48 protein-coding genes (1 of these 48 running past the window's edge) are annotated in these 57671 nt (G+C 68.1%); 23 read left to right on the top strand and 25 right to left on the bottom strand.

Annotated features, from left to right (window positions below; genetic code table 11):
- Nucleotides 1-770 carry the 5' portion of an ABC-F family ATP-binding cassette domain-containing protein gene (locus B7R24_RS05200; protein ID WP_116417917.1) on the bottom strand. 868 nt of this gene lie to the left of the window's left edge, so 770 of the gene's 1638 nt are visible here — the first part of the coding sequence; its start codon is at nt 768-770; its stop codon lies beyond the left edge, outside the window.
- Nucleotides 771-863: 93 nt separating this feature from the next.
- Here B7R24_RS05200 and B7R24_RS05195 point away from each other — a divergent pair, with 93 nt between their 5' ends.
- From B7R24_RS05195 to B7R24_RS05180, 4 genes are all read left to right on the top strand, one after another.
- The gene (locus B7R24_RS05195; protein WP_147303968.1) at nt 864-1385 is read left to right on the top strand and encodes a hypothetical protein; all 522 of its coding nucleotides are present in this window, start codon (nt 864-866) and stop codon (nt 1383-1385) included.
- A 152-nt stretch (nt 1386-1537) separates the two neighbouring features.
- On the top strand, nt 1538-4456 hold the full coding sequence (locus B7R24_RS05190; RefSeq protein ID WP_147303967.1) for a rhomboid family intramembrane serine protease: 2919 nt from the start codon (nt 1538-1540) through the stop codon (nt 4454-4456).
- 53 nt (nt 4457-4509) lie between these two features.
- The gene (locus B7R24_RS05185; RefSeq protein WP_116417914.1) at nt 4510-5511 is read left to right on the top strand and encodes an aldo/keto reductase family protein; all 1002 of its coding nucleotides are present in this window, start codon (nt 4510-4512) and stop codon (nt 5509-5511) included.
- 7 nt (nt 5512-5518) lie between these two features.
- Nucleotides 5519-5755: a hypothetical protein gene (locus B7R24_RS05180; protein WP_116417913.1), complete on the top strand. Its 237-nt coding sequence runs from the start codon at nt 5519-5521 to the stop codon at nt 5753-5755.
- 86 nt (nt 5756-5841) lie between these two features.
- On the opposite strand, the gene B7R24_RS05175 is transcribed toward B7R24_RS05180, so the two are convergent.
- The 5 genes from B7R24_RS05175 to B7R24_RS05155 all read right to left on the bottom strand — a co-directional run bounded on the left by B7R24_RS05175 (nt 5842) and on the right by B7R24_RS05155 (nt 11052).
- The gene (locus B7R24_RS05175) at nt 5842-6783 is read right to left on the bottom strand and encodes an oxygenase MpaB family protein (protein WP_253259278.1); all 942 of its coding nucleotides are present in this window, start codon (nt 6781-6783) and stop codon (nt 5842-5844) included.
- Nucleotides 6784-6930: 147 nt separating this feature from the next.
- Nucleotides 6931-8112 (bottom strand): NAD(P)/FAD-dependent oxidoreductase, encoded by a 1182-nt coding sequence (locus B7R24_RS05170; RefSeq protein ID WP_116417912.1) that lies wholly within the window; start codon nt 8110-8112, stop codon nt 6931-6933.
- A gap of 12 nt (nt 8113-8124) precedes the next feature.
- On the bottom strand, nt 8125-8658 hold the full coding sequence (locus B7R24_RS05165; RefSeq protein ID WP_116417911.1) for an isoprenylcysteine carboxyl methyltransferase family protein: 534 nt from the start codon (nt 8656-8658) through the stop codon (nt 8125-8127).
- 3 nt (nt 8659-8661) lie between these two features.
- Nucleotides 8662-9741 carry a type III polyketide synthase gene (locus B7R24_RS05160; protein WP_116417910.1) on the bottom strand — a complete coding sequence of 360 codons (1080 nt, stop codon included), beginning with the start codon at nt 9739-9741 and terminating at the stop codon, nt 8662-8664.
- 84 nt (nt 9742-9825) lie between these two features.
- Nucleotides 9826-11052 (bottom strand): MFS transporter, encoded by a 1227-nt coding sequence (locus tag B7R24_RS05155; RefSeq protein WP_216363620.1) that lies wholly within the window; start codon nt 11050-11052, stop codon nt 9826-9828.
- A 72-nt stretch (nt 11053-11124) separates the two neighbouring features.
- On the opposite strand from B7R24_RS05155, the gene B7R24_RS05150 reads away from it, so the two are divergent.
- Entirely contained in the window at nt 11125-11898 is a 774-nt protein-coding gene (locus B7R24_RS05150; RefSeq protein ID WP_216363619.1) for a GntR family transcriptional regulator, read from the top strand.
- Here B7R24_RS05150 and B7R24_RS05145 read toward each other — a convergent pair.
- Nucleotides 11829-12332, bottom strand: a complete 504-nt coding sequence (locus tag B7R24_RS05145; RefSeq protein WP_116417908.1) for a DUF427 domain-containing protein — start codon at nt 12330-12332, stop codon at nt 11829-11831. The genes B7R24_RS05150 and B7R24_RS05145 overlap by 70 nt on opposite strands.
- 9 nt (nt 12333-12341) lie before the next feature.
- Nucleotides 12342-12881: a GNAT family N-acetyltransferase gene (locus B7R24_RS05140; RefSeq protein ID WP_116417907.1), complete on the bottom strand. Its 540-nt coding sequence runs from the start codon at nt 12879-12881 to the stop codon at nt 12342-12344.
- A gap of 89 nt (nt 12882-12970) precedes the next feature.
- Here B7R24_RS05140 and B7R24_RS05135 point away from each other — a divergent pair, with 89 nt between their 5' ends.
- Both B7R24_RS05135 and B7R24_RS05130 read left to right on the top strand, forming a co-directional pair.
- On the top strand, nt 12971-13531 hold the full coding sequence (locus B7R24_RS05135) for a TIGR03086 family metal-binding protein (protein WP_116417906.1): 561 nt from the start codon (nt 12971-12973) through the stop codon (nt 13529-13531).
- On the top strand, nt 13528-14493 hold the full coding sequence (locus B7R24_RS05130; protein WP_253259277.1) for an SDR family oxidoreductase: 966 nt from the start codon (nt 13528-13530) through the stop codon (nt 14491-14493). The genes B7R24_RS05135 and B7R24_RS05130 overlap by 4 nt, the downstream gene beginning before the upstream one ends.
- 62 nt (nt 14494-14555) lie before the next feature.
- Here the strand turns inward: B7R24_RS05130 and B7R24_RS05125 are convergent, their stop codons facing one another.
- Both B7R24_RS05125 and B7R24_RS05120 read right to left on the bottom strand, forming a co-directional pair.
- Nucleotides 14556-15347, bottom strand: a complete 792-nt coding sequence (locus tag B7R24_RS05125; protein WP_116417905.1) for a hypothetical protein — start codon at nt 15345-15347, stop codon at nt 14556-14558.
- A 180-nt stretch (nt 15348-15527) separates the two neighbouring features.
- Nucleotides 15528-16382 (bottom strand): LysR substrate-binding domain-containing protein, encoded by an 855-nt coding sequence (locus tag B7R24_RS05120; RefSeq protein ID WP_116417904.1) that lies wholly within the window; start codon nt 16380-16382, stop codon nt 15528-15530.
- Nucleotides 16383-16503: 121 nt separating this feature from the next.
- Between B7R24_RS05120 and B7R24_RS05115 the strand changes: the two genes are divergently transcribed.
- Nucleotides 16504-17898: an MFS transporter gene (locus tag B7R24_RS05115; protein ID WP_116417903.1), complete on the top strand. Its 1395-nt coding sequence runs from the start codon at nt 16504-16506 to the stop codon at nt 17896-17898.
- A 99-nt stretch (nt 17899-17997) separates the two neighbouring features.
- Complete coding sequence (locus tag B7R24_RS05110) at nt 17998-18657, top strand: DUF1345 domain-containing protein (RefSeq protein ID WP_253259276.1); 660 nt, start codon at nt 17998-18000, stop codon at nt 18655-18657.
- A 202-nt stretch (nt 18658-18859) separates the two neighbouring features.
- Here B7R24_RS05110 and gatB read toward each other — a convergent pair whose 3' ends face one another.
- The 5 genes from gatB to mnmA form a co-directional block, all read right to left on the bottom strand.
- On the bottom strand, nt 18860-20374 hold the full coding sequence (gene gatB, locus B7R24_RS05105; protein ID WP_116417902.1) for an Asp-tRNA(Asn)/Glu-tRNA(Gln) amidotransferase subunit GatB: 1515 nt from the start codon (nt 20372-20374) through the stop codon (nt 18860-18862).
- Nucleotides 20374-21921 (bottom strand): Asp-tRNA(Asn)/Glu-tRNA(Gln) amidotransferase subunit GatA, encoded by a 1548-nt coding sequence (gene gatA / locus B7R24_RS05100; protein WP_116417901.1) that lies wholly within the window; start codon nt 21919-21921, stop codon nt 20374-20376. Before gatA ends, gatB begins: the two co-directional genes overlap by 1 nt.
- Nucleotides 21918-22283 (bottom strand): Asp-tRNA(Asn)/Glu-tRNA(Gln) amidotransferase subunit GatC, encoded by a 366-nt coding sequence (gatC, locus tag B7R24_RS05095; RefSeq protein ID WP_116417900.1) that lies wholly within the window; start codon nt 22281-22283, stop codon nt 21918-21920. The genes gatA and gatC overlap by 4 nt, the downstream gene beginning before the upstream one ends.
- Before the next feature lie 91 nt (nt 22284-22374).
- Nucleotides 22375-25002, bottom strand: coding sequence for an NAD-dependent DNA ligase LigA (gene ligA, locus B7R24_RS05090; protein ID WP_116417899.1), 2628 nt, complete (start codon nt 25000-25002; stop codon nt 22375-22377).
- Nucleotides 25003-25046: 44 nt separating this feature from the next.
- Nucleotides 25047-26198: a tRNA 2-thiouridine(34) synthase MnmA gene (mnmA, locus tag B7R24_RS05085; RefSeq protein ID WP_116417898.1), complete on the bottom strand. Its 1152-nt coding sequence runs from the start codon at nt 26196-26198 to the stop codon at nt 25047-25049.
- A gap of 128 nt (nt 26199-26326) precedes the next feature.
- Here mnmA and B7R24_RS05080 point away from each other — a divergent pair, with 128 nt between their 5' ends.
- Nucleotides 26327-27367: an endonuclease/exonuclease/phosphatase family protein gene (locus B7R24_RS05080; RefSeq protein ID WP_172582711.1), complete on the top strand. Its 1041-nt coding sequence runs from the start codon at nt 26327-26329 to the stop codon at nt 27365-27367.
- On the opposite strand, the gene B7R24_RS05075 is transcribed toward B7R24_RS05080, so the two are convergent.
- Both B7R24_RS05075 and B7R24_RS05070 read right to left on the bottom strand, forming a co-directional pair.
- Nucleotides 27357-28130 carry an NAD-dependent epimerase/dehydratase family protein gene (locus B7R24_RS05075; protein ID WP_116417896.1) on the bottom strand — a complete coding sequence of 258 codons (774 nt, stop codon included), beginning with the start codon at nt 28128-28130 and terminating at the stop codon, nt 27357-27359. The two genes, B7R24_RS05080 and B7R24_RS05075, sit on opposite strands and share 11 nt — an antisense overlap.
- Nucleotides 28130-28936, bottom strand: a complete 807-nt coding sequence (locus B7R24_RS05070; protein WP_116417895.1) for an IclR family transcriptional regulator — start codon at nt 28934-28936, stop codon at nt 28130-28132. The genes B7R24_RS05075 and B7R24_RS05070 overlap by 1 nt, the downstream gene beginning before the upstream one ends.
- Before the next feature lie 122 nt (nt 28937-29058).
- On the opposite strand from B7R24_RS05070, the gene B7R24_RS05065 reads away from it, so the two are divergent.
- From B7R24_RS05065 to B7R24_RS05025, 9 genes are all read left to right on the top strand, one after another.
- Entirely contained in the window at nt 29059-30003 is a 945-nt protein-coding gene (locus B7R24_RS05065; RefSeq protein ID WP_116417894.1) for a 5-dehydro-4-deoxyglucarate dehydratase, read from the top strand.
- Between the two features lie 9 nt (nt 30004-30012).
- Nucleotides 30013-30975: a carbohydrate ABC transporter permease gene (locus B7R24_RS05060; protein WP_116417893.1), complete on the top strand. Its 963-nt coding sequence runs from the start codon at nt 30013-30015 to the stop codon at nt 30973-30975.
- Nucleotides 30972-31844, top strand: a complete 873-nt coding sequence (locus tag B7R24_RS05055) for a carbohydrate ABC transporter permease (RefSeq protein WP_116417892.1) — start codon at nt 30972-30974, stop codon at nt 31842-31844. Before B7R24_RS05060 ends, B7R24_RS05055 begins: the two co-directional genes overlap by 4 nt.
- 44 nt (nt 31845-31888) lie before the next feature.
- On the top strand, nt 31889-33220 hold the full coding sequence (locus tag B7R24_RS05050) for an ABC transporter substrate-binding protein (protein ID WP_116417891.1): 1332 nt from the start codon (nt 31889-31891) through the stop codon (nt 33218-33220).
- Nucleotides 33221-33223: 3 nt separating this feature from the next.
- A complete protein-coding gene (locus B7R24_RS05045; RefSeq protein WP_147303966.1) occupies nt 33224-34450 on the top strand; it encodes a hypothetical protein in 1227 nt (408 codons plus the stop codon).
- Nucleotides 34451-34476: 26 nt separating this feature from the next.
- The gene (locus B7R24_RS05040) at nt 34477-35616 is read left to right on the top strand and encodes an enolase C-terminal domain-like protein (protein ID WP_216363618.1); all 1140 of its coding nucleotides are present in this window, start codon (nt 34477-34479) and stop codon (nt 35614-35616) included.
- Nucleotides 35613-37082, top strand: coding sequence for an aldehyde dehydrogenase family protein (locus B7R24_RS05035; protein WP_116417888.1), 1470 nt, complete (start codon nt 35613-35615; stop codon nt 37080-37082). Before B7R24_RS05040 ends, B7R24_RS05035 begins: the two co-directional genes overlap by 4 nt.
- Nucleotides 37076-38050 carry a Gfo/Idh/MocA family protein gene (locus tag B7R24_RS05030; RefSeq protein ID WP_116417887.1) on the top strand — a complete coding sequence of 325 codons (975 nt, stop codon included), beginning with the start codon at nt 37076-37078 and terminating at the stop codon, nt 38048-38050. Before B7R24_RS05035 ends, B7R24_RS05030 begins: the two co-directional genes overlap by 7 nt.
- A gap of 76 nt (nt 38051-38126) precedes the next feature.
- Entirely contained in the window at nt 38127-40016 is a 1890-nt protein-coding gene (locus tag B7R24_RS05025) for a helicase HerA-like domain-containing protein (RefSeq protein ID WP_116417886.1), read from the top strand.
- A gap of 16 nt (nt 40017-40032) precedes the next feature.
- On the opposite strand, the gene B7R24_RS05020 is transcribed toward B7R24_RS05025, so the two are convergent.
- Nucleotides 40033-41214 carry a cysteine desulfurase family protein gene (locus tag B7R24_RS05020; RefSeq protein ID WP_116417885.1) on the bottom strand — a complete coding sequence of 394 codons (1182 nt, stop codon included), beginning with the start codon at nt 41212-41214 and terminating at the stop codon, nt 40033-40035.
- Between the two features lie 66 nt (nt 41215-41280).
- On the opposite strand from B7R24_RS05020, the gene glgX reads away from it, so the two are divergent.
- Nucleotides 41281-43344, top strand: a complete 2064-nt coding sequence (gene glgX / locus B7R24_RS05015; RefSeq protein WP_116417884.1) for a glycogen debranching protein GlgX — start codon at nt 41281-41283, stop codon at nt 43342-43344.
- A gap of 164 nt (nt 43345-43508) precedes the next feature.
- On the opposite strand, the gene glgP is transcribed toward glgX, so the two are convergent.
- Nucleotides 43509-46124 (bottom strand): alpha-glucan family phosphorylase, encoded by a 2616-nt coding sequence (glgP, locus tag B7R24_RS05010; RefSeq protein WP_116417883.1) that lies wholly within the window; start codon nt 46122-46124, stop codon nt 43509-43511.
- A gap of 128 nt (nt 46125-46252) precedes the next feature.
- On the opposite strand from glgP, the gene B7R24_RS05005 reads away from it, so the two are divergent.
- Both B7R24_RS05005 and glgB read left to right on the top strand, forming a co-directional pair.
- Nucleotides 46253-48421 (top strand): alpha-1,4-glucan--maltose-1-phosphate maltosyltransferase, encoded by a 2169-nt coding sequence (locus B7R24_RS05005; protein WP_172582720.1) that lies wholly within the window; start codon nt 46253-46255, stop codon nt 48419-48421.
- Nucleotides 48421-50643 (top strand): 1,4-alpha-glucan branching protein GlgB, encoded by a 2223-nt coding sequence (glgB, locus tag B7R24_RS05000; protein WP_116417882.1) that lies wholly within the window; start codon nt 48421-48423, stop codon nt 50641-50643. Before B7R24_RS05005 ends, glgB begins: the two co-directional genes overlap by 1 nt.
- 94 nt (nt 50644-50737) lie before the next feature.
- Here the strand turns inward: glgB and B7R24_RS04995 are convergent, their stop codons facing one another.
- From B7R24_RS04995 to B7R24_RS04985, 3 genes are all read right to left on the bottom strand, one after another.
- Nucleotides 50738-51802: an AI-2E family transporter gene (locus B7R24_RS04995; RefSeq protein WP_253259275.1), complete on the bottom strand. Its 1065-nt coding sequence runs from the start codon at nt 51800-51802 to the stop codon at nt 50738-50740.
- A gap of 135 nt (nt 51803-51937) precedes the next feature.
- On the bottom strand, nt 51938-52960 hold the full coding sequence (locus tag B7R24_RS04990) for a tetratricopeptide repeat protein (protein WP_116417880.1): 1023 nt from the start codon (nt 52958-52960) through the stop codon (nt 51938-51940).
- Entirely contained in the window at nt 52957-54780 is a 1824-nt protein-coding gene (locus B7R24_RS04985) for a hypothetical protein (protein ID WP_116417879.1), read from the bottom strand. Before B7R24_RS04985 ends, B7R24_RS04990 begins: the two co-directional genes overlap by 4 nt.
- A 148-nt stretch (nt 54781-54928) precedes the next feature.
- Here B7R24_RS04985 and B7R24_RS04980 point away from each other — a divergent pair, with 148 nt between their 5' ends.
- Nucleotides 54929-55984 (top strand): AI-2E family transporter, encoded by a 1056-nt coding sequence (locus B7R24_RS04980; RefSeq protein WP_116417878.1) that lies wholly within the window; start codon nt 54929-54931, stop codon nt 55982-55984.
- Nucleotides 55985-55999: 15 nt separating this feature from the next.
- Here the strand turns inward: B7R24_RS04980 and B7R24_RS04975 are convergent, their stop codons facing one another.
- Genes B7R24_RS04975 through B7R24_RS04965 form a run of 3 tightly spaced genes read right to left on the bottom strand, consistent with a single transcriptional unit; the run spans nt 56000 to nt 57624 of the window.
- The gene (locus tag B7R24_RS04975; protein WP_172582710.1) at nt 56000-56725 is read right to left on the bottom strand and encodes an alpha/beta hydrolase; all 726 of its coding nucleotides are present in this window, start codon (nt 56723-56725) and stop codon (nt 56000-56002) included.
- The gene (locus B7R24_RS04970; protein WP_116417877.1) at nt 56722-57027 is read right to left on the bottom strand and encodes a hypothetical protein; all 306 of its coding nucleotides are present in this window, start codon (nt 57025-57027) and stop codon (nt 56722-56724) included. The genes B7R24_RS04975 and B7R24_RS04970 overlap by 4 nt, the downstream gene beginning before the upstream one ends.
- Entirely contained in the window at nt 57028-57624 is a 597-nt protein-coding gene (locus B7R24_RS04965; protein WP_116417876.1) for a DivIVA domain-containing protein, read from the bottom strand.
- Between the last annotated feature and the right edge of the window lie 47 nt (nt 57625-57671).

The raw sequence follows: 57671 nt of genomic DNA, 5'->3' as shown, positions 1-57671 counted from the left end.
CGCGCGTGGCGCCTCGCGGTCGAGCGCTCCTCGAGGAACGACTCGTACCCGCCGTTGTACACGGCGATGCTGTTCTGCGCGAGGTCGAGCTCGACCACGGTCGTGACGCACCGCGCCAGAAACTCTCGGTCGTGCGACACGAGCACCACTCCCCCACGCAAGCCCTTCACGAACGCTTCGAGACGCGCGAGCCCGTCGAGGTCGAGGTCGTTCGTGGGTTCGTCGAGCAGCACGAGGTCGAAGCGCGACAGCAGCAGCGCCGCCAGCGCCACCCGCGCAGCCTGCCCACCCGAGAGGCCGGTCATCGGCAGCGAGACGTCTGCTGCGAGACCGAGCTCGGCGAGGGTGGCGGGCATCCGGTCGTCGAGATCGGCGGCGCCGCTCGCCAGCCAACGATCGAGCGCAACCGAGTACGCATCGGCATCGGCCGCGTCGCCCGAACCGAGGGCCTCCGAGGCGCGTTCCATCTCGATCGTGGCGGCCGTGGCGCCGGTGCGGCGACCGATGTAGTCGGTGATGCTCTCACCCCGGATGCGCTCGTGCTCCTGGGGCAGCCAGCCCACGAAGGCGTCGGGCGGTGACAGCGACACGGTTCCCGCCAGCGGCTGGTCGACCCCGGCGAGCAGCCGCAGCAGCGTCGTCTTGCCGGCGCCATTCGCGCCCGTGAGGCCGACCACGTCACCCGGAGCGACGGTGAGGTCGAGCCCCGAGAAGAGGGTGCGGTGCCCGTGGCCGCCCGAGAGCGCCTTCGCGACGAGTGTTGCAGTCATGCGTACCAGTGTGGCAGGAAGGTGCGCTCTGCCCCATTGACCGTCCGTCGCCCGGCGACGATGATGAGAACCGGGGGTCGGGAAATGGCTCGAATGACGGCGACAGTGGGCGCTGTCGTGACGGCTGCGGCCGTCGCCGTCTCGCTTTGCGGCTGCGCCTCGGTCGGCTCCGGCAGCGCCGTGATCGGGGATGTCGCGTCCACGCCCCCCTCGGCTGCTGAGTCGTTCGAGACACCCACCGATCCGCCGGAGTCCACGATCGACCCGAACGCGGCCAAGCCCACGGGCGGCAGCATCTCCGGGGGGATGCCGCCGACGTCAGCCCAGGTCGAGGACTGGGTCAGGGAGAGCCCCGGCGAATTCCCGCAGCTCGACCGGATCTTCGTCACGACCGTGTCGCTCGACACGATCTCGGGTTTCACCAGTGGAACCCCGTACGGCTACGCACCCACAGACCTGGTCATCCTCGGGACCGGGGTGGGTACCTTCGTTCCCCAGTTCGGACAGGGTTCCACCTACACCTGGGGCACCCTCATGTTCGATGCGACGAACGGCCGGGTGATGGGCTCGTTCGCAGGCCCCGGCGACCCGCCGTGGGTTGTCATGCCCGGGTAGCCCATCCGGAGGGCGGCGCCCCTCGCACCCCCGTTCGAGTGAACGTGGGCCGAGACGGGCAGGGTCCCCCGCAGGCGGTCACAGCCGACCCTAAACTGAGACCCACCTGCAGGGGCGGGCACGCCCGTCGGCGCATCAGAGGGGGGCTCCACGTGGACCATTGGCTCGAGACCATCCCGGCCGTCGCGGTGCTTCTCGCCGTTGCCGTCTTCGTTGCGGTCGAGAGCCTGGGTGTGCCCCTACCCGGCGAGACGATCCTCGTCGCGGCCACGCTGGTGTCTCTCGAGGGCGCGGTCTCGCCCTGGCTCGTTGCACTCGCGGCTGCCGTCGGCGCGGTGATCGGCGATTCGGCCGGGTACGTCATCGGGCGCCGCTTCGGAGTGCGGCTGCTCATCATTCTGTCGAGACGCTTTCCGGCGCGGTTCAGCCCCGACAGCATCCACCGCGCCATCGGCGTGATGAACCGGTGGGGCGCCCTCGCCGTGTTCGGCGGGCGGTTCGTCGCGTTCCTCCGTGTGCTCATCGGGCCGCTGGCGGGAACGCTCCGGATGCCCTACCGCCGCTTTCTCGTCGCGAACGTCGCCGGGGCCGTCGTGTGGAGCGGTGCCGTGGTGCTGGTCGTCAGCCTGCTCGGCCGCGCAGCGGAGGAGCTCATCCACCAGTTCACCTGGGTCGCACTGCTCGCCGTGCTCCTCACGCTGATCGTCCTCGCCACCGTGTCGGTCTACCGGGCGCGCCGCCGCGCAGCTGCGCCAGCCGTGGCCCCGGGTGCGGCAGTACCAGCCGTGGCGCCGGGGCCGGCTGCGCCAGCCGGGTCGGCGCCCCAGACGCCCACCCCGCAGCATCCGGGGCAGGCCCAGAATGCCCCGGCCGCCGCCCTCACGATGAGCGACCTCTTCACCCCCGACGGCAGCCTCAGCCCGCTCGCCGCCTCGGCCGGCATCACGCCGGGCACCCCGGGCAGCGCCGCAGGCCCCGGAGTCGCAGGGCTGGCCGGCGTGGGCGCGGCGCTCGCGACCGTGTTCGCCCCTGTAGGCCGAGCCATCCGGCGCACGCCCTTCACCGCCGGGCTGTTCCTCGTCTTCCTGGTGCTGGCGATCGTCACCGGCGCCCTCTGGGACCCGATCTCCCGCCGCTCCTGGTACCCCGAGATCGCGTACGGTCTGCCCTCGTTCCTCGACGGCCACTGGTGGACCCTGATCACGGGTACGTTCTTCTCGCAACTGCCCATCCACTATGCGATCACCCTGGTCGGCCTGATCGTCGGCGTCGGCTGGGCCGAGCGCACGTTCGGCTCGTTCCGGGCCTTCGGCATCTTCGCGGGTGGCCAGATCGTGGCCGTCATCGGAACGGTCTTCTTTCTCCTCGCCTCGCGCTCGTTCGACAGCGATTGGGCGGCACAGCTGCAGGACCACTACGACGTCGGCCCCTCCGGCGGAATGTTCGCCTGCCTGGCGGCCGTTCTCGTGACCCTCCGCGCGCCATGGCGCCTCCGGCTGCGTTTCGCTCTGCTCGCCTTCGCCATCGTCTCGCTGTTCTACATCGGCACGATGGCCGACATCGAGCACTTCTTCGGTGTGGTCGTCGTGATGCTGGTGGTTCCGTTCGTGCAGCCCCGGGGCACGCGCGCCGGGCGACCGAGCAGCAGGGAGTGGCGCATCCTCGCCTTCGCCGGCCTGGTCATCCTCGCCATCGTCGAGGTCGCCGGCACTCTGCTGCCCTCCGACGACCCCACCACCACGGCCGCGCCGGGCGCCAGCACCTGGATCGACGTCGGTATCGACGTGCTGATCGTCGCACTCATCGCAAACGGGGTGCGCCTGGGTCACCGCCTGCCGTGGGTGATCGCGTTCGGGCTCGGGGTGTTCAACGTCATCGAGGTCATCGCCCTGCTGGTGTACGCCGTCGTGGCGGTGGATTTCTCGCCGAGTCTCTTCGAGGCCCTGACGAACTCCTCGCTCTGGATCGCGCTGCTGGTCATCCTGTGGCTCGGTCGCGGAGCCTACCGCGTACCCTGGCGCCGTTCGCGACGGGTCGTGCGACAGACGACGGATGCCCGCAAGACCCCGCTCGCCATCCTCACCACCGACGGCGGAGGCACCCTCTCGTGGATGACGATGTGGGACGAGAACCGGTATTTCGTCACCGCCGACGGCGCGAGTTTTGTCGCCTACCAGCAGCGATCGGGCGTAGCGCTCGCCCTCGGCGACCCCATCGGGCCGGCCGAGAACGTGGGCGAGACCATCGCCGAATGGGTGGCCGAGTGCGAACGCATCGGGCTCGCCCCGTGCCTGTTCTCGGTCTCCGATGCGACGCTCGCCGCCGCACCCGAGGGGTGGACGCACCTGCAGGTCGCCGAAGACACCATCATCGACCTGCCCACCCTCGAGATGACGGGCAAGAAGTGGCAGGCCATCCGGTCGGCCCTGAACCGTGCCGACCGCGAAAAGGTCACGTTCCGGATGACCGTGCTCGCCGATGAGCCCTGGGAGATCGTCTCGCAGGTTCGTGCGATCTCGGAGGAGTGGGTCGGCGACAAGGCGCTCCCCGAGATGGGATTCACGCTGGGCGGAGTCGACGAAGCACTCGACCCGCACGTCAAGACCGCGCTGGCTCTTGATGAATCGGGCACCGTTCAGGGCGTGCTCTCCTGGCTGCCGGTCTACGGTGCAGACGACACGGTGCGCGGTTGGACGCTCGACCTGATGCGCCGCCGCGACGATGGCTCGTTCCGGCCCGTCATGGAATACCTGATCGCATCGTCGTGCCTGCACTTCCAGGCCGAAGGGGCGTTGTTCGTGTCGCTCTCGGGGGCGCCACTCGCGCACGCAGCCGGGTACGAGGCATCCGGAATCGATGCCGTGCTCGACTCGCTCGGCAAGATGCTCGAGCCGCTCTACGGATTCCAGTCGCTGCACAACTTCAAAACCAAGTTCAACCCGCGCTACGAGCGGATGAGCCTGCTCTACCGCGACGAGGGTGATCTGCCCAAGATCGCGCTGGGGCTGACGCGGGCGTTCCTGCCGCACGAGTCGCTGCTCGGCATCGCGAAGATGGGGCTGCAGCGTTAGACCGGCGGCTCCTCACCGGGGTGGCGGGCATCCGGAACGGTTAGCCTGAGGGTATGGAATTCAGGTACCTCGGCAACAGCGGACTCAAGATCTCAGAGATCACCTACGGCAACTGGCTCACACACGGGTCGCAGGTCGAGAACGAGATCGCGCAGGCGAGCGTCGCTGCCGCGCTCGAGAACGGCATCACCACGTTCGACACGGCTGACGCGTACGCTGCCACGGCAGCGGAGAAGGTGCTGGGCAAGGCACTGAGGCACCAGCGCCGTTCCTCGATCGAGATCTTCACCAAGGTCTACTTTCCGACCGGCCCGGGCCCGAACGACACCGGCCTCAGCCGGAAGCACATCATGGAGTCGATCGACGGATCTCTCCGACGGTTGCGCACCGACTACGTCGACCTCTACCAGGCGCACCGCTACGACTACGAGACGCCGCTCGAAGAGACGATGACCGCCTTCGCCGACATCGTGCGCCAGGGCAAGGCGCTCTACATCGGGGTCAGCGAGTGGACCGCCCCGCAGCTGCGCGAGGCGTCGGCGCTCGCGCACCGGCTGGGCATTTCGCTCGTCTCGAACCAGCCGCAGTACTCGATGCTCTGGCGGGTCATCGAGGCCGACGTCGTTCCCGTGTCGGAGGAGCTCGGGCTCTCCCAGATCGTCTGGTCGCCCGTCGCGGGCGGTGCCCTGTCGGGCAAGTACAAGCCGGGCGCGGCGGTTCCGGCCGGCTCCCGAGCCACCGACAGCAAGGGCGGCGAGCAGTTCATCAAGCGTTGGCTCGACGACGAGACGCTCACTCGGGTGCAGAAGCTGCAGCCCATCGCCGACGAACTCAGCCTCACGATGGCGCAGCTCGCGGTGGCGTGGGTCCTGCAGAACCCGAATGTGGCGTCGGCGATCATCGGCGCGTCCAAGCCCGAGCAGATCGCGTCGAACGTGGCCGCCGCCGGAGTGAAACTCGAGCCCGCCGTGCTCACCGCGATCGACGAGGCCCTCGGCGACCTTGTCGAGCGCGACCCCGCCAAGACGGTGTCACCGGCGACACGGGTCGGCTAGGGCATCCGTGGATCGCGCGACACGCTTCTCGGTTCTGGGCCTCGCCGGCGGGTTCATCGTCGTCGTCGCTGCCGTGGTGAACGCGCTCACGCACGGGGTCTACGGCACGGCGCTGCTCGTCGTCATGATGGCCGCCATCGTCTTCGCGGCTGTGATGGTCATCTCGGCGCGACTGGAGCGGCGGCGCGTGCGCAAGCTCTCGGAGCCGCCGAAGCCGCTGCCGCCGACGATGCGGTTCCGGTAGGGCCGCGCTCCGGTAGGGCCGCGCTCCGGTAGGGCCGCGCTCCGATAGGGCCGCGTTCCGGCTCGGCGGGTTCCGGATGCCGCGGCTCAGGCCACTCCGCCTGACCCCGCCCTCACCGGAGCGTCGATACCGAGGCGTCGGAGTCGCTTGCGCGCCTGGGTCGCACTCGGGTCATCGTGCCCGAGCATGTTGCCGATGACCTTGAGCACAAGCTTCGTCGGCAGCTCGGCGGGCAGGGCGACAGGCCCGAGCCTCGCCGGTTTCAGCTTCAGCATGTCGCGGTAGAGCGGCGGAATCGACGCGACCGCTCCCTCGAAGAGCACGGCATAACCGGGCATCAGTGCCTTCGCGAGCGGTGGGCGGCGGATGAACTTCACCGCCTCCGCCACACGGTCGTCGCTCTTCAGCACGCCGGCATCGTAGAACGCCCGCAGCTGCGCGGCCAGTTCGGCCTCGGAGCGCGGCGGGTTCGGAACCCCCATCAGCTCCCCCGCTTTCGCCCACTCCCGCACGTAGGCGTCGGGGCCGCCCGGAATGGGGCTGCTCCAGAGTTTCGCCGTGGCGAGGAACGAATCGGTGAACGCGAGGTGCACCCAGGAGAGCAGCTCGGGGTCGTTCGCCGAGTACGGCTTCTCACGGTCCTGGGCGTCGAGGTAGCTGCCGACCACCTTCCCGTGCAGCCGCAGCACCCAGTTCGACGTCGAGATCGCGGTGGCAGTGTCGGCGTAGCTGACCGTGTAGATCCAGCGGATGGTTCCCGCAAGCCTGCCGAGCGGATCCTCCTTGTACCGCGACCAGTCGTGGACTCCGGCCATGGCGCCCGGGTGCAGTGCCTGCATGAGCAGCGCCCGCACACCCGCCACGATCGTCGCGGTCTGGCCGTGCACCGCCCAGGTCGCGGAGTCGGGGGCGAAGAACCCGGCATCGTCTCCCTCTTCGAGCTTCATCACCCATTCCGGCGATCCCTCCGGCTGGTTGGTGAAGGTCGAACGCAGCCGATTGCGCAGGGATTCGGGAAAGATACTCACCCCTCCAGTCTCGCCCCGCTTGGCGGGCGTGGCGCACCCTTGACGCACAACTCCCAGCCGGTTAAGTGGTGCGGGGGTGCGCCTCGTCGTTGGTCCGGTGCACGTCGCGCGCACGGCGTTTGGCGGCCCACAGCCCTGTCGTGGATCTCAGCGCGCGATGACCTCGACCGCTGCCGCGAACACCGCCGGAACCTTCGCAGCCACAGGGACGATCGCCCGCCTGAGGGGTGACTTCGACGCGAGGAGCAGCGCCATGGTGAACCGGTTGGCGGTTCCGGATGCCCGCCGCCACGCCCGCTCGTACGCCACCACCGGTCGTGCAACCGCTGCAGTCGCCGGTTGCGCGCCCGAGCCCGCACGCGCGCGAGGCACACCGCGGCCGTCATTGCCTCTGTGTTCCACGATCACCTTCACCGCGGCCGCAGCTTGCGCGAACCCCACCCGCATCCCCTCACCCGTCAGAGCATCGACATAGCCCGATGCGTCACCCACCAGCAGCACCCGGCCCGCCGAATGGGCCGCCACCCGCTGCCGCAGCACGCCCGCCCCGGCCACCGCACCATCGGTCGCAACACCCCGAAGCCGTTCGGCCAGTTCGGGTATCGTCTCGATTGCCGACTCGAGCTCCAGCCCCCGCGGACCCAGCAGCGCCACGCCCACCAACCCGTCGTCGACCGGGGTGACGTAGAGTTCGAAACCCTCCCCCCAGAACACCTCGACCCGGCTGCTCCACGGCGCGAGACGATAGTGTCGCCGCAGCCCGTAGCGCTTGACCGCGTGCGCGCCCGCCGCACCACCAGCACCGCCAGCACCGCCAGCACCTCCAGCTCGGGCCGGGGGCCGGGCCGCGGCCAGCTCCAGTCCGGCGAGCCGCCGCACGGTGGAGTGCAGGCCGTCGCAGCCGAGCAACCAGCGACCGCGGATGCTCGAACCGTCTCCCAGCGCGACCCGCACCCCCCGGGCATCCTGAACCAGCGAGGTGACCCGCGCCTCGGCGAAGTCGACGCCCAGCGAGACGGCCCGCTCGTGGAGCGCGCGCGAGAGCTCGGTGCGACGCACCCCACGCCCGCATGCTTCTGCGAAGTCGTGGGCCGCGACGTGACCACCGCTCCGATAGGTGATTCCTGTGATCGGATGCCCGTGCGGATCGATCCCGAGGCGCTCGAGTTCGGCGAGCGCCCCCGGCATCAGCCCCTCTCCGCACGCTTTGTCGACCGGCGACGGCCGCGGGTCGACGACGACCACCCGGAGCCCGGCGAGCCGCGCGCCGACGGCCGAAGCGAGCCCGACGGGGCCCGCTCCGACGACGATGACATCCGGATTCTGCATCGGCCCGCCCGGTCAGTCCTGCCGCGCTGCTTCGCTGAGCCCGAACGCCAATGCGCGGTCTTCGACCGGAATGCGGAAGCGGAAGAGCAGCACCAGATTCACCACGGTGAAGACGAGCGCGGTGATCCAGGCGGAATACACCAGAGGCAGAGCGACCCCCTCCGCGATGACGGCGACGTAGTTCGGATGCCGGAGGTACCTGTACGGCCCCCTCTCGACCAAGGGCAGGCCCGGAACGATGATCACGCGGGTGTTCCACCGCGAACCGAGCGTGCGGATGCACCACCAGCGAAGCCCCTGGCAGGCGAGGGCGATCACCAGCATCGGCCAGCCGAGCCACGGCAGGAAGGCCCGCTGCAGCAGGAACACCTCGAGCAGGCAGGCGAGCAGCATACCCGTGTGCAACGTGACCATGAACGGAAAGTGACCCCGCCCGAACTCCACGCCACCCCGCGCGAACGCCCACTTCGCGTTCTTCGTCGACACCGCGAGTTCAACGATCCGCTCGGCACCGGTTGCCAGGATGAGAGCGGCATAGAAGATCATCTGTCAGACGTTCTCAGGCCACTGCAGCAGAACGATCTCAGCGCACACCCCGGGCCCGAGAGCGAAGAGCAGGCCACGGTCGCCGGGCTCGAACCGATCCCGCTCGAGCGTGAGGGCGAGCACATGAAGGATCGATGCTGAAGACATGTTGCCCTTCTCAGCCATCGACTCCCAGCTGATATCGAGTGCCCCCTCCGGCAGCGAGAGCGCCGAGGCGAACGACTGCAGAACACGCGGCCCACCGGGATGCGCCAGCCACACATCGATGTCGGCCACCGAACAGCCGTGCTCGTCGAGAAAACCGACGACATCCGAATCGAAGTGCTCGTCGATCACGTCGGCCACACCGGCGGTGAGCACGATGCGAAACCCGCTCTCCCCGGGGTTGAAGCCGAGAACGGCTTCGGTGCCCGGGTAGAGCCGACTGCGCGAGTCGAGCACGTCGGGCCCGGTCACCGGCAGCTTCTCGGCCCGGTCGGCACCCGTCATGACCACTGCCGCGGCGCCGTCGCCGAACAGTCCGCTGGCGACGAGGTTGCCCATCGAATCGTCGCCCCGCTGCACGGTGAGCGAACAGAGCTCGACCGAAATGAGGAGGGCGACATCATCCGGATGCCCGACGAGGTAGTCGTTGAGCCGTGCGATTCCCGCGGCCCCGGCCACGCAGCCGAGGCCGAACATCGGAACCCTCTTCACGTCGGAGCGAAAGTCGAGCCGCAGCGCGAGAAGCGCATCCACCGATGGCGCCGAGATTCCGGTGACCGAGGTGAAGACGATGTAGTCGACGTCGCGCGGCTGCAGGTGTGCCTTGGCCAGCGCCGAGACCACCGCCTCCTCTGCCAGGTCGATGGCCGCGGTGATGAACAGACTGTTCGTCACCGTGAAGTTCATACTGCTGTCCTGGTACCACTCGTAGGGCATCACCAGGTGCCGACGGTCGACACGACTGTTCGCGTGCAGGCGGTTCAGCAACGCCCGTTTCGAGGTGTCGTTGGTGATGATCGGACCGAGCAGTTCTGTGATCTCCGACTGTGGGTACGAGTGAGGAGGGAAGGCTGCGGCAACACCCGCGATTCGTGGCATTTTTGCACGCTATCACGAGCTGACGGACTCGAAATGCGCGCTTGACCCCGGGGAGGGAGAGCGCTACCACCCACAACCCTGGGGCTATAGCTTGCTCGCCCGGCGATCAGGGGGAATGAGCGGCAGCGAGACAAGGGGCAGAACGGCCGTGATGGCGAAGGCACCGGCGAATCCGACGGCTCCGATCAGCACGCCGACGAGGGGTGCCGTAGCGGCAGCTGCGAGGTATTGCGCGGTGTTCTGGGCCCCCAGGGCACGGCCCGACCAGCCGGTTCCCGCACTTTCGGCGACCGCCGTGAAGGCCAACCCGTTGTCGGCGACGGTGACCGCAGAGGCGAGAACAATTCCGACGGCGGCGAATGCGGAGAGCTCGAACCAGTCCGTGAGGGCGAGCACCACCATCACGAGGCTCGCCGAGGCGGCCACCGCCTTCAGCGGGCCCATTCGGCTACCGACCCGGTCGGAGATCACCCCGACCAGAATGCGTCCGAACGCTCCCACCAACTGGGAGATGCCGACGACGAGGCCGGCGGCCAACGGCTGCCAGCCCTCGGAATTGATCAGCCATACCAGTGCGAAGGTCGACACCACGAACTGTGGCACAACGAGCAGCACGGACACCGTGTGGATGCGCCAGAGCAGCGAACTGGTTCGATAGGGGTTGACGGGCCGGGTCGGCACCGGCCCGGCCGCCGCTGTCGGCCCCCGCGGCGGATCGACGATGAAGACCAGGGCGAGCAACGCGGCGACCGAGACCACGACGAGCGGGAACACCAGCACGAGCGACACTCCCGCGGCTTCGGCGAGGGGCGGAATGACGATGGCGGCGATCGCCACCCCCAGAGGCTGCGCCATCTGCCGGATGCCCATCGCGAGCCCCCGCCGGTTCGAAGGGAACCAGCCGACCACCAATCGGCCTCCTGCCGCATTCGCGCTGGCGGCGCCCATGCCCGCGACGAGAAAGAAGAGCGCCGTGGAGACAAGGTCGTTCGACAGCACCGCCCCGAGAACAGCGAGCGCGGCTACGGCCAGGCCCGAGCCGATGACCCAGCGTTCGCCGACCCGGTCGGCCAGTGCGCCCCACAGAATGAGCGTGAGAACCATGCCCACCGAGGGCGCTGCGACGAGCAGCCCGGCTTCGCCCAGCGACAGGCCGCGCTCGGAGTTCAGCAGCGGCACCAGAAAGGCCGGCGTCGTGATCGCGAGCGAACCGGCGACCTGCGCGAACAGTCCGAGCGCGAGCATGGCCCAGGGGCGGAGGCCGAGTCGAACACCTGACCGCGGGGCCGTCGATGCGACGTCCTGATTCATGGCGAGCGTCCCTTCTGGCTGGCGTCCTCTTGGTATACCAAAATGGTATACCACCATGCTAGTCTCATCGACATGGCGGAAATGTCGCAGACGGCTCACATCTACGAGGAGCTGAGGCAGGGCATCCTGAGCCTTGCGATGCGGCCCGGCTCGAGGCTGACCGAACGCGGCCTGGAAGCGGAACTCGCCGCCTCCCGCACCCCCGTGCGGGCAGCGCTGATGCGGCTGGAGTCGGAGGGGCTTGTGCGGCGCGACGGCCGGGGGTGGATCGTTGCTCCCCTCGACCTCGATGAGGTGGGGTCGCTGATGGAGTTCCGGGAAGCCGTGGAGGTGGCCGCCACGCGGCTGGCGGCGGAGCGGGCGTCGAATTCCGATCTCGAGGCGCTCGGTGAGCTGATGCGCGCCTTCGACCCGCAGGGGTCACAGGAGGCGGGCCATCGCGGGGGAACAGACTTCCACGTCGAACTGGTGCGCCTGAGCGAGAATCCGTTCATGGTCGCCTCGATCGAAACGTCGATGATGAGACTCTCCCGCACGCGCTGGCTCGAAGTGCGAACCGAACAGTCCCGGGCTCTCGCGCTGGCCGAGCACCAGGGCATCGTCGACGCCCTCCGCTCACGCGATGCAGACCGGGCGGCGGGTCTCGCCGCAACGCACATCCGAAACACCCGTCAACGCCTGGTGCGCGCCGTCGACGAGCAACGCACCCTCACGCTGCGGGCCCTGGGTTTCGAGGTGCTCGGGCGGCCGAATGAGGTACGCCTCGGCACCTCGAGTTACCAGCCGAGCGTGCCCGGGGCGCCCTTGAACGGCCCCACCACGCGGGAGGTGATCCAGCCGCCATAGAAGTCGCCCTCCTGCCGGGTCACCGTTTCGCCGTCGACCGTGCAGGAATCCATCGAAGCCGGGTAGAGCGCGACCCTGCCCGCGAGGGACTCGAATCCCTTCGACGGGTTCGCGTAGTACCAGGCGGCCGACGGGGCGGTCTCGGTTCCGCCACGCACCGAGAGGTAGCCGGCCACACCTTTGAATTCGCAGAACGACGAACCCCGGGCATCCGTCAGCGCACCGGAGACGAACGCCGCCCGCGGAACGTAGTAGACGGGAGGGTGGCTCGTCTCGAGCACCCGCACCGAGTCGGTCGTGTCGAGAATTCTCTGCCCCCCGAGCACCACGACGATGCGCTCAGCACTCGGCTCGACCCGCGGGGGCCGTGGGTAGTCCCAGACCGATTCCTGGCCGGGTTGGGGTACGACGCGCTGGGCTGGAGAGGGATGCATGGGGCGAGGCTAAGCCTGCAACCCGAGAGCGGGCTTGGAGCGCGGCGCCCAGACGTCCCGTGCGAGCAGGGCCACCACGACCGACCCGCTCTTGGTCGACTGCCGACCGACCTCGGCGAATCCCAGGCGTTCGTGGAACACGAGCGAACCGGGGTTCGGCGGCTCGAGGTTCACCTCGCAGAACACCTCGGCGGCTCCTGCCGCCCGGGCGGTCGCGAACACACTTGCGTAGAGCACCTGTCCGAGCCCGCCACCGCGCGAACCCTCAGCGATCACGATGCGGTCGACGTAGAGAAAGCTGGTCGACCGAGCGGAGAACCACCGGTAGTTCTCACTCGCATACTCACGACCCGGCAGCAGGCAGATCACGAATCCGGCGAGCTGCTCCGGATGCTCGCAGTCGACGACGGCAAGCGATCCGTGGCTCGCCGCGATGAGAGCGCTGAGAGCCGGCTCATCGAGTGCATTGACCGCCGGCACGGCCGCGTTGTTCAACGCAAGGAGGTCGGAGAGGTCATCCTCGCGAAGGGGCCGGGTCTGCACGGTCATGTCCCAACGCTAATACGTACACCGTTTCGAGTCGCGCGGAATGCCTCACCCGACCGCGGGCTTTACTCTTGTGTCAGAAAGGACCCCCCATGGCCACCGACTGGATCAGCCTCCATCAGACCGCGCACGCGGAGTTCAGCACGCGTCTCTCGGCAGTCACCGACTGGGCAGCACCGACGCCCGACACCGAGTGGAACACGCACCAACTCGTCCAGCACGTCATCGAAGAGCAGCAGTGGGTTCCACTCCTGCTCGAGGGACGCACCGTGCGCGAGGCCAAGCCCCTCATCAAGCGTCTTGGCGACGACCTGATCGCCGAGTGGCACACGTACTCCGCGGCTGCCGCCGCTGCCTGGTCGAAGGCTGACCGTGAAGCCCCGGTGCATGTCTCGTACGGAACGATCCCGGCCCATGAATATCTGCGCGAGCAGGTCTCCGACGTCACCATCCACACCTGGGATCTCGCGCGCGCCACCCATTCGCCCGACATTCTCGACAGCGCCCTCGTCGAGGCGGTCTACTCGGTGTTCGAACCCCAGAAAGACACGCTCGAGGCCAGCGGGCTGTTCGAGTCGCCCGTGCCGGTTCCGGATGATGCCCCCCTCCAGTCGCGTCTCCTGGCGCTCACCGGGAGAGACGACCGCGGGTGAGGAATGCCGCAGTTCGCCCGAAGTACGCTATCGAGCTACCCGACCTGGGAGGGCTGAGGGCGCTCGTCACCGGCGGGAACTCCGGCCTCGGGTTCGAGACGGCGGCCCGCCTGAGCGCCGCGGGGGCCGACGTCGTCATCACAGCGCGGTCGGCAGAGAAGGGTGCGGCGGCGCTGGCTCGCCTGCGGGCGATCCGCGGCGACAGAGGCATCCGTTCTGGCGCCGTCTCGCTCGAGGCACTCGATCTCGCCGACCTCTCGTCGGTCGAGCGCCTCGCCGGGAAGGTCTGTGCCGACGGCCTGCCGCTGGACCTCCTGTTCAACAACGCCGGCGTCATGGCGGTCCCCCGCCGCACCCTCACCGACAACGGCTTCGAACTGCAGTTCGGCACGAACCATCTCGGGCACTTCGCCCTGACGGGACGACTGATGTCAGCGCTCCTGCGCGCAGACGCTCCCCGGGTCATCACGATGTCGAGCATCATGCACTGGATGGGCCGCCTGAACCTCGACGACCTCCAGAGCGAGAAGCACTACAACGCCTGGACGGCCTACGGGCAGTCCAAGCTCGCCAATCTGATGTTCGCGAAGGAACTCGGCCGCCGAAGCGCAGCGCTCGGCTGGCAGATCACCAGCGTCGCGGCGCACCCGGGCTTCAGCCGAACGAACCTGCAGTCATCGGGCCCCAACCTCGGTCGGAAGAAGCCGCACACCGCGGCCAGCCGCCTGTCGTCACTGCCCGGGATGTCTCAGTCGGCAGCCGAGGGAGCGCTTCCCGAACTATTCGCGGCGACGAACGCCGACGCGCTCAACGGAGACTACTACGGCCCTTCCGGCTTCCTCGAACTCACCGGAACCCCCGGATTCGCTCATTTCGCGAAACGCGCCGAGAACGAGAGCGCCGCCCGCCGACTGTGGTCGGCCTCAGAGCGCCTGACGGGCGTGACCTTCCCCCTCGACTGAAGACGGTTTCGATCAGCTGCGGCCTTCCGCGCAGCGAGGCGGATGCTTCCGGTTCACCGCGATCAGAACCCGAAGTCGCCGCCGAGATCGCCACCGAAGTCGCCGCCACCGTCGCCGAACCCACCACCGGGGTCGGAGCTGTAGTCGCCGCCCTCATCGGTGGAATAGTCACCGGACTGGTCACCGGACTGGTCGCCACCCTGGTCCGCCGAGGTGTCGGAGCCCTCGGCGTTCGTCTCGTCTCCGGCGTTCGCGTCAGCCGCCTGGTCCGTTCCGACGGAGTCCGGGATGAAGGCCTGCGCTATCGACGAGCCGATCACGTAACCGGCGACCGATCCGAGCAGGGAGCTGGCGAACATACCGCCGAACCCCATGCCGCCCGAACCCATGCCACCGGATCCCGCACCGCCGATCATCCCGCGCCCGCCGCCCGCAGCCGTACCGGCACCCTGCGCGCCGGTACCTTGCGCACCCGATCCTCGGAACGATTTCTCGAGCAGCCCGGGCTGCCGCAGCTCCGAGCGTGTGGCCGAACGGGCGAGCGCCGCCGGAGAATCATCTGCTGGCGTGTCGCCGACAGGGGCATTCTGGGTCAGCTCGGAGAAGATCAGGGCACGCTGCTCCGACGTGAGCCTGCCGAAGGCCTCCGTGTGAACCTGCTCGATGGTCTCGGGCGGCGCGGTGCGCAGCAGATAGCGGTACCGCTCCACCGCGATCTCGTCGTCGGTCTTCGCCGGCACGGCGGTGCCCGAACCGCCCTTCGCACCCGAGCCGCCACTCACACCTGAGCCGCTGGCTGCGGCGCGTTCTTCAGGCGCATCGTCGCGGCCCAGAAGACGATCGAGAAAGCCCACAGTTCTTCTCCTCCACATTTGCGAAGATGCTCGCGTTCTCCACAGATTCGCGCACCCCGCTGCCCGGTCCGGCAGCCAGTACCCACGCTAGAGCGTGACATCGAGTAACTGCTGAAGGAAGGGGCACCGATGACAACGCCCCTCCGAAGGTCGACCAACTGGACGTGGCCGATACTTCCCTCACGCCGTACGGCTGATCGGCCTGCCCATGATCGCCGTCGTCAGCGCCTCGACCGGCTCAGCCGCCGCCAGCGGGTTCGACAGCAACCGAAAATCGACGTGCCCGAGCTCCGGCAGCCCGAACCTCGGCCCCACGATCACGAGGTCATCGGGTATTAGCGATTGCGGAAAGACGGCGATACCCAGACCTGCGCGCACAGCAGCGAGCATACCGTTGACCTCGCGGGTGTTGCAGGTGATCCGCCAGGTGCGGCCGCCATCCTCGAGGGCATCGATCGCGCTCTGCCGACTGATGCTCGGAGCCTGGTAGACGATCAGCGGCACAGGCGCACCGTGCTCGACGAGCGTCTTCTCCTGGCCGACCCAGACGAGGGTGTCCCGCCTCACGAGGGCACCCTCGTCGGAATCGGAGAGCCGCTTGATGAAGATGAGGTCGAGCTGCCCGCTCTTCAGCCGGCGATAGAGCTGGGTGCTCTGGTTGACGGTCAGCTCCAGATTGATCTGGGGGTACAGCTGTCTGAAGTGCCGGAGAATCCGCGGCAGCTGGGTGATGGCCAGGTCGTCGGCAGCGCCGAACCTCAACCGACCCCGCATCGCCGACCCCGAGAAGTACGCCTCCGCCGAGGAGTGCGCCGCGAGGATGGTGCGAGCGAACCCCGCCATCGCATCGCCGTTGTCGGTCATCCGCACATCCCGGGTGTCGCGAGCCACCAGCTGACGGCCCGCCGCCTCTTCGAGCTTGCGGATGTGCTGGCTCACGGTGGGCTGGCTGATGCCCAGACGACCCGCCGCCAGGGTGAAACTCCGTGTTTCAGCTACAGCAAGGAACGTCGACAACAGCACCGGATCGAACATCTGGCAGGCCTTCCATTCGAATATGCAATGAGAGTAATAGGGTCAATTCACCGTAACAATGATGATCGCACCGGTAGCTTCGAAGAAAGACATTTACTCGAAACGTATTTAGGTTCCTTCTGTGACTCCCCCGTACTCCCACGCTCTGCCGCACACCGCCCCCATAACGATCATCACGGAACGCCCGCTCTGGCGAGACACCCTCGTGTCGCTGCGCATCCGCAACTACCGACTGTTCACCTTCTCGAACATGGTCTCGATGACCGGCACCTGGATGCAGCGCATCGCCCAGGACTGGCTCGTGCTCGAGCTCTCCGGGAGCGTCGCCGCAGTGGGCATCACGGTTGCGATGCAGTTCGCTCCGATGCTCTTCTTCGGGCTGCTCGGCGGGGTGTTCATCGACCGGCACTCCCGACGGGCCATCCTGCTGGCGACCCAGCTGGCCCTGTTCGTGTTCGCGGCGCTGCTCGCTGTCCTGACCCTCACCGGGGTGGTCGAGGTGTGGCATGTCTACATCATCGCCTTCCTGGTCGGCAGCGTCACGGTCTTCGACAACCCGGCCCGCCAGGTGTTCGTGAACGAACTGGTCGGGCCCACCTACCTCCACAATGCGATCAGCATCAACTCGTCGGTGTTCCAGCTCGGTGGGCTGGTGGGCCCTGCGATCAGCGGGGTGCTCCTGGTGGCGGTGGGCGCCGGTTGGTCGTTCGCCATCAATGCCGTGAGTTGCCTGTTCGTCGTGGGCGCGTTGCTTCTCCTTCGGGTTCAGGAGTTGCACCCGACTGCGCAGGCGGTTCGCGCGAAGGGCCAGCTGCGCGAGGGGCTGAAGTACGTCGCTTCGAAGCCCGCGATCCTGTGGACGGTCATCATGGTCGCTGTGCTGTCGCTCTTCACCTTCTCGATGCCCGTGCTGCTCGCTTCGTTCGCGAACGACGTGTTCCGGGTCGGTGCCGGCGGGTACGGGCTCTTCAACTCCCTGCTTGCGATCGGAGCTTTCACTGGGGCGCTGGCCTCGACGCGCCGGCGTGGCATTCGCCTTCGAACGGTGATCATCAGCGCCGGAGTCTTCGGGCTGCTGCAGGCCACGGCCGGGTTCATGACCGGGCAGCTGTTCTTCTCCCTCGTGCTTGTGGGAGTCGGGTTCGCGAACCTCCTCTTCATCACCGGGGCGAACTCGCTCGTGCAGCTCTCCTCCAACCTCGCAGTGCGCGGCCGTGTCATGTCGGTCTACGTGCTGGTTCTGCTCGGCGGCCAGGCGATCGGTGGGCCCCTCATGGGTTTCATTGTCGAGACCTGGGGCGCACACGTCGGAATGGCGATCTCGGGGATGGTGCCGGTGGTCGCGGCGTCTACGATCGGCGTCATCCTCGCCCGCCAGGGCCGCCTGCGCCTGCGCGTGCACCTCCTGCATGCTCCCCGGTTCGTGAGCATCGAGCCTGCTCCGGATGCCCGGCCGGCCGGCCCCGCTACAAGCACCATCCCCGTCGAGGTCACCGTCGGATCGGGGGCACGCTGACGCACCGCTGCGCTGCGCTGCTGGTGCCCGTGACACACGCAGGCCGGTGCGGGCGCGCGCCTGAATGACGACCCGGGCCCGAAGTGGCAGGATTCCACCATGACCACCTCTGGCGCCTCCGCCGTACCACTGATGCACCGCTCCGCCGCTCGGGTCGCCTGGATGCTCGTGATCGGGGTGGCCGCGGCACTGGTCTCGGGGTTGCTCGGGTTCTGGGAGGGTGCAGCGGTCGTCGGCTGGGTGTGCGCCTCGGCGACCTACGTCGTGTGGGTCTGGGTGCGAACGCACAACACCTCCGCCGAACAGACGGCAGCTCACGCAACCCGCGAAGACCCCTCGCGCGGGGCGAGCGAGCTGCTCATCCTGCTCTCGAGCCTGGCCAGCATCGCCGCTGTCGCGATCGTGCTGCTCGTCACCCAGGACGCCAGCGGCGTGGCACGCTTCGCCGTGGGGGCCCTGGCCGTTCTGAGCCTCACTCTGTCGTGGGCCCTGGTGCACACACTGTTCATGCTGCGATACGCGTCGCTGTTCTACCGGGGAAACGACGGGGGCATCGACTTCAACCAGAAGGAGCCGCCCCGCTATAGCGACTTCGCCTACATCGCCTTCACGATCGGCATGACCTATCAGGTCTCCGACACCTCCTTCCAGTCGAGCGACCTTCGATCGACAGCACTCCGACACGCCCTGGTCTCGTACGTCTTCGGCGCCGTCATCCTCGCGGCCACCATCAACCTCGTGGCGGGCCTGGCGGGCTGACCGCGCCCTCCCACCGCATCCCGCGCTCTCCCGGGCACCCATTCAGGCTGAGGGGCCCGGCGTCGATACCTGCCGCCTCGCGGCCCGTGGGGCCTGAATTACGGCCCGGTGCAATCGCCGTCGACGGTCCGCCGACAGCGCGCGGGAGCGGCCCGCCATGCCACGCGGCAGGGCACTAGGCCCCGCGGCGCGGCAGGGCGCGCTACGCGCTCGCGCGCTCCAGCACGAGCTCGCGCACGCGCGCCGCGTCGGCCTGCCCGCGCATCGCCTTCATCACGGCACCGATCACGGCCCCGGCCGCCTGCACCTTCCCGTCTCGGATCTTCGCGAGAACATCCGGTTGGGAAGCCAGCGCCTCGTCGATCGCAGCGATGAGCGCACCATCGTCGGAGACGACCGCGAGCCCGCGCCCCGCGACGACCTCATCGGGGGTTCCCTCGCCGTCGATCACGCCCTCCAGCACCTGGCGGGCCAGCCGGTCGGTGAGCGTCCCCGCCTCGACCAGCGCCACCAGCTCCGACACGTGCATCGGTGTCACCAGCGTCGATGCGTCGACCCCGCGGGAGTTCGCGATGCGGGCGATCTCACCCGTCCACCACTTGCGCGCGGCCTGCGCCGATGCACCGGCCGCGGTGGTCTCGACGATCTCGGTGAGAAGACCGGAGTTCACTACATCCTGGAACTCGAGGTCGGTGAAACCCCAGTCGGCCTTGAGCCGTCGGCGACGGATGGCCGGGGCCTCCGGCAGCGCCGCACGAAGCTCGGCGATCAGCTCGGCGGACGGCTCGACCGGCAGCAGGTCGGGCTCGGGAAAGTACCGGTAGTCGTCGGCGTCGCTCTTGGGGCGCCCGGCCGAGGTCTGGCCGGTGTCTTCGTGCCAGTGCCGCGTCTCCTGGATGATCGTGCCACCCTTTTCGAGGATGGCCGCCTGGCGCTGGATCTCGTACCGGATGGCCCGCTCGACCGAACGCAGCGAGTTCACGTTCTTCGTCTCGGTTCGGGTGCCGAGCTTCGCGGGCGGCTCACCCGGAGCCGTGCGACGCCTCAGCGAGATGTTCGCGTCGCAGCGCAGGTTGCCGCGCTCCATCTTCGCGTCGGAGATGCCGAGCGACACCACGATATCGCGGATCGTCGAGACGTAGGCCTTCGCCAGCTCGGGCGCGTCAGCCTCGGCGCCGTAGATGATGTCGGTCACGATCTCCACCAGCGGGACTCCGGCGCGGTTGTAGTCGACGAGGGAGTACTCGGCGCCCTGGATGCGGCCGGTGGCCCCGCCGACGTGCGTGAGCTTGCCGGCGTCCTCCTCCATGTGGGCGCGTTCGATCGGCACGGTGAAGAGCCGGCCGTCGGCCAGCTCCACCTCGACCGAACCACCGAAGGCGATCGGCTCGTCGAATTGCGAGATCTGGTAGTTCTTCGCCAGGTCGGGGTAGAAGTAGTTCTTTCGGGCGAAGCGCGACGACGGGGCGATCGAACATCCGAGGGCCAGGCCCAGGCTGATCGAATACTTCACGGCCTGCTCGTTCACCACGGGCAGCGAACCCGGCAGACCGAGGTCGACCGGCGTCACGTTGGTGTTCGGCTCGCCGCCGAAGAAGTTCGGCGCGTCGGAGAACATCTTGGTCTTGGTGTTCAGCTCGACGTGCACCTCGAAACCGAGCACCGGCTCGAACAGCTCGATCGCCCTGTCGTAATCCATCAGTTCGGCCTTGGCCATCAGACTGCACCTTCCTCAGACGCGAACATTTCCTGCGGGGTCAGATCGGGCGCTTCGCTGAGCAGCGGATGCCCCCACTGGTCTTCGAGAAGCGCCTCGAGTGTCGCCCCCACCGAGTAGAGCCGTGCATCCTGCCTCGCCGGAGCCATGAACTGAATGCCGACCGGCAGTCCGTCTTCGGGAGCAAGCCCGACAGGAAGACTGATGCCGGGCACGCCTGCGAGGTTGGCCGGAATCGTCGTGAGGTCGTTCAGGTACATCGCCAGCGGGTCTTCGAGCTTCTCGCCGAGCTTGAACGCCGTGGTCGGTGCACTCGGGCTGACCAGCACGTCGACGTCGGCGAAGACCCGGGCGAAGTCGCGCTGGATGAGCGTTCGCACCTTCTGAGCGCTGCCGTAGTACGCGTCGTAGTAACCCGCGCTCAGCGCATAGGTGCCGAGGATGATGCGTCGCTTGACCTCGGGGCCGAAGCCCGCTTCGCGAGTTGCCGACATGACGTCTTCGACCGTTCCGCCGCCCACCGGGTTGACGCGCATTCCGAAGCGCACCGAGTCGAACTTCGCGAGGTTCGACGAGGCCTCGGCGGGCAGGATGAGGTAGTACGCCGAGATCGCATACTCGAAGCTCGGGGTGGAGACCTCGACGACCTCGGCCCCGGCCGCGGTGAGCAGAGTGAGCGCCTCCTGGAAGCGCTGGGTGACGCCGGCCTGGAAGCCGTCACCGCCGAGTTCCTTGACGACACCGATCTTCAGCCCCTTCAGGCTGCGGTCGCGCTGGCCGGAGCGGGCCGCGTCGGCGAAGCTCGGCCACACATCGGTGAGGCTGGTGGAGTCACGCGGGTCGTGGCCGCCGATCACGTCGTGGAGGAGGGCCGCGTCGAGCACGGAGCGGCTGACCGGCCCGACCTGGTCGAGGCTCGAGGCCAAGGCGATGGCCCCGTAGCGCGAGACGCCGCCGTATGTCGGCTTGACGCCCACCGACCCGGTGACCGCAGCGGGCTGGCGGATCGATCCGCCGGTGTCGCTGCCGAGCGCGAGCGGAGCCTCGAAGGCTGCGACGGCCGCAGCCGACCCTCCCCCGGAGCCGCCCGGGATGCGCTCGAGGTCCCACGGGTTGTGCGTCGGGCCGTACGCTGAATGCTCCGTCGACGAGCCCATGGCGAATTCGTCCATGTTGGTCTTGCCGAGCGGGATGAGGTCGGCGTTGCGCAGTTTCGCGACGACGGTCGCATCGTACGGCGGCACCCAGCCCTCGAGAATCTTCGAGCCTGCGGTCGAGGGCATGTCGATGGTGCACAGCACGTCTTTGATGGCGATCGGAACGCCGGCGAGGGCACCGAGAGCTTCTCCTGCGGCGCGTCTGGCGTCCACGGCTTTCGCGGTCGCGCGGGCAGCGTCAGCCGCGACATGGAGGAAGGCGTGCACGTCGTGGTCGACGGCCCGGATGCGGTCGAGGTGCGCATCCGTCGCCTCCAGGCTCGACACCTCACCCGATGCGAGCTTCGCGGCCAGATCGGAGGCGTTGAGGCGGGTCAGATCGTGGCTCACTGCTCCTCCCCCAGAATTGCGGAGACGCGGAAACGGCTGCCGTCGTGTTCGGGTGCGCCCGAGAGAGCCTGCTCCTGCGTCAGTGTGAGGCCGACGACGTCTTGGCGAAAGACATTCGTGAGGGGGATCGGGTGGCTCGTCGCCGGAACGTCGGGTGTCGCCACCTCAGTCACCTTGGCGACGTTCTCAACGATCGCGGCCAGCTCGCCCGTGAGTTTGGTGATCTCGTCGGGCGTGAGGTGGATGCGTGCCAGCCCCGCCAGGTGCGCGACCTGCTCGGTCGTGATCTCGCCGGGCTCGCCCGAACCGGCCGGGCGGCTGTTCGCGCTCGTACTGACGGTCGGGGGTGTTTCGAATGACATGCGACTCCGTAAGGCTTCTGGGGTGATGCAGGTGATGCAAGTGGTGCGGGTGATGTGGCCCCGGACAACCCATCGATTCTATTCGTTGCGGCTATCCGGCGGATTCTGACGGAGGATCGGCCTCCGGCTCAGGCCGCGCGGTTGCCTCGGCTCCGGCCTGCGGGTCGTCGGCCACGGTCGCAGCATCCGGAGCCGGTTTGGCCTTCGTTCGGCCGCGCCCCCGGGGCTTTCTCTCTGCACCGGCCGCTGCCTCGGCCGAGGTGTCGCTCTGCGTTGCCGCGGGCGGCGCCGGGGCCTCGCCCAGCGCCGCGGGACCCTCGGCCAACAGCAGCGCGAACTGTTCGGCGTTGATGATGCGTAGCCCGAGCGCCTCGGCCTTCGGGAGCTTCGACCCGGCCCCCGGTCCTGCCGCCACGAAGTCGGTCTTCTTGCTGACCGACGATGCAGCTTTTCCGCCTGCGGCGATGATCGCCTCGAGTGCACCCTCGCGGGTGAACCCCTCGAGGCTGCCCGTCGCCACCACGGTGATGCCGTCGAGCGTGCCCCCGGCGCCGATCGCCGCGCCCGGACCCGGATGCCCGGGGGTGGCGAACTGCACGCCTGCGGCACCCCAGCGGTCGACGATCTCGGCGTGCCAGTCCACCGCGAACCAGTCGATGAGGGCGTCGGCGATGATGCCTCCCACCCCATCGACCGCAGCGAGTTCGTCACGCGAAGCAGCACGGATCGCCTCGAGCGACCCGAAGTAGTCGGCGAGCGCCCGCGCCGCGACCGGACCGACATGCCGGATACTCAGCGCCACCAGGATGCGCCAGAGCGGGCTCGTCTTCGCCTTGCCGATGTTCTCGATGAGCTTGATGGCACTGCTCGAGGGCACGAACAGCTCGTCACCGCTGAAGGGCGCGTCGGGGTCGAAGACGCCGTCTTTCTTCTGGCGCCGGCGCCGGAACGGGGACTCCCGCTTGGGGCTGCCGCTCTCGGCGAGCTTCTCCAGCCCCGTCTCCGCGTCGCGCACCACGGTTGTGATGGGAAAGATCTGCTCGAGCGTGAGCTCGAACATCCCTGCCTCGGTATCGAGCGGCGGCTTTGCTGGTTCGACCGGCTGGGTCAGCGCTGCGGCGGCCACCTCACCGAGCACCTCGATGTCGAGGGCACCGCGTGAGCCGACGTGCTCGACGCGACCGCGCACCTGCGCGGGGCAGCTGCGGGCGTTCGGGCACCGCAGGTCGATGTCGTTCTCTTTTGCCGGAGCGAGCTTCGTGCCGCACTCCGGGCAGAACTCGGGCATCACGAACTCGCGCTCCGTACCGTCACGCAGTTCGACGACGGGCCCGAGAACCTCGGGAATGACGTCGCCGGCCTTGCGCAGCACGACAGTGTCGCCGATGAGCACGCCCTTGAGCTTCACAACGTCCTGGTTGTGCAGGGTCGCCTGGCGCACCTCGGAACCCGCGACCCGAACCTTCTGCATGACAGCGAACGGGGTGGCGCGACCGGTTCGGCCCACACTCACCACGATATCGAGCAGCTTGGTCTGCACCTGCTCGGGGGGGTACTTGTAGGCGATCGCCCACCGCGGAGCACGACTGGTCGCACCCAGTTCTTCGTGCAGGGCGAGCTCGTCGACCTTGACCACCACGCCGTCGATCTCGTGCTCGACGCTGTATCGGTGTTCGCCGAAGTACTCGATGAACTCCGCGGCTCCGGCTACGTCGGGCCGGACGCGGTAGTGCGTGCTCGTCGGCAGGCCCCACGACTTGAGCAGTTCATAGACCTGCGACTGGGAATCGACGGGAGGGTTCGGCCAGGCGCCGATGCCGTGCACGAGCATCCGGAGCCTGCCGAGTCGTGCCCGCATGAGGTCGAGTTGGGCCTGGCTCTTGCCCTCGGACTTCTGCCTGAGCGACCCGCTCGCCGCATTTCTGGCGTTGGCGAAGACACGGTCACCGGCGGCGAGCTGGGCCGCGTTGAGGTCGTCGAAGGCGGCTGTGGGGAAGAAGATCTCGCCCCGAACCTCCATGAAGGCCGGCGGCGCGACGGGCTCGGATACGACCGATTCGGCACCGGCGGTTACCGAGTCGCCGGCATCACGACCGAGATCGTCGGCACCCGGGCTCGCCCGCCACTGCAGCCGCTTCGGGATGCCCGGAATCAGGGCGACGTTCTCCGTGACGTCTTCGCCGACGACCCCATCGCCGCGGGTGGCGGCCGAGACCAGTTCGCCATCGACATAGCGGAGGTTCATCGCCAGCCCGTCGATCTTGAGCTCGCAGAGATAGTGCACGTGCCGGCCGGAGTCGCGCTCGACCTTCGACGCCCACTCGGCGAACTCATCGAGCGAGAAGACGTTGTCGAGGCTGAGCATGCGTTCCGCGTGCTCGACCGGAGAGAACAGCGTCGTCTCGGCCCGGCCTCCGACCGTCTGGGTGGGACTGTCGTGGCTCTGCAGCTCGGGGAAGAGCCGCTCGAGCTCGCCGAGCCGCCGCAGCAGCGCGTCGTACTCCTCATCGGAGACGAGGGAGGAGTCTCGGTCGTAGTACGCGTCGCGCAGCTGCAGGATGCGCGCCGTCGCCGTCTCACTCTCGGCCGCAGCGGCCTCGAGACTCAGCTCCTCGGTCTGCGTGGCCGGCACTTCGGCCTGCGTGGCCGGTACTTCGGCCTGCGTGGTCGGCGTCTCGGGCCGCTCGGCACGCTCGCGCGTTTCAGCATCGTCAGCCATGGTTCACCGTTTTCGTTGCGTTCTCGAGTGTGTGGCGGAGTGGCTCAGGCGGCCGTGACGACGGGCACAGCACTCACCGTGCGGTCGATCGTCGTCTGCCCCAGCACCCGCGTGCCGACGTAGACCACGGCCGTCTGCCCCGGCGAGACTCCGATCAGGGGAGAATGCGGCCGGATGACCAGCTCGACGCCGCCCGTACCACCGGTACCCTCCTCTGGAGCCACCCGCACGACCTGCGCCACAGCGGGCACTGGATCGGCGTGCGCCCGGATCTGCACCTCGCACTCGAAGGCGACCTCCGGATGGGTGGGAGCGACCCCCGCCCACGTGAACCTCGACCCGGCGATCTCGGCGATGGCGAGTGCCTCCCGGGGACCCACGACGACGGTGTTCGTCGCCGGCTTGACCTCGAGGACGAATCGGCGACGGCCGTCTTCGGCCAGGCTGCCCAGGTGCAGCCCCCGTCGCTGGCCGACCGTGAAGCCGCGCGCGCCGTCATGGTTGCCGACCACCGTTCCATCCCGTTCGACGATCTCCCCACCCGGCTGCGTGCCCACCCTGTCGGCGAGCCAGCCGCGGGTGTCTCCGTCGGGGATGAAGCAGATGTCGTGGCTGTCGGGCTTGTTCGCGACGCTGAACCCTCGCTCGGCCGCCTCGGCGCGAACCAGGGCTTTCGACGGAGTGGCCCCGAGCGGGAACATGGAGTGCGCGAGCTGGTCTGCGGTGAGCACCCCGAGCACGTAGCTCTGGTCTTTCGCCCAGGCGCTCGCCCGGTGCAGCTCACGATTGCCCGCAGCATCCGTCGAAATGGTGGCGTAGTGCCCGGTCGCGACGGCGTCGAAGCCGAGGTCGAGGGCCTTCTCCAGCAGCGCCGCGAACTTGATGCGCTCATTGCACCGCATGCACGGATTGGGGGTGCGCCCGGCCTCGTACTCGGCGATGAAATCATCGACCACGTCGAGCTTGAACCGCTCGGAGAAGTCCCACACGTAGTAGGGGATGCCGATGATGTTCGCCGCACGCTGCGCATCGGAGGAGTCTTCGATGGTGCAGCAACCACGGCTGCCGGTGCGCAGGGTGCCGGGCATACGGCTGAGCGCGAGATGCACCCCGACCACGTCGTGCCCCGCCTCGACCGCGCGCGCCGCGGCCACTGCGGAGTCGACGCCTCCGCTCATTGCTGCCAGAACCTTCATGTTTTAAGTGTATGCGCCACGGCCGACAGCCGCGGGGGTCACCCGCATCTGTGGATAACCCGCGACACGGCGAACCTGTGCACAGCTCTGACACGAAAGCCTCAGACAGATCGGCGATGATGAAACCGATGTCCCTGCTCTCCCCTTCCACCCGAACCGCGCCCGACGACAGAAGCCGTGACGCTTCCGACCGGCCTGCCCGCGCCACGAAACAACGACGCCCTGCCCTGGCCGGCTGCGTCGTCGTTCTGTCGCTCGCGCTCGCCGGGCTTCTGCTGCTGCACCGGTGGATTCCGGATGTCGGTGGTGTCGGCCTCGTCGTCGACAGCGTCATTGCGTGGTTCGGTCTCGTCATACCCGTTCTGTTCGTACTCGGAGTGGTCAGCCGGTACGGCCGTTCGCTTTTCGCCGTGCTCGTTCCGTCGCTGGTCTGGGCGCTGCTGTTCGTTCCGGCCATCGTGCCGCTGGCGTGGAGCTCGCCGGCATCCGTCGCGGCAGGCACCACCGGCACCGGCGCCACGAGCACCGGCACCACCGCCCTCACCGTCGCGAGCCAGAACATCGAGGCATCGTCGGGCACCGGTGTCACCTCCGCCCGTGCGCTTGCCGCGACCGGAGCCGACGTGATCGCCCTCGAAGAGATGACCGACGCCGACTTCGACAGCATCTCGTCGACGCTGGCGGCTCAGTACCCGTACTCGTTCGGCGTCGGCACTGTCGGCCTCTGGAGCAGATACCCCGTCATCAACGCCCAGCCGCTCAACCTCGGCCTCGGCTGGAACCGTGCGCTCGCCGCCGACCTCGACACCCCGCAGGGACTCGTGAGCATCTACGTCATCCACGCCGCGTCTGCCCGGCCGGGTGACGTCTCGGCCCGCAACTCGATGCTCACCGCACTCGCAGACACGCTGCCGAACGACGAGAACGAGCGCGTCATCGCCGTCGGCGACTTCAACGCGGCATCCACCGACCGGGCGATGAGCGGCATCTTCTCCCAGCTCGCCGAGCCGAACCAGACGAGCGGGATGTTCGGCAACACCTGGCCGTCGACGCTCCCGGTGACACGCCTCGACCATCTCCTGCAGCGCGGCATGACCGTCACGGCGAACACCACTCTCACCGCGGGCGACAGCGACCACCGCGCGATCCTGGCGACGCTCACCCTCTGACGAGAGCTGGCGGGGAAGACCCCCCAACCCGGTCGGTCGGTTCCTCGACAAGTGTGGTTGCGAAGGCTTCGGCATCGTCTTGGGGGCGGTAACCGATTCTCTCGCCAGCCTCGAGCGACCACCAGCGGCGCGTGTTCCGCGAGATTCCCCAGACCGTGCTGTGGCCGTGCCAGGGGCCCCTGAGAGCAGCCTCGACCAGCCGCACGAAGTCGTCTTCGCTCAACCAGGTGGAGAGCATCCGCCACGAGGTGACCTCGGGAAAGCACGACCCGATCCGGATGCTCGTCGTCTGCAACCCGTACTCATCCGCGTAGAAGGAACCGAGCGCTTCGATCGCGGCCTTGCTCACCCCGTAGAAGCTGTCGGGGCGCACCACCACATCCGCGGGCAGGGGCCGATCGCGCCGCTCGACATAGCCGGCCGCGTGATTGCTGCTGGCCAACGCCACCCGGCGCACCCCGGCGAGCCGCGCGGCCTCGAGCACCGTTTGGGTGCCGTGGATGTTGTTCTCGAGGTACGCGCCCCACCCGTGCCCGGGAACCGAGGTGCCACCGAGGTGCACGATACTGTCGACACCCTCGCAGGCGACCTTCATCACGTCGGGATCGGCGACGGAGCCGACCACGGTGTCCGGCGCGTCGTCGGAGCCCGGTCGTAGCTCGAGACCTCTCACACGCCAGCCGAGGTCGGGGAGCCTGTGGCGAAGCACGGTGCCGAGGGCCCCGCCCGCACCGGTGATCAGAACGAGTGGCTCGGCGACCATCAGCGCATCCCCTGTCCGGCGAGTGAGTTCGAGGCCATTCGCACGCCCACCTGCAGGGTCTGGGCAATGGTGGATGCCCGTTCCGGTGTCATGCGCATCAACGGCACAGAGCAGCTGACCGCATAGTGCCCCGGAACGTCGGGGATGGCGACCGCGATGCAGGCATTGCCCACCGTGTTCTCCTCCTGCTCGGCGGCGTACCCGCGGCGCCGTGTCAATGCCAGATCGGCAAGGAGTTCGGGCATCGAGTCGATCGTGTGGGGCGTGATCTGCACGAGGGTCTCGCCGAGTCGCTGCTGCACCTCTTCGTCAGGCAGCGCGGCGAGCGCTGCCTTGCCGAGACCCGTCGCGTGTGCGGGCAGAGCCTGCCCGACTCGGCTCACCGCGCGGAGCTGGTGCTCCGATTCACGGCTGACCAGGTAGACCATGCGTGACCCGTCGAGCCGGGCGAGATGGATCGTCTCGCCGAGCTCCTCGCGGAGCATCGTCAGAATCGGCTTCATCGCCTGCACGACGGGATCGCGTTCGAGGAATGACATCCCCGTCATCAGCGCCCGCACCCCGATCGTGTACCCGCCCCCGACTCCGTCTGTGGTCGTGGCCAGCCACCCGCGGGAGACGAGCGTGCGCAGCAGCTGGTGCACGCTCGAGACAGGGAAGGAGAGTCGGGAGGCGATCTCGGAGAGGGTGAGAGGCCGCGTCTCGCCGGCGAGCATCTCGAGCAGCTCGATGGTTCGGGCGGCCGACTTGACCTCGGTCTCGGTGTTCTTGCTCGCCGACGGCTTGGCCGCAGCAGGTTGCGTCATGCGATCTATGCTCACGCAGAATCCTCGATTGTTCGAGTCATGGTGTTGACAATGATGAAAAACAGATGATGTACTCGTAACATCATACAAGGTTATGAAATGTTTTCAAGGATGTGAAAGTAATGGACCTACAAGGCCTCCTCTTCTTCCCGGTGACGCCGTTCGCCAATGATGGATCGGTCGACGTCGACCTCCTCGCGCGGCACGTCGCGGACGGCGTCGCAGCCGGTGCGGCCAGTGTGTTCGCGGCCTGCGGCACCGGCGAATTCCACGCTCTGACGGTCGCCGAAGTCATCGAGGTGGGTACCGTGGCGGTCGAGGCGGCAGCGGGTCGGGTTCCGGTTCTGGTGGGCACCGGCGGCAGCGTGGCTGCTGCCATCGAGACGGCAAGGGGCCTCGGCCGCGCCGGCGCCGAAGGGCTGCTTCTCCTGCCGCCATATCTGATCCTCGCCTCGGAACGGGGACTCGTCGACTATGTGAGCCAGATCGCGGCGTCGTCCCCCATCCCGGTGATCGTCTACCAGCGGTCAGGAATGATCTTCTCCCCCGATGTCGTCGTCGAACTCGCGAAACTGCCGAACGTCATCGGTCTGAAGGACGGAGTCGGCGACCTCACCCGGATGCAGGCCACCGTCTCCGCCGTGCGAGCAGCAGGATTCGACTCGTTCATGTTCTTCAACGGACTGCCGACCGCCGAGGTGTCCATGCGGGCGTACCGCGCCGTGGGCGTTCCCCTGTATTCGTCCGCCGTGTTCGCCTTCGCCCCCGATATCGCGCTGGCGTTCTACCGCGCCTTCGCCGCCGACGACGACGAGACGCTCGAGTGGTTGCTGCGGGAGTTCTTCATCCCGTTCACTCGCATCCGCGACCGCCAGCTCGGCTATCACGTCTCGCTGGTCAAGGCCGCTGCGAGTGTGGATGGCCGACCGCTCGGTCCCGTACGGGCGCCGTTGACCGCACCCCTCGCCGCAGATCTCGACGATCTGCGGAACCTGCTCGCGACGGCCCGCACGGCCCTCGAGGAGCGATCCCTGGTCGCCGGGGACGCGACCGGCGCACACGCATAGGAAGGAACCATGACCTCCACCATCCTGGCAAAGACGCCAGTCGCGCCGGCAGCTGCTGCCGGCGGATCACCACCACGGCAGGCGCGGAAGCGCCGGGGCCGCTGGTTCCGCGGCCCCTATGGACTCATCACCCCGGCGATCGTGCTGATCACCGTGTTCATCGCGGTTCCGGTGGGAACAGTCGTCTACTTCAGTCTGTTCCAGTACAACCTCAGCAAGCCGTGGGCGACGAAATTCATCGGCCTCGACAACTTCCACACCATGCTGTTCGACGACCCGCAGTTCTGGAGTTCGCTCGGCATCACCAGCGTGTGGGTGGTCGCCGAAGTCGTGCTGCAGCTCGTTCTCGGCCTTGCCCTCGCCCTGCTGCTGAACAGGGTGTTCCGCGGTCGCGCGCTCGTGCGTGCCCTGATGTTCGCCCCGTGGGCCATCTCTGGCGTGCTCGCCACGCAGATCTGGCTGCTCATCTACAACCCCACGACGGGAATCGCCGACGTGCTCAGCCAGCTGGGTGCCCAGAGCGGCTTCGCGCCGCTCGCGGCGGGTGGATCGGCCTTCTGGGCAGCCGTGATCGCGGAGCTCTGGCGGGGACTGCCGTTCTTCGCGATCATGCTGCTCGCCGACATGCAGTCGATTCCGAAAGACGTCTACGAGGCCGCTGACGTCGACGGGGCGAGTGCGTTCAAACAGTTCCGCTACGTCACCCTCCCGTACCTCCGCGAGGCGATCATCATCACCACACTGCTGCGGGCGGTCTGGGAGTTCAACAACGTCGATCTGCTCTACACCCTCACGGGCGGAGGGCCCGCGGGCGCCACGACGACCCTCCCCCTCTACATCGTCAACGAGGCGGTCGGAGCGCGGAACTTCGGCTACGGCTCGGCGCTCACCATCGCCGGCTTCGTGATCCTTCTGGTCTTCAGCATGATCTACCTCTACTTCGGCCGCGCCTCTCGGAAGGAAAGCAAATGACCGCGCTCGCCTCACCGCCGGCCCTGAACCGTCGCCCCACGAGAGAGCGGGCTCCCGGCGAGACCAGGAGCGGGATCTTCAACCATGGCCTGCCCGTGGGCGCGTTCCTGCTCTTCACGCTCGTTCCGTTCTACTGGATGATCGTCTTCGCCTTCCGGCAGACCGGAAGCACCCTGCCCCTTCCGGTTCCGTTCACGTTCGACCATCTCAAGACGGTGTGGACCGACCTCGGCTTCTCGACCTACCTCTGGAACAGCGTCGCCGTTGCTCTCTGCACGCTGCTCTTCACGGTCGTGCTCGCGCTCCTCACCGGCTACGCGCTCGCCCGCTTCGAGTTCCGCGGCAAGTCACCGTTCATGGTGGTGCTGCTGGCGACCCAGTTCGTGCCGGGCGCGATGCTCCTCATCCCGCTGTTCCTGATCTTCAAGCAGCTCGGGCTCATCGACAACCTGTTCGCACTGATCATCTCCGACACCGTCTTCCAACTGCCGCTCTGCGCCATTCTGATGAGCAACTTTCTGAAGAACATCCCGATCGAGCTCGAAGAGGCCGCAATGATCGATGGATGCTCGAGGTTCCGGGCGTTCTGCGCTGTCGTGCTCCCGCTCCTCCGGCCGGCGATCGTGGCTGTCGGCTCGTTCGCCTTCATCGGGGCGTGGAACAACTTCCTGTTCGCCCTCATGTTCATCAACCACAACGACAGGTTCACTCTGCCGATCGGCCTCAACTCGGCCATCGGCGAGTACTCCGCCGACTACGGCGCCCTGGCTGCAGGCGGCGTCGTCGCCGCGGTGCCCGTCGTGATCGTCTTCGCATTCATGCAGCGCTTTCTCGTGCAGGGCGTCAGCGCCGGAGCGGTCAAGGGCTGACCTTCCACCCCGCAGCACCACAACACTCAAAGAGGAGAAATGAAATGAAGAGAAACCGCGTACTCAAGGGTCTGGCGCTGGTCGCTGCGACCAGCCTGCTGGGCGGCCTCGCCGCCTGCAGCTCGTCATCCGGAGGTGACGAGGGAACCGCCGAAAACCCCGTGACCATCACGTTCTGGGACAACAACGGTGGCCCCGACCGCACTCCGCTCTACCAGGACATCATCTCGAAGTTCGAGGCGCAGAACCCGGCTATCAAGGTCGACTACGTGGGCATCCCCGCTTCAGACGCCGCAACGAAGTACCAGACGGCCGTCGCCGGCGGCTCGACCCCCGACGTCGGAATCGTCGTCGGCTGGATGGCGAGCAGCCTGGCCGCCCAGAGCGCCCTGACGCCGCTCGACGACATGCTGAGCTCCAGTGACCTGAACGGCCACATCGCCGAAGATGCCCTTACCGCCGCTCACGGATCCTCGTTCGACCACAAGCTCTACATCCTGCCGATGACGGCCACCCCCGACACCATTTGGTATCGACAGGATCAGTTCAAGGCTGCCGGGGTCTCCCCTCCCGACACGTGGGCAGACTTCTATACGGCGGCGAAGACGCTCACCAACTCCGGGGCCGGCCAGTACGGCTTCGCGATGCGCGGCGGCGCGGGCAGCGTGAACCAGCTCGTGCCCGTCGCCTACTCGTGCAGCGCCATCAGCAGCTTCTTCGACGCAGACGACAAGACGACGCTGAGTGACCCGAAGGTCGCGTCGTGCCTGCAGCAGTTCGCCGACATCTACAACGTCGACACCTCCCAGGCCGACGTGAGCTACGCCTATCAGGACATGATCACGGCGTTCGACTCGGGCAAGGCAGCGATGGTGCAGCACAACCTCGGCTCCGCAGCCAACCATGTGAAGGCCTTCGGCGAAGGTGTCGCCGTGGCGGCCCCGATGCCCGCGGCCACTTCCTCGGGCGCCCGCACGCTCGTCGCACCGACCCCCGAAGGGCCCGCGGTGTTCTCCGGCTCGAAGCACCCGGATCCGGCGTGGAAGTTCACGCAGTTCCTCCTCTCGCACGACATCAACAGCCAGTGGAACCAGACGACGAACCAGATCCCCGGCAACTCGGATTCCCGTGCCGACGCCTGGGTCGCCGGCAACCAGCCCATCTCGGTGAGCATCGACGCACTGGGCGACAAGGCGAACACCATCGTCACTTCGCCGCTCTACCTGCCGGACTGGAACTCGATCCTGACCGACATGGCGCAGGAGTGGCAGGCGGTGCTTCTGAAGCAGACCACCGCACAGCAGTTCGCGAGTGACTGGGCCGACAAGGTGAACACCGCCGAGGCCGAGTACCAGACGCAGTTCGGCGGCAAGTAGCTCGTGCAGTCTCCAACGCTCCGGATGATCGGACAGGCCTACCCGTGGGACCTGGTCGATCATCCGGGACGCGCGGCCCAGTGGCGAGAGGGCGGCGTCGATGAACTGGCGATCGCGTCGAGTTACCACGCGGTGCGCGCACTCAGTTGGAGGCCGGATGGCAGCGTCGCGGTCATCCAGCAGCAGCGGAGCGCCCACTACCTCCCAGGCTCCGACCGCTGGGTGGGCAGAGCGCTTCGACCCCGCCCACCCGTGGGGCTGCCGCACAATCTCTTCCCGCGCTCGGTCGACACCGCCCGTGAGGCGGGGCTGGGCGTTCGCGCCTGGGTCGTTCTGACCCATGCAGACCACGAAGCGGGCTCGCCCGAGGCAGCGTTCTCGACGGTCGACCTGTTCGGCAACCGAAGTCGATTCGCGCTCTGCCCGTCGAACGCCGAAGTAAGGGAGTACGCCCGCGGCCTGCTCGTCGACGTGCTGAACCAGACCGGAGTCGACCGCTTTCTCATCGAAAGCCTCCAGCCGCTCGGGTTCCGGCACCTCGTCGCCCACGACAAATCCCCGTTCAGTGCCCTCGATGACAGTGCGATCGACCTGCTCTCAGTCTGCTTCTGCACAGCATGCGAACAGGATGCCCGGCAGCGCGGCATCGATCTGGCGGCCGCAGGTGCGGTTCTCCGGGCGGCTTTCGCGCGTGGCCGAGCTCGTGGGGGTGGTCGTCCCGGTGCCGCAGCCACGGCGGACGAAGTCGCCGCGGTACTCGTACAGCTCGACGAGCTGCGGAGGAGCGCCAGCACGCGTTTCCTGTCCGAACTCGCCGAACCGGAGGGCGGGCAACCACTCGACCTCACGCTCGCGGCGACCGCGCACCAGCAGACGTTCGGCCCGTTCGCCTCCGTGACCTCGGCCGACGCTCAGCCCGGCGGAGCCAGCGGCTTCTGCGCCGAACTCTCGGCTCCCGGGGGCGCCGGCTGGGCCGACGCGCAGACCTTCGCCGAGTGGGGCGCCGCCCGGGTTGCCGGCACGCTGAACCTCACCCGCTCCGGCGCGACTGTGCGCGAGGCCCTGGCTGACTCGCATCCGACCGGCACCCCGCCGATCGGCGCGCTCGACGAGCTCTTTCTCTACCACCTCGGCGCCCAGCGCCCCGCCGACTTCGACACCCTCGGGCTCGCCGAACTGCCCGGCGCAAGAACCCGATCCATACCCACAGAAACGGAACCCGACCGATGAACTCCACCGTCGTCGAAAGCGTTAGCATGACGTCCTTCTCCACGCTCACCCGCAACTGGGAGGACTCGGAGGGCCACGCCCACCCCAGCGAGACCGGCGTGCCCGCAACCGGCATGCTGCTGACCATCACCGACAACGAGGGCAATCAGGGGTTCAGCCTGGTCGCGGGCGACTACCTGAGGGAAGGCGTTCTCACTCAGTACATCCGGCCGTTGCTCGTCGGGCAGGATCCGCTCCGCCGGGAGAAGATCTGGCAGGACCTCTACCTCGCGCAGCGCGGAGCCTACGGGCGGCTGCACGAGCGGGCCCTGTCGTTCGTCGAGCAGGCCCTGTGGGACTACGCCGGCCGTCGCCTCGACCAGCCCGTCTGGAAGCTGCTCGGCGGGGTGCGCGACGAAGTGCCCGCCTACGCCAGCACGATGTGCGGCGACGACGTGGTGGGCGGGCTCAGCAGCCCGGACGACTACGCAGCGTTCGCCGTCGACCTCGTGGCAAAGGGCTACAAAGCCGTGAAGCTGCACACCTGGATGCCGCCCGTCTCCTTCGCTCCGGATGCCCGGATGGACGTTCGCGCCTGCGCCGCCGTTCGCGAAGCCGTCGGACCCGACATCGTGCTGATGCTCGACTGCTACCACTGGTACAACCGCTCCGACGCCCTCTACATCGCCCGCGAACTGGACAAACTGAACTACGCCTGGATGGAGGAGCCGATGGACGAATACTCCATGTCGTCGTACAAGTGGCTCGCCGACCAGGTCGACCTGCTCATCGCCGGGCCGGAGAGCGTCGAGGGCAAGTTCCGCTCGCGGGCAGAGTGGGCCGCTTCGGGCGCCGTCGACATCCTGCGCATCGGTGTGCACAGCGCCGGCGGCATCTCGTCGGCCCTGAAGGTCTGCCACCTCGCCGAATCCTTCGGCATGGACTGCGAGATCCACGGCGGGGGCGTCGGTTCGCTCGCCGTGCTCGGTGGAGCGCCGAACGGCCGCTGGTACGAGACGGGGCTGCTGCACCCGCACCTCGATTCCGAGACACCGCTGCCGCACCTCACGGCCGTCGTCGACGCGATCGACGAGAACGGGAACGTGCCGCTGCCGACCGCCAGCGGACTCGGCGACCCCATCGACTTCGACTACATCGCCGCCAACACTGTGAGCACCACGCGATGACGGTTCTGGATGTCGCCACCGACGCCTCCGCCCTGACCGACGCCCTCGACGAGACCCACCGAGCGTCAGAACTCTGGGCGTCGACGACCCCCCTCGAGCGGAGCGCAGCCCTGAACAGGGTCGCGTCGTTCCTTGCGGAGCGGGCCGACGAAGCCGTCGCGGTCGCCGCGCGGGAGACCCTCATCCCGGCAGATCGACTCGCCGGAGAATTCACCCGCACGATCAAACAAGTGCGACTGGCGGCCGAGGTGGTGGCCGAGGGGTCGTGGCTCGACATCTCGATCACCGAAGAGAACGCTGAGGCGAAGCCGCCTGTCAGAGACCACCGGCGCATGAACGTTCCGCTCGGTCCGGTGCTGGTGTTCGCGGCGAGCAACTTCCCCTTCGCGTTCGGGGTCGTCGGAACCGACACCGCTTCGGCGTGGGCTGCGGGTTGCGCCGTGGTCGCGAAGGGCCACCCCGGGCATCCGGAGCTCGCGCGCCTGCTCGAGACCCTCGTCTCAGCCGCCCTCTCGGAGTCAGGACTGCCGGCCGCCCTCTTCACGCTCGTCGAGGGCGACGAGCTCGCCGTCGAGGTGCTGAAGCATCCGCACATCGCGGCCGGCGCGTTCACCGGCAGCATCCGCGGCGGTGTCGCGCTGACCCGCGTGGCCGAAGAGCGGCCCGTCCCTATTCCGTTCTATGCGGAGATGGGAAGCGTCAATCCCGTCATCGTCACGCCCCGGGCATGGGCGGCGAGACGCGCGGAGATCGAGGCCGGACTGGTTTCGTCGATGACCGTCAGCAACGGGCAGCTCTGCACGAGCCCCGGCATCCTGTTCGCGCCGGGCCCCGGCGTGACGGGCGAGCATCTCCTGACACTGCTGCAGGGCACCTCGGCGGCGCCGATGGTGACCGAGAGTGTCGCGCGGGAATTCCACGCCGGCATTGGACGACTCGCGGAAACGAAGGGCGTGACCGGGGTGCCCGGTGTGACCGGATCTCGCGACCCCGCCGCCCGCTCCGCGACGCCGGTGCTCTGGAGCGCCTCGGTGGCGGTGGCCCGCACCGACCCGTCGGTGTTCCAGGAACGGTTCGGCCCCTCGTCGGTCATCGTCTCGTACGACGATCTCGATGACGTGCTCGACACCATCGACGCACTCGACGGCCAGCTCACCGCATCGGTCTTCGCCGAAGACGAAGACGACATCACCGCACTCGTCGAGCACCTCGGCCGCCGCGTGGGCCGGGTGCTGCTGAACGACTGGCCGACCGGGGTCGCGGTCTCGTGGTCGATGCACCACGGTGGTCCGTGGCCGGCGTCGTCGAACGCGATGTACGGTTCAGTGGGGGCCGAAGCGATACGACGGTTCCTCCGCCCCGTCGCATACCAGAACTTCGACGAGGGCCGGCTGCCCGCTGCGGTGCAGTCGTCGAACCCCTGGGGTGTTTCCCAGCGTGTGAATGGAGTCGCTCAGCCATGTTGACCATCGGAATCCTCGGCGCGGCCGGAATCGCACCCGCAGCCATCATCCGTCCCGCTCGGCGGCGAACGGATGTCGCGGTGTTGGCCGTCGCGGCACGCAGCGCCGCTTCGGGCGCCCGCTACGCTGCCGAACACGGCATCGCACGGAGCTACGAGGGCTACGCCGCGCTGCTCGACGACCCCGAGATCGATCTCGTCTACAACGCCCTTCCCCCGTCTGAGCACGCCGAATGGTCGATCCGAGCGCTCGAAGCCGGCAAGCATGTGCTCTGCGAGAAACCCTTCGCGATGAACGCCGCCGAAGCCCAGCGCATGGTGGATGCCGCCGACGCGTCGGGGTTCCGACTCATCGAGGCGTTCCACGACCGGTACCACCCCCTCAGCGCCGAACTCGACGCGGTGCGGGCATCGGGGATGCTCGGCGAGATCCTCTCCGTCAGCGCCGACTTCTCGAGCACCAACGTCTTCGACCCGGCGTCACTGCGGCACGACCCCCTGCTCGGCGGCGGTTCCCTGATGGACCTCGGCTGCTACCCGCTGCACTGGGTGCGGGCGTTCCTCGGCGAGGAGCCGGAGGTGGTCGAGGCGTCGGCCACGCTCAATCCGCTCGGCGCCGACCTCAGCGTGGATGCTCTGCTGCGCTTCCCCTCGGGAGTGGAGGCTCGCGTGACCTCGGCGATGGTCGAGCATCCGCACCTGAATGCGTCGTTCGACGCTGTCGGAACCCTCGGCACGCTGCACGTCGAGAACCTCGTGTTCCCCTCACGCGGGCACTCTCTCACCTCGAGAATCGACGGGGTCGAGAGAAACTGGACGGTCAGGGGCGAAGAGACCTACGACCACCAGCTCGACGCACTTGTCGACGGGCTCTCGTCAGGTGTGCCGCTCCTCACCGAAGGTGCGGACAGCGTCGCCAACATGGTGCTGATCGACGCGATCTATGCCGCGGCCGGGGTGCTCCGCCCCTGAACGGAAGCAGCGACGACCCTGTCGGTACCGTCAGCTCGACGACGTGGCCGCGGGCGCTCGGTCGTAAGCTGGCGGCATGACCGATGACGCACTCCGGATCGCCCAAGAGGAGGCCGCCGCCGCGGTCGAAGCCGCCCGTGTAGCTCAGGAGGCGGCCGAGTCCGCGCTGAAGCGGGCTCAGGATGTCCAGGCCCAGGCCCAGTCGAACGCCGCCACCCCAGCACCCGCCACCCCAGCACCCGCCGCTGCTGCACCCGCCACCCCAGCACCCCCCGCCCCCCTCCCACCCGCCGCCGTCGACACCATCCGAGCCGGCTACTCCTTCACGGGGGCAGCCCTGGAAATGGGCGCCCTCGTCAACGGCAACGCCCTGCCCGACGTGCAGGTGCGCATCCCGCTCGCCATGACCAACCGCCACGGGCTCGTCGCTGGCGCCACCGGAACCGGCAAGACCAAGACCCTCCAGGTGCTGGCCGAACAGCTCGCGGCCCAGGGTGTGCCCGTCTTCGCCGCCGACATCAAGGGCGACCTCTCGGGCATCGCGAGCGCAGGCACCAGCAGCCCCGAACTCCTCGAACGCACGGGTGGCATCGGCCAGGACTGGCAGCCGGCCGCAACCACGACCGAGTTCTTCAGCCTCGGCGGCGTGGGGCGCGGCATCCCGATCCGCGCCACTGTCGCTGGCTTCGGGTCGCTGCTCATGAGCAAAGTGCTCGGGCTCAACGACACCCAGGAGTCGAGCCTCGGCCTCGTCTTCCACTACGCCGACCGCGCCGGGCTCCCCCTGCTCGATCTGAGCGACCTCCGCTCCGTGCTCAGCTACCTCGCCAGCGACGCCGGCAAGGCCGAACTCGTCGACCTCGGCGGCATCTCGCCCGCGACCGTCGGCGTGATCCTCCGCGAACTGATCACGTTCGCCGACCAGGGCGCCGACGTCTTCTTCGGCGAGACCGAGATCGACACGGCGGAGTTCCTGCGCACCACGGCTGACGGCCGCGGAATCGTCAGTCTGCTCGAGGTGCCCGGAGTCGCCGACAAACCCGCCCTGTTCTCCACCTTCCTGATGTGGTTGTTGGCCGATCTCTACAACGACCTGCCCGAGGTCGGCGACCTCGACAAGCCGAAGCTCGTGTTCTTCTTCGACGAGGCGCACCTGCTCTTCACCAACGCGTCGAAGGACTTCATCGCGTCGATCACGCAGACGGTGCGCCTCATCCGTTCCAAGGGCGTCGGTATCTTCTTCGTCACGCAGACGCCGAAAGACGTGCCCGGCGACGTGCTCGCACAGCTCGGGTCGCGCATCCAGCACCAGCTGCGAGCCTTCACACCGGATGACGCAAAAGCGTTGCGCGCGACCGTCTCGACGTACCCGAAATCGGGCTACGACCTTGCCGAAGTGCTGCAGAACCTGGCTACGGGAGAAGCGATCGTCACGGTCATGAACGAGAAGGGCGCTCCCAGCCCGGTCGCGTGGACGCGGCTCCGCGCGCCGCAGGGCTCGATGTCTCCGACTCCGGATGCCCAGATCGACGCTGCGGTCACCGCATCGCCCCTCCTGGCCCGGTACGGTCCGGTCATCGACCGCGAATCTGCGCGGGAGATCCTGACGGCGAAGCTGAACACCGCCGCCGAGGCCGCTGCAGCCGCGGAGCAGGCCGTCGAAGACGCGAAGGTCGCCGCGGCAGCAGCGAAACAGCAGGCCGCCGCCGAAAGGGCCTCCCAGAAGGCTGCCGCAGGCGCCGCCAAAGCCGAGGCGAAAGCACAGGCCGACTACGACCGCTCTCTCGCGAAGGCCCGGGCCCAGGATGCTGCGGCCGACCGCGAGCGGGATCGCCGCGCAACCGGCTCCCGCACCAGCTCCCGCTCGCAGCCGAACATCCTCGAAGACGTTCTGGGTTCACGCGCGACGCGCACCATCCTGACCAGCGTCGTCTCCGGAATCTTCGGCACCCGCCGCCGCCGCTGACCCGCACCCGGACGGGTCAGGCGACGCGGCGGTCGGCGAAGCCGGCCTTCGAGGCACGGGCGACCGCCGCCGGAAGCGCCGCCACGAGGGCGTCGACCTCCGCCGCGGTCGTGCCGTGGCCGAGCGTGATGCGAAGGGCCCCGCGGGCCTCGGACTCGGGCACACCCATCGCCGTCAGGACGTGCGACACCTCCGGGACGCCCGCCTGGCACGCCGAACCGGTCGAGACCGAGAAACCGGCCATGTCGAGCAGGAAGAGCAGCGAATCTCCCTCGCAGCCGGGGAACGTGAAGTGCGCGTTGCCCGGCAACCGCCCCTCAGCAGACGGATCGCCCCGCAGCACAGCGGTCGGCACAGCCGAGCGGATGCCGGTGACCAGCCGATCCCGCAGCGCCCCCACCGAGTCCGCGAACGCCGGAAACTCCTCGACCGCAGCCCGCGCGGCGGCGGCGAACGCGGCGGCGCCCGCGGCATCCTGAGTGCCCGAGCGCCCGCGCTGCTGCCCACCCCCGTGGATGAGGGGAACGACCTCCGCGCGACGCGACAGCAGTAACGCCCCGACGCCCACCGGCCCGCCGATCTTGTGCGCCGACACGCTCAGTGCAGCGACCCCGAGCGCACCGAAGTCGATCGGCACGTACCCGTACGCCGACACCGCATCCACATGCACCGGAACCCCGTACCGCGCCGCGACCTCGGCAAGCGAAGCTACGGGCTGCAGCGTCCCCACCTCATTGTTCGCCCACAGGAACGACACGAGCGCCACATCGTCGGCACCCGCGGCGAGTCGATCCGAGAGCACAGATGGCGCCAGTCGCCCGAGGGCGTCGACGGGGAGCCACTCCACGACGGCGCCCTCGTACTGCACGAGCCACTCCACTGCGTCGTTCGTCGAGTGGTGCTCCCCGCCCGGCACCAGGATGCGCGGCCGCACGGCTGAGCCACCCCGCGCCCAGAACAACCCCTTCACCCCGAGGTTCACCGACTCGGTACCGCCCGAGGTGAAGACGACTTCGACCGCCTCGGCCCCGAGCGAACCCGCCACCGTCTCGCGGGCCTCCTCGAGCATCCGTTTCGCCTGCTGCCCCTGCGTGTGGATCGACGACGGATTGCCCACCACACCGAGCGCCTCCACATACGCGGCGAGCGCGGCGGGGGTCAGCGGCGTGGTCGCCGCATGATCGAGGTAGATGGCCAAACCCGGCACTCCCAACACAACTGAACGTGAACAAGCCCGTAACACGCACTCACTACTCTAGAACTCATGACTCAGGCCGACCCTTTCGCCCATCTCGGCATCCGGCAGACGGCGGCGGGCGGGGAGCTCCGGGTCTGGAGCGAGAACGCGACGAGCATCGAACTGTGCCTGTTCGACCAGAAAGACCCGAACTGGATCTTCAAGACCGTCACGATGACCCGGGATGGCAGCAGTGTCTGGCTGGCGCGCACCAGGTCGCTCGCACCGGGTCGGCGCTACGCCCTGCGGGTGGCCGGCCCGAACGGCCCCGAGCACCCGCAGAACAGCTTCGACCCCACGACCCTCATGCTCGACCCCTACGCGCGCGGCCTCACCCGCACCGGCCCCGACCTCTGGCGGGGGGTCGTCGTCGACACCGACTTCGACTGGAACGGGGCGACGAAGCCGAACACCCCGCTCGACCACACGGTCATCTACGAGGGCCACGTGAAGGGCCTGAGCAGGCTGAACACGCGCATGCCTGAGCACCTGCGCGGCACCTACGCCGGTCTCGCGCACGAGACCACCATCGGCTACCTCCAGAAGCTCGGAGTCACGGCGGTCCAGCTGCTGCCCGTGCACGCGTTCGTGTCGGAGCGTCGCCTCATGAAGCAGGGCCTCACGAACTACTGGGGCTACAACACGCTCAACTTCTTCACCCCTCACCCGTTGTACGGCACGAAAGCGGCGCAGCAGAACGGTCCGAGCGCGATCCTTCGCGAGTTCAAGGGCATGGTCAAGCTGTTGCACGAGGCAGGCCTCGAGGTCATCCTCGACGTCGTCTACAACCACACGGCCGAGGAGGGCATCACCGGGCCTCGCAGTAGTTTCCGTGGCATCGACAACGCGAACTACTACCGCCAGACGAAGGCCGGCCACTACATCGATGTCACCGGATGCGGCAACAGCGTCGACACCAGCGTTCCCGCCGTCTCCCGGTTGGTGCTCGACTCGCTGAAGTACTGGGCGAACGAAGTGCAGATCGACGGCTTCCGCTTCGACCTGGCGGCCACGCTCGGGCGGAATCACGACGCGTACTTCGACCCCGATCATCCGCTGCTCCACGCCATCACGAACGACCCCGACCTCACAGGCGTGAAGATGATCGCCGAACCGTGGGATGTCGGCATGGGCGGCTGGCAGACCGGCAATTTCGCGCCGGGCTGGCACGAGTGGAACGACCGTTACCGCGACCGCATGCGGAAGTTCTGGCTGCGCGACACGAAGTCGATCCGAGAGCACGGTTCGCCGGGCGACGGGGTCGGGATGCTCGCCACACGCCTCGCCGGGTCGGCGAACACCTTCTCGCAGCAGCGCGGCCCGCTCGCGTCGATCAACTTCGTCACCGCCCACGACGGGTTCACTCTGGCCGACCTCACGGCCTACGACGTCAAACACAACGTGGGCAACGGCGAGTCGAACCGCGACGGAACCGACAACAACATGTCGTACAACCACGGTGTCGAGGGCGCAACCCCCAACAGGAGCATCGAGGCGGCCCGGCGCCGAACCATCCGCAACCTGATGGGCACGCTCCTGCTCTCCGCGGGCATCCCGATGATCACGGCGGGCGACGAGTTCGGGCGCAGCCAGAAGGGCAACAACAACGCCTACTGTCACGACTCCGAGCTGACCTGGTTGAGCTGGGACCGTCGCAAGTGGCAGAACGGGCTCTGGCAGACCACGCAGCACCTGTTGAAGCTCCGCCGTGAGAACTCCGCCCTGCGACCCTCCCATTTCGGTGTCTTCGGCGAGACCACGCCGAGCGCAAGCCAGATGGACTGGTACGACGCCGATGGCGGCGAGATGAGCAATGTCGACTGGAACAGCCCCGAGAACCGCACCCTTCAGTTCCTCGCCGCCTCCACCCCCGAGCACGAGGAGTTCAACCGTGTGCTCGTCGTCATCCACGGCGTCGAGCAGGCGACCACCATCACGCTCCCCCGGCACGAGGGCGTCGAGTGCTACGAGCTGCTCTGGGACAGCGCCGAAGACGCACCGACGGCTCCGGATGCCCAGCTCCCCGCCCTCGAACCGGGAGTACGGGTACCGGTCTCCGGCTCGTCGATGCAGCTCTACCGCGCCCACTGACCAGCCGCGCCGGCACCCCCGTCCCACCATCCCACCCACCCACTCGCGTAAAAGAGGACTGGGCGGGGCGCTGCGGTCTCCTCGACCCCAGCGCGCGTCCAATCCTCTTTTACGCCGCGGGCCGCAGGCCACAGGCTGCCGCGGGCCGCAGCGGGCACGCGCGGTTAGCGTGCGGTCGCCACCAGCCCGAGCTCGGCCGACGAGGCCAGGTTCTCGTGCCGGGGCACCACGCGTACCGTGTAGCCGAACGAGCCGGCGCGGCCCAGTACGACCGTGCCCGAGAAGCCGTAGAGACCCTCGGAGTCGCTCTCGGGAGCGCCGCCCTCCGGCGTCACCACCGTGATCGGGGTCGTCGCCGTCGACAGCACGGCCGGCGCGAGCGAGACGGTCCGAACATCCGCCAGCTGATCGCCGTTCGTGGTGTGCCCGTAGACGACCTGCACCGAGACGTCGGACGGCGTCAGCGAGCCCAGGTTGACCCGCGCCCGCACCTGCAGCTCATCGCCGACCTGCGGCGTGTCGTCGAGCCCGCCCGACTCGACGTGAACGACCGCGACCGACGGCCAGGCCGCCCGCTCCTGTTCCTTCCATTCCGCCAGGGCCGTGGCCGGGCCGTAGTCGTGGTCGATGACGGCGGTCGCCGCGGCTGCGGCCGGCAGGTAGAGCCGCAGCGCGTACTCGCTCACCATGCGCTCGGCCGAGAGCTGCGGCGAGAGGGTCGAGAGCGTGTGCCTGATCGACTTCGTCCACCGTTCGGGCAGCCCCTGGGCGTTGCGGTCGTAGAACCTGGGCGCCACCTGGTGCTCGATGAGGTCGTAGAGCGCCTCCGACTCGAGCTGGTCGCGCTCCTCGGGGGTGTCGACCGAGTCGGCGGTCGGGATGGCCCAGCCGTTCTCGCCGTCGTAGTACTCGTTCCACCAGCCGTCGAGGATCGACAGGTTGAGTCCGCCGTTGAGAGCCGCCTTCATTCCGGATGTTCCACACGCCTCGAGCGGGCGCAGCGGGTTGTTCAGCCAGACATCCGTGCCCGGGTAGAGCTTCTGCGCCATGCCGATGTCGTAGTTCGGCAGGAAGACGATGCGGTGGCGCACCTCCGGGTCGCTCGCGAACTGCACCAGCTTCTGGATGAGCCGCTTGCCCTCCTCGTCGGCCGGATGCGACTTCCCCGCGATCACCAGCTGCACAGGCTGGGTGGGGTTCAGCAGAATCGACTTCAGGCGGGCGGGGTCGTGCAGCATCAGCGTGAGGCGCTTGTACGTCGGAACGCGTCGGGCGAACCCGATCGTCAGCACGGCGGGGTCGAGCAGCGTGCGATACCACGCCGGCGGAATGGAGCCCGGGCTCTGCTCGAGCCACGCCTCGGTCACGCGGTGGCGGGCGTCGAACACGAGCTGGCGGCGCATGTCGTTGCGCACCGCCCACAGGTCATCGTCGCTGACATCGGGCGAGGCCCAGTTCGCCGTCGCCGTCTCCGAGGTACCGAGCTTGTTCTGCGCCAGCTCGATGAGCAGCGGGTCGGTCCAGGTCGGCGCGTGCACACCGTTGGTGACCGAGGTGATCGGTACCTCAGACTGGTCGAATCCGGGCCAGAGGCCAGCGAACATCCCGCGGCTCACCTCGCCGTGCAGCTGGGAGACACCGTTGGCACGCTGCGCGAGCCGCAGCCCCATCACCGCCATGTTGAACATGCCGGGCGCACCGCCGTTGGCGACCTCGTTGCCGAGGGCGAGCACCTGCTGAACGTCGACGCCGGGAAGCAGGTCGGTGGAGAAGTACCGCTCGACGAGCGCGGCTTCGAAGCGGTCGATGCCCGCGGGAACGGGTGTGTGGGTCGTGAAGACCGTACCCGCGCGAACCACCTGGAGAGCGACGTCGAACGAGAGCCCCTCGCCGATCAGGTCGCAGATGCGCTCGAGGCCCTGGAAGCCCGCGTGCCCTTCGTTGGTGTGGTAGACCTCGGGCTCGGGGGAGTCGGTCAGTTCGCTGTAGATCTTCAGCGCACGCTTGCCGCCGATGCCGAGCAGCAGCTCCTGCAGCAGCCGGTGCTCGCCGCCACCGCCGTAGAGCCGGTCGGTGACCGAACGCAGATCGTCGTCGTTGTCGGGGATGTCGGTGTCGAGCAGCAGAAGCTTGACCCGGCCCACCTGGGCCTGCCAGATGCGGGCGTAGAGGGCACGGTCATCCGGCAGCGCGAGCACGACCTGGGCCGGCGCTCCGTCGGCCAGGCGCAGCACGCTCAGCGGCAGTCCATCGGGGTCGAGCACGGGGTAGCTCTCCTGCTGCCAGCCGTCGCGAGAGATCGCCTGGCGAAAGTAGCCGGCGCGGTAGAACAGGCCGACGCCCACGATCGGAACACCGAGGTCGCTCGCCGCCTTGAGGTGGTCGCCCGCCAGGATGCCGAGACCGCCCGAATACTGCGGCAGCGCCGCCGCGATTCCGAACTCGGGAGAGAAGTAGCCGATGCTCGTGGGCTTCGGTTCGTCGAGCGCCTGGTACCAGCGCGGCTCGGAGAGGTAGCGGTTCAGGTCGTCGCGCAGGCTGTTCGCCCAGGCCACGAAGCCCTCATCGGCCGCGAGCTGGGCAAGACGGTCGGGGCTCACCGCTCCCAGCAGCGCGATCGGGTCGCCGGTGGTCGCCTCCCAGTCGTCGGGCGAGATGTGCGCGAGGAGCTTGCGGGTCGGCTCGTGCCACGACCAGCGCAGGTTCGCGACGAGCTCACCGACAGCCGACAGTTCCGGGGGGAGAACAGATCGAACGGTGAATTTCCTGATGGCTTTCACGCACAGCTCCTTCGGGTTTGGGGCAAAGCCTAGAGCGAGAAGGTGACCGAGCGCCAAACGCACAAGGGGTGAATGTTCTGCCGCGGTTCACCGCGCTTTGTTGGTACGGTCGAACAGTGGCTAAGACAGTGGCAAAAACGACCGTAAAAGGCACGACGATCAAGCAGGCCAAGGCAGCCGCACCCGCTGGTGTGACAGCTTTCACGCCCGCCATCGGGCGCATCCCGATCGTCGACGTGTTCCCTTCCGTCTCGGGCGGCCGCTGGCCCGCCAAGGCCTTCGCGGGCGAGGTGGTGCCGTTCGGCGCGACCGTCTTCCGCGAGGGGCACGATGCCGTGGGGGCACGCCTCGAACTCGAAGACCCCTCGGGTGCCGTCTCGAGCTACGGGCTCCGGATGATCGGGGTCGGCCTCGACCGCTACCAGACCCTCGCCCAGCTGCCCACCCAGGGCGCCTGGCGATTCCGTATCCGCGCGTTCAGCGACGACTACGAGACGTGGCACCACAACGCCTCGATCAAGGTGCCCGCCGGAATCGATGTCGAGCTCATGTTCGCCATCGCAGGCGAACTCTTCACCCGCGCGGGCGCCGACACCACACGGCCCGCGGCAGACCGCACGGTCTTCCTCGACCTCGCGGCCTCGGTGCTCGACAGCGCCGTGCCTGCCACCGATCGGCTGGCGGCCGCTACGGCACCGGCGGTCTTGACCGCGGTCGAGAGCGCGCCGATCGCCAGTCTCGACACCTTCTCCGCCTGGCAGCCGCTGAACGTCGAGCGCCAGCGCGCCGGCTTCGGCTCGTGGTACGAGTTCTTCCCCCGCTCCATCGGCGCGTCGCAGGATGCTGACGGCACGTGGACCAGCGGAACCTTCCGCACCGCCGCCGCCCGCCTGCCCGAGGTCGCGGCCATGGGGTTCGACGTGCTCTACCTGCCGCCCATCCACCCCATCGGCGAAGCCTTCCGCAAGGGCCCGAACAACTCGCTCACCACGGCCCCCGGCGACCCGGGGTCGCCCTGGGCGATCGGCGGCGCGGCCGGCGGACACGACACCGTGCATCCCGATCTCGGCGGCATGGCGGCCTTCACCGAGTTCGTGCAGGCCGCGAAGACCGCGGGGCTGGAGGTGGCGCTCGACTTCGCGCTGCAGGCCTCCCCCGATCATCCGTGGGTCAAGGAGCACCCGGAGTGGTTCACCACCCTTCCCGACGGGTCGATCGCCTATGCCGAGAACCCGCCGAAGAAGTACCAGGACATCTATCCGATCAACTTCGACAACGACCCGGCTGGAATCAGGGCCGAGGCGCTGCGCATCATCCGGTTCTGGATCGCGGCCGGCGTCACGATCTTCCGTGTCGACAACCCGCACACCAAGCCGCTCGACTTCTGGAAGTGGCTGATCGCGACGGTCATGGCCGAGAACCCCGATGTTATCTGGCTCGCCGAAGCCTTCACCCGGCCTGCGCTCATGCAGAGCCTCGCGAAGGTGGGTTTCACGCAGTCGTACACCTACTTCACCTGGCGGAACACCAGGGAGGAGCTCGAGGAGTTCCTCGACGGCCTGTCGCACGAGACGGCAGCGTTCTTCCGCCCGAACCTGTTCGTGAACACCCCCGACATCCTGCATGCCTACCTGCAGTTCGGCGGCCGTCCGGCATACAAGGTGCGCGCGGCGATCGCGGCGACCGGGGCCCCGACGTGGGGCGTCTACTCGGGCTACGAGCTCGTCGAGAACGTGGCGCGGCCGGGCTCCGAGGAGAACATCGACAACGAGAAGTACGAGTACCGGCCGCGGGACTTCGAAGCCGCCGAGGCACAGGGCCTGTCGCTCGCGCCCTACATCACCCGGCTCAACCAGATCCGCAACGAGCATCCGGCGCTGGCACAACTGAGAAACCTCGACATCCACGCCAGCGACGACGACTCGATCATCGTCTACAGCAAGTACGTCGCGGGCGAGTACACCGCGAGCGGGCGGCCCGACGGCCTCATCGTGATCGCCAACGTCGACCCGTACGCCGTTCGGGAGACCACGGTGCGCCTCGACGTGACGAAGTTCGGCCTCGAGCCGGGTGCGTCGTTCAGGGTGACCGACCAGCTCACCGGCGACTCGTGGATCTGGGGCGCCGACAACTACGTGCGACTGAACGCCTTCGCCGAACCCGTGCACATCCTCTCGGTGCAGTACGGCCCCGACCCTTCGAGCGAAACCGAGACAGAACCGCCCACGGCTCCGGATGCACTTTCCGGCGCCTCCACCGAATCGCCGACGTCCTCCGACGGAACGGACCCCCACTGATGTCCCAGATCGACGGCCTCACCGCCCTCAGGCACAACGAAGTCCCCGAGAGCGTGCTGCAGCAGGTGGCCACCGGCTCCTACTACGACCCGCACTCCGTTCTCGGGCAGCACCTCGTCGACCCGTCGAGCGAGGGAGATGCCGTCACGGTCATCCGCACCCTCCGCCCGCTCGCCAGCGAGGTCAGCGCGGTGCTCGCGAACGGGGCGCGCACCTCGCTTCAGCACCTGTACGGCGGCATCTGGCAGGGCTTCACCATCACCGGCCTCGGCGACTACACCATCGACGCCACCTACGACGACGGCTCCGTCTGGACCGCCGACGACCCCTACCGCTTCGGCCCCACCCTCGGCGACCTCGACCTGCACCTCATCGGTGAGGGCCGCCACGAACAGCTGTGGGATGTTCTCGGCGCCCACTACCGCACGGTTCACGGTATCGACGGCGACTTCGCCGGCACCGCGTTCAGCGTCTGGGCACCGCACGCCCGCGCAGCCCGCGTGATCGGCGACTTCAACGGCTGGGACGGCACGCGCCACTCCATGCGCAGCCTCGGCGCCACGGGAGTCTGGGAGGTCTTCATCCCCGACCTCGAGCCCGGCAGCACGTACAAGTTCGAGCTCCTCTCCCAACATGGCGGGTGGGTGCAGAAGGCCGACCCGATGGCGCGCCGCTCCGAGGTGCCTCCCCTGACGGCATCCGTCATCACCGATTCGTTCTACGAGTGGGGCGACACGGCGTTCATGGCGAAGCGCGCCGAGACCGACCCGCACAACTCGGCGATGAGCGTCTACGAGATGCATCTCGGGTCGTGGCGTCCGGGCCTCGACTACCGCACCCTCGCCGACCCCCTGATCGACTACCTGAACGAGCTGGGCTTCACGCACGTCGAGTTCATGCCCCTCGCGGAGCATCCGTTCGGCGGCTCGTGGGGCTACCAGGTCTCGGGCTACTACTCCCCCACGGCCCGCTTCGGCACCCCGGATGACCTGCGGTACCTCATCGACCGCCTGCACCAGGCGGGCTTCGGCGTGCTGCTCGACTGGGTGCCGGGCCACTTCCCGAAAGACGAATTCGCGCTGGCGAACTTCGATGGGCAGCCCCTCTACGAACACTCCGACCCGCGCCGTGGCGAGCAACCCGACTGGGGCACGCTCGTCTTCAACTTCGGCGACTCGAAGGTGCGCAACTTCCTGGTCGCGAACGCTCTCTACTGGTTCGAGGAATTCCACATCGACGGCCTGCGGGTCGACGCCGTGGCATCCATGCTCTATCTCGACTACTCCCGCAAAGAGGGCGAGTGGCTGCCGAACCAGTACGGCGGGCGTGAGAACCTCGAGGCGATCAGCCTGCTGCAGGAGGTCAACGCCACTGCCTACAAGCGCTACCCGGGCATCGTGATGATCGCCGAGGAGTCGACCAGCTGGCCGGGTGTCACCAAGCCCACCTCGCAGGGCGGCCTCGGCTTCGGCATCAAGTGGAACATGGGCTGGATGCACGACACGCTGTCGTACATCGAGACCGACCCCCTCTACCGCTCCCACCACCACGGCGAGATCACGTTCTCCTTCGTCTACGCGTTCAGCGAGAACTTCATGCTGCCGATCTCGCACGACGAGGTCGTGCACGGCAAGGGTTCGCTGCTGACCAAGATGCCCGGCGACCACTGGCAGAAGCTCGCGAACCTGCGCGCCTACCTCGGGTTCATGTGGGCGCACCCGGGCAAGCAGCTGCTCTTCATGGGCCAGGAGTTCGGCCAGCCGTCCGAGTGGAGCGAGGAACGCGGCCTCGACTGGTGGATTCTCGACCAGCCCGTGCACCGCTCGCTGCTGCACCTCGTGTCGTCGCTGAACCGGGTGTACCGGGAGAACCCGGCGCTGTGGCTGCGCGACAACGAGTCGGCCGGCTTCGAGTGGATCGACGGCGGTTCGAGCGAGAAGAACCTGGTGTCGTTCCTGCGCTGGGATGCCGAGGGCAACCCCATCGCGGTGCTGATGAATTTCAGCGGCGCCCCCGTCGGCCCGTACCGCGTCTCACTGCCGTTCAGCGGCATCTGGGATGAGGTCATCAACACCGACGCCCTCGAGTACGGCGGATCGGGCGTCGGCAACTTCGGTGCCGTCAACGCCGAGAACACCCCCTGGCAGGGTCGCCCCGCCTCGGTGGAACTCACCCTCCCCCCCTTGGCGGCCCTCTACCTCAAGCCCCGCCCCCGGGCCTGACACCGCACCCCCGGGCCTGACACCGCCCGGCCGATCGAGAGGTCGATATCTCTCCGAAACTCGCGTTTTTGGAGAGATATCGACCTCTCGATTGTTATTTGGCGTCCTGCTGGGGGAAGACGACCTTCTCGATGATGATGATGACGGAGGCCGCTATCGGGATGGCGACCAGGGCGCCGAGTACGCCGCCGATGGTGCCACCCGCTACCGCGCCGATCACCACGACCGCGCCGGGCACCGACACCGCCTTGTTCATGATGCGCGGGCTCAGAAGGTACGCCTCCACCTGCATGTAGACGAGGTAGTAGATCGCAGCGACGAGCGCGGTGAGCGGCGACGCGAGCAGGCTGATGAGCACGATGATGGCCGACCCGGTGACCGTACCCACGAGCGGCACCAGTGACAGCAGGAACGCAATGAACGCGAGCAGCACCGGCAGGGGCGCCCCGATGATCGTCAGAAAGATGAAGCTCAGCACGCCGTTGACCAGCGCCAGGGAGATCTGGCCGACCACGTACCGACCCACGGCCGCCGTGATCTGCTCGGTGATGTCCGCGAACGACGCGCGCTTGGTGGCGGGCACGAAACGGTACGTGACGCGCTTCATCGAACGCAGCGAGGCGAGGAAGTACAGCGTGAGGATCAGCACGATGACCGTGCCCGTCACCCCGCTCGCCACACCGGCGCCCACCGCCAGGATGCCGCCGCCGACAGAGAGGATCTTGTCGGGGCTGAGGAACGACTGCAGGTTGGTGATGATGTCGTCGACGCTGACGACGCCCGACAGCTGCTGTTCGAGGTCTTTCACCCACTGCTGGGCCTGCAGGTTGGAGATGTAGGTCGGAAAGTTGTTGACGAGGTTGCCGGTCTGCTCCACGATGATCGGGATGATCGTCAGGAGCAGCGCCGCGAGAACGAGCACCACGAAGCCGAACACGACCCCGATGGCCAGGCCTCGGGGCATCCGCTTCGACAGCCTCGACACCAGGGGATCGAGCCCCAGTGCGATGAACAGCGCGACGCCCACGTAGATGAGCACGGTGCCCAGCTGGGTGACCAGGCCGCCGATGACGAGGGCGACCAGCACCCCGAGAGCCCCGAGCAGACCGATCTTGAAGGCGTTGACCTGCGCGAAGGCCCGCGACCCCTCGGTCGCCACCTGCACTTCAGGTGAGACTTTTGCCTGGGAGGGTGCTGGGGGCGTTCGTTTCCACATAGGTCGACTGTATTGCAGCCGGGCATGCCCGGCCGACAGCTGACACGGGTGGCGGCGTCAGTGCGGGGGCGAGGCCTGTCAGTACAGCAGCATGGTCAGCCGGCGGCGGGCCGCGGTCACCCGCGGGTCGTCGGTACCGACGACCTCGAACAGGTCGAGCAGCCGGGTGCGCAGCAGGTCTTTCGTCGGCTGGTCGGCCCTCGCGAACAGGCCCAGGATGCGGTCGAACGCGTCTTCGACGTGTCCGCCCGAGACGTCGAGGTCGGCGACGAGCAGCTGCGCGTCGATATCGTCGGGCGCAGCTGCCGCACCGCTCCTGATGGCGTCGAGAGTCGTGCCGTCGAGCCGGTCGAGCAGCTTGACCTGAGCCAGGCCGGCAATCGCGAGCTGGTCACGGGGACCCTGGGCGATGGCCTTCTCGTACTCGGCGATCGCGAGCTTGTAGTCTCCGCGCGAGATGGCCTCGAACGCCTCGGCATGGTGCGGTGGCAGTGGCTCCTCGACCGGCTCGGCCGCACCGTCGGCATCGCCCTCGGCCCCTGCGACCCGGCCGTCTGCGGGGATCGCCGATCCGGTGACCCCGTTCTGCTCGGCGAGCTGCAGCACCTGGTCGAACACGTCGCGAACGGATGCCTCGGGCTGGGCGCCCTCGAACAGGGCCACCGGCCGCCCGGCGATGATCGCGGCCACCGTCGGAACGGTCTGGGCCTGGAAGGCAGCGGTCAGCTGCGGATTGCTCTCGGTGTCGACCCGCACCAGCACGAGCTGGCCGCCGTACTCGAGGATGAGCTTCTGGATGACGGGTGCCAGCACGCGGGAGGCGTCGGCGTACGACGCCCACAGCTCCACGATGACGGGCACGGCATTGGAGAGATCGAGCACCTGCGAGATCGTGGCGTCGGTCGCATCGAGCAGCAGGCTCGGCACGCTGACACCGGCACCGGGCGCACCGCCGGGTGTGCCGGGCATACCAGCCCCGACAGCAGCACCGGAACCGGCTGCGCCTGCCGCGCCCGGGGCGGGAGCGGCAGCACGGTTAACCAGGGACGAGAGGTCGACCGCCCCTCGGAGGCTGGCGGCGGAGGGGGGAACCTGGCTCACGGCAATTCCTTTGCAGACAGTAGGCCCTGGGCGAAACCGAGAAGTCTGACCTTCGAGGCGTCACCTGACGGCGGGATGTAGAAGAGCAGCTGGTAGTCGTAGATCGCTTCGGTGCCCTTGGGGGTGTCGAGTACTCCCGAAGCCACTGTCACTGCACCCTCGGTCTTGACCGTGGCGCCCGGAACGACAACCCTCGCGGTCTCGGACTCTCGGATGTTGAGGGCGACGATCGCGCCGGACTGGTTCGTCGCCAGCGCGATGCTCTCCCCGGTACCGGCGACCTTGGCATACTCGAGGACGGCGGTGTTCTGCAGCCCGGCCTTCTTCTCGGCCTTGTAGTCGGCACCGACGCTGGTGCGCAGGGTGTCGCCGGTCGCGTCGAACTGGTCGAAGAAGGTGCTGGCCTGGCCGACCGCGAGGATGTCGGCGTATCCGGCGGCGACATCGGCCGGTGTCTCCGAGAGCAGCTTCGTGTCGTTCGACAGTCGAGAGGTGCCGATGGTGGGCGGTGCGACGGGCGGGATGGTCGTGTCGGGCTCGAGCGCGATGGCGTAGTACACCTTGTAGACGCTTCGCGGTGTCTCCTGGACGAGCATCAGCGAGAGCGGGGCGATGGTCTTGTCATCGGGGTTCGAGACGATTGTGAAGACCGTGCGGGGCCAGGAATCCGTTGCCTGGGGCAGCGTGAGGGAGGCCGGCGCCGCGGGGATGGCCTGCGGTGCCGCGTAGGCCGGATAGGTCTTTCGGATCGTGTAGGTCTCGGTGCGGAGGTCGAGGGCCGGCCCCGTGAACCGCGTTGCCAGCGCGGTCGCGTCTGACGCAGCATCCGCCGCGTTCGTCGTTGCCGAGATCTTGGTGAGGATACCGTTCAGCTGCGCCTCGGTGACGGCGGGCGGCGGGCCGCTCACGCTCGTCGGCGCCGGGGTGGGCTCGGCGGTGGCGACGTCGGGAGTGGGCGTCGGAGTGGAGGTTGTTGCAGGCGTCGAGCCGGGAGTCGGCGTCACCTCGGCGTAGGCCTGCCCGCCGAAGGCCAGGCTCGTCAGAAGCGCGACAGGGGCGATAACCGCGACCGAACGCGAGATTGAGCGGCGACCACGACGGCCGACCCCGGACTCGATCGCGTTGTGGCGTGACGACGAGAAACGCTTTCCGCGGCCCCGGGGCAGCGCCGGCGGCTTGCGGCGGGGGCCCTGCGATTTGCGCAGGTGGTGCAGCCCGAGAATCAGCAGCACGAGCCCGGCGAGCAGGAAGAAGGCCCCGGCGAGCAGGAACGGGACGGCCAGGGGCGTGCTGTCGTCGAGCGGCCACGAGATCTGCACCGACGTGGGAGCGGGCGCCGTTCCGTCGTCGGCGACGATGAGCGAGTACCCCGCGGGCAGGTTGAACGTGCGGTTCATGGTGCCGTCGCTCGTGTACTGCTCGAGCCAGAGATCGGAGCCGTCGGGGTTGCTCGACCCGCTCGCCACATTCGCCTCGCCGTCGGGAGTGGCCGCCACGGTCGTCGAGGTGAGACTGTCGTCGCTGCCGCTGCCCGCGCTGTACCCGATGCTGTCGTAGGCCGACCCGTTCAGCCAGGCCTTCACATCGTCGGTGCGCCCGTAGGCCGCGAACACCTTCGAGCTGCCGCCGAGGGTCAGGGTCTGGTTGCCGCTCTCGGCCTGGAGCACGCTGCTGTCGATGTAGAGGTAGGGCGAGGTGCCGCTCGTCGCGGTGGAGACACTCAGCGAGGAGGGCGGAAGCAGCACCGTGCGTTCGGCGATACCGATGCCGATGAGCGCCGTCGCAACGACGAAGGCGAAGATGGCAAGAATGAATCGCACGTGTGAACTCCAGACAAGGACATTAAAAGATAGCTGATCCTCCTTGGGTATGCTCCCAGACTTCGGTGGAGGCGGCTAATCCACGATTCGGCCGCTCCCCTAGAATGACCCTGCGCACCGCATCCGCAGTGCGTGGCGAGGAGAAGCTGTGAAGATCCAGAACGCGTTCGTGTTCGGTCTGGTCGGCACCCTCGGGGTGGGCGTGGGGCTGGTCATCCTCTTCGCGGTCGGCAGCCTCGCCACCGTTCTGACCTACGTCGGCATCGCGATCTTCCTCGCCCTGGGCCTTGATCCCCTGGTCTCGTGGCTGCAGCGCAAGAAGTGGCCACGGGCCCTCGCCATCCTCTTCGTCGTCGTGCTCGTGGCCGGCGTGGTCACCGGCCTGGTGTTCGCCGTTCTGCCGATCATCGTCGACCAGCTGACGCAGCTGTTCAGCCAGGTCCCCCTCCTCTTCGACCAGCTCACCTCCTCGACGTGGGCCTCCGACCTCACCGATTCGCTCGGTGGCTACATCGATGTGCAGGCCGTGGTGGATGCCGTCACCAAGTACCTGCAAGACCCCGGCAACATCACCACGATCGCCGGCGGGGCATTGGCTGTGGGCGTCGGAATTGCGAACGGCGTCTTCGGAGTGGTGATCGTCATCATTCTCACCCTCTTCTTCACGGCCAACCTCGGCATGATGAAGCGCACCGTCTATCTCCTGGTGCCGGCGTCGAAGCGCGAGCGGTTCGCTGACCTGGGCGAGCAGATCACGGATGCGGTCGGTCGCTACGTGGTCGGGCAGGTGGCCCTGGCCGCGTGCAACGGCGTGCTGAGCTTCATCTTCCTCTCGATCATCCAGGCCCCCTACGCCGCCGTGCTGGCCTTCATCGCGGGCATCCTGTCGCTCATCCCCCTCGTCGGAACGATCACCGGGTCGGTGATCATCGTGGGCATCTGCATCATCCCGACGATCGGCTCGCCGCTCACCGCACTCGTTGCCGGGATCTACTACCTCATCTACATGCAGGTCGAGGCTTACCTCCTCAGCCCGAACATCATGCGGCGGGCCGTGTCGGTTCCGGGCTCCGTCGTCGTGATCGCCGCGCTGGCCGGCGGTTCGCTGCTCGGCGTGCTGGGGGCGCTCGTCGCCATTCCCATCGCCGCCTCGATCATGCTGATCGTGAAGCAGGTCGTCATCCCCGCGCAGAACGAGCGCTGACCCCCGCCAGACCTTCTACTCGCCGGTTTCGTAGGTTTCCGGCAGAGGGGCACGTGCCGGGTTCACGCGTTCGACGATCTCGTTCAGCACGCGCCGGGTCTGCGTCTCCCCCACCCAGAGGTGCTTCGCGCCGTCGACCGCCACGAGGTCGATGCCGGGAACCAGCGCGAACCTCTCCCGGGCCTCGGAAGGCTTCAGGAAGTCGTCGAACTCCGGCACAAGCGCGGCCAGGGGCACGCCGCTCGCCGCCCAGGCACGCAGGTCGTCGTCGGTCGCGCGGTGCAGCGGAGGCGAGAGCAGAATCGCACCGTCGATCTCGTGCTCGAGACCGTACTTCAGTGCCAGCTCGGTACCGAACGACCAGCCGACGAGCCACGGATGCGGCAGCTGACGCTCGCCGACGAACCGCATCGCCGCGGCGACGTCGAGCCGCTCATCCGCCCCGCCGTCGAAGCTGCCCTCGCTCGTTCCGCGCGGTGACGACGTGCCACGCGTGTTGAAGCGCAGCACGGCGAGGTCGGCCAGCGCGGGCAGACGCCACGCGGCCTTCCGGAGGATGTGCGAGTCCATGAAGCCGCCGGCGGTGGGCAGCGGATGAAGCGTGACCAGGGTCGCGACCGGCGGGCGCCCCACCGGCAGGGCCAGCTCCCCCACCAGCGTCAGCCCGTCGGCCGTCTCCAGCTCGATGTTCTCGCGCTCCGCGGGCAGTACGACCGTGGACCTGATCTCGATGATGCTCATGACGCTCCGATCCTCCAGCAGTGGGCGTGCCAGTGCCGCCTCGCCGCGAGGTCGCTGGCATCGCCGAGCACGCCGTCGGCCCGCCACGCGACGAGGTGGGCGGTTCCGGCGGTGATCGGCAGCGAGCATCCGGGGCACACGTAGTCTTTCGTCGCCTGGCCCGCCGACAGGGGCTGCACGTTCCAGTCGTGGCCGCGGCGGCGCTCGACGGTACGCGAACCGGTCATCATGCGTTCGATGTCGGCGCGGGAGTCTTCGTCGGCCGGGCCGACCCTGCGGCGCGGCCGATTGCTGCGCGGCACCTACTTGACCGCGATCATCACGTCGACCACGGCATCGAGCACGAGATCGACCTGGGCCTCACTGTACCCGCCGAGCTTCGGGGTGAAGACGACGGATCGCACGGTCGGAACATCCATCGCCGCCCCCTCGCGGAAGTAGGCCACGAGACGACTGCAGAAGGCGTCGACCTGGTGCCGGTCGTAACCGCCGGTGAGCCGGCCCGCGCGCCTGAACTTCTCACCCGGCGCCCGGTCGAGGCGGGCCAGGATCTCGCGGGCGCGGTTGCGGTTCAGCTCGTACCACGCCTCATCGCCGAGTTCGTGCTTCGCCAGCGCGCGCTCGCGCGCCGCGAACGCCTCCTCGAGGCGCTCGAGTGCCGCGTCGACGTGCAGCGTGGAGTAGCCACCCTTGACGAGGTCGAACGAGGTGCCCCGGATGCTTCGCGATGTGAAGTCCCCCGAAGCGGTTCGGGCGCCAGCGGCGGGCTCACCCCGGGCCTCGGCGCGGGTCTCGGCGCGGGCCTCGTAGGCGTTCCGCGCATCCGCGAGGAACTGCTCGACGTCGTCGACCCGGTAGCCGAGTTCGGAGCGACGCGTGACGGGGAATGTTTGGCTCACCCCGCCATTCTGCCAAACGGCGATGGGAGAACGTCACATAGGCGCCG

Origin of the sequence: Subtercola boreus, assembly GCF_003399645.1 — a bacterium.
Lineage (GTDB): Bacteria > Actinomycetota > Actinomycetes > Actinomycetales > Microbacteriaceae > Subtercola > Subtercola boreus_A.
The sequence above is the reverse complement of the archived record's forward strand: the minus strand, read 5'-3'. Positions and strand labels throughout refer to the sequence as shown.

Coding starts and splice junctions, on each gene's coding strand:
- B7R24_RS05140 (WP_116417907.1), bottom strand. CDS start 12,881: ATGACCGTGCAGACCCGGCCCCTTCGCGAGGATGACCTCTCCGACCTC.
- B7R24_RS05050 (WP_116417891.1), top strand. CDS start 31,889: ATGAAGAGAAACCGCGTACTCAAGGGTCTGGCGCTGGTCGCTGCGACC.
- gatB (WP_116417902.1), bottom strand. CDS start 20,374: ATGGCCAAGGCCGAACTGATGGATTACGACAGGGCGATCGAGCTGTTC.
- B7R24_RS05065 (WP_116417894.1), top strand. CDS start 29,059: ATGGACCTACAAGGCCTCCTCTTCTTCCCGGTGACGCCGTTCGCCAAT.
- B7R24_RS05145 (WP_116417908.1), bottom strand. CDS start 12,332: ATGCATCCCTCTCCAGCCCAGCGCGTCGTACCCCAACCCGGCCAGGAA.
- B7R24_RS05060 (WP_116417893.1), top strand. CDS start 30,013: ATGACCTCCACCATCCTGGCAAAGACGCCAGTCGCGCCGGCAGCTGCT.
- B7R24_RS05135 (WP_116417906.1), top strand. CDS start 12,971: ATGGCCACCGACTGGATCAGCCTCCATCAGACCGCGCACGCGGAGTTC.
- B7R24_RS05025 (WP_116417886.1), top strand. CDS start 38,127: ATGACCGATGACGCACTCCGGATCGCCCAAGAGGAGGCCGCCGCCGCG.
- B7R24_RS05155 (WP_216363620.1), bottom strand. CDS start 11,052: ATGAATCAGGACGTCGCATCGACGGCCCCGCGGTCAGGTGTTCGACTC.
- B7R24_RS05185 (WP_116417914.1), top strand. CDS start 4,510: ATGGAATTCAGGTACCTCGGCAACAGCGGACTCAAGATCTCAGAGATC.
- B7R24_RS05195 (WP_147303968.1), top strand. CDS start 864: ATGACGGCGACAGTGGGCGCTGTCGTGACGGCTGCGGCCGTCGCCGTC.
- glgX (WP_116417884.1), top strand. CDS start 41,281: ATGACTCAGGCCGACCCTTTCGCCCATCTCGGCATCCGGCAGACGGCG.
- ligA (WP_116417899.1), bottom strand. CDS start 25,002: ATGGCTGACGATGCTGAAACGCGCGAGCGTGCCGAGCGGCCCGAGACG.
- B7R24_RS05080 (WP_172582711.1), top strand. CDS start 26,327: ATGTCCCTGCTCTCCCCTTCCACCCGAACCGCGCCCGACGACAGAAGC.
- B7R24_RS05075 (WP_116417896.1), bottom strand. CDS start 28,130: ATGGTCGCCGAGCCACTCGTTCTGATCACCGGTGCGGGCGGGGCCCTC.
- B7R24_RS05040 (WP_216363618.1), top strand. CDS start 34,477: ATGACGTCCTTCTCCACGCTCACCCGCAACTGGGAGGACTCGGAGGGC.
- mnmA (WP_116417898.1), bottom strand. CDS start 26,198: ATGAAGGTTCTGGCAGCAATGAGCGGAGGCGTCGACTCCGCAGTGGCC.
- B7R24_RS05030 (WP_116417887.1), top strand. CDS start 37,076: ATGTTGACCATCGGAATCCTCGGCGCGGCCGGAATCGCACCCGCAGCC.
- B7R24_RS05120 (WP_116417904.1), bottom strand. CDS start 16,382: ATGTTCGATCCGGTGCTGTTGTCGACGTTCCTTGCTGTAGCTGAAACA.
- gatC (WP_116417900.1), bottom strand. CDS start 22,283: ATGTCATTCGAAACACCCCCGACCGTCAGTACGAGCGCGAACAGCCGC.
- glgB (WP_116417882.1), top strand. CDS start 48,421: ATGTCCCAGATCGACGGCCTCACCGCCCTCAGGCACAACGAAGTCCCC.
- B7R24_RS05165 (WP_116417911.1), bottom strand. CDS start 8,658: ATGATCTTCTATGCCGCTCTCATCCTGGCAACCGGTGCCGAGCGGATC.
- B7R24_RS04975 (WP_172582710.1), bottom strand. CDS start 56,725: ATGAGCATCATCGAGATCAGGTCCACGGTCGTACTGCCCGCGGAGCGC.
- B7R24_RS05070 (WP_116417895.1), bottom strand. CDS start 28,936: ATGACGCAACCTGCTGCGGCCAAGCCGTCGGCGAGCAAGAACACCGAG.
- B7R24_RS05160 (WP_116417910.1), bottom strand. CDS start 9,741: ATGCCACGAATCGCGGGTGTTGCCGCAGCCTTCCCTCCTCACTCGTAC.
- B7R24_RS05035 (WP_116417888.1), top strand. CDS start 35,613: ATGACGGTTCTGGATGTCGCCACCGACGCCTCCGCCCTGACCGACGCC.
- B7R24_RS05150 (WP_216363619.1), top strand. CDS start 11,125: ATGGCGGAAATGTCGCAGACGGCTCACATCTACGAGGAGCTGAGGCAG.
- B7R24_RS05110 (WP_253259276.1), top strand. CDS start 17,998: ATGACCACCTCTGGCGCCTCCGCCGTACCACTGATGCACCGCTCCGCC.
- B7R24_RS05170 (WP_116417912.1), bottom strand. CDS start 8,112: ATGCAGAATCCGGATGTCATCGTCGTCGGAGCGGGCCCCGTCGGGCTC.
- B7R24_RS05055 (WP_116417892.1), top strand. CDS start 30,972: ATGACCGCGCTCGCCTCACCGCCGGCCCTGAACCGTCGCCCCACGAGA.